Genomic DNA, 57671 nt, shown 5'->3' with positions numbered 1-57671 from the left:
TCGCCACTTTGAGGAGCTTTTATGCGTACTACAGGATCTATATTTTGTGGAGGAGTACCCTTAAAATCTCTATATCTTCCATCATATCTTGGACGCTCTTTAAGTGCTTCTTGCTTAGTACGCAATGCATCAAGCTCTTCTTTGCTCATATAACAATAATAAGCCTTGCCTTCATCTAAAAGTTTTTTTATGTATTGTTTATAAATATCAAAACGTTCAGATTGATAAATTACTTCCCCATCAAATTCCAAAGCACACCATTTAAAAGCTTGCATAATAGCTTGCATAGCTTCTTTAGAATTACGTTGTAAATCCGTATCCTCAATACGAAGTAAAAAATTCCCGCCTTTTTTTCTTGCGTATAAATAATTATACAAAGCGGTTCTAAGCCCACCTATGTGCAAATATCCTGTTGGACTTGGAGCAAAACGCGTTATAAGTTTTTCATGCATTTTTTGCCTTTTCTTAAATTTTTATTGATATAATGCGATATTTATACTTAAATAAAGGTTTGAAATGAAAAAAATTTTATCGAGTTTTGTATTTTTTGCAAGTTTAGCTAGTGCTAATACCATTAATGCCATAGCTATAGTTGTAGATAAAGAACCCATTACTACTTATGATATAGAACAAACCATTAAAACACTAAAAATTGATAAAAATCAAGCTTTAGCTCTACTCATTAATGAAAAAATGGAAAGCTCACAAATAAGACAATTAAATATTGTTGTTAATGACTTAGAACTTGATGAAGCTATTAATAGAATGCTTTTGCAAAATAAAACTAACTTAAATGATTTTAAAGCCACTTTAAAATCTAAAAATCAAAGCTATGAACAATTTCGTGCAAATTTCAAAAAAGATTTAGAAAAAAGAAAACTTTATGAAAAAATTGCAAATATGTCTAAAACTGATTTTAGCGATGAGGGAGCAAAAAATTTTTTTGAACAAAACAAAGATAAATTCACCTTTTACACACAAATTGATGCTAAAATTTACCGATCTAACAATCCCCAAATTCTAGAAAATATTAAAAACACAAAAAAAACTATACTTAAAGCACAAAAAATCGCTTTAAATACAAGCAATACCGATCCACGACTCTTAGGGCTTTTATCACAAATCCCTAATGGAGCTTTTTCACCTGTTTTAAATGGAAAAAATGGCTATGAACTTTATGAAATTGAAAGCAAAAACGCAGGAGAAATTCCTGACTTTGAACAAATAAAAAATGAAGTTTTAAACGCTTATATTAGCGAACAAAGACAAAATTTTATACAAGATTATTTTGAAAAACTACGCTCTAAAATCAATATAGAATATTTAAGATAATTAATTTCCTATTTATAAGGAAATTAATGTCTTGCAAGGTAATTTGTATCATAATTATTATTGATAAAATCGGGATTATCCATCATAGAAAGATGAAATTCTTTAGTGGTTTTAATCCCACTTATAAGCAATTCATCTAAAGCTACTTTCATCTTAGCAATAGCTTTATTACGATCTTGAGCCCAAACCACAAGTTTGCCTATCATAGAATCATAATAAGGAGGAACATTATAATCTTGATAACAATGACTTTCCATTCTTACATTGCGTCCTGCTGGTGGGATATATTTAGTAATTTTACCTGGACTTGGCAAGAAAGTCTTAGAATCTTCAGCTGTGATCCTACACTCTATAGAATGTCCACAAAGTTTAATACTTTCTTGAGAAGGTAAAGCATAACCTTGTGCAACATTGATCATTTGCTCTATAATATCAATACCACTGACCATTTCACTTACACAATGTTCAACTTGCAAACGCGTATTCATTTCAATAAAATAAAAATCTAAATTTTTATCAACCAAAAACTCAAAAGTACCAGCACCCTCATAACCTATAGCTTTAGCAGCTTTAATGGCTGTTTGATGAAGTCTTGTACGGGTTTTTTCATCAAGCAAAATTGCAGGAGATTCTTCAATAAGCTTTTGATGGCGCCTTTGCATAGAACAATCTCTTTCGCCTACATGAATAATATTGCCAAAACTATCTCCTATAATTTGCACTTCTATATGGCGTGGATTTTGGATATACTTTTCCATATACATAGTCCCATCACCAAAAGCTGTCATAGCCTCGCTTTCAGCAGACCAATATGCTTTTTCAAGATCTTTTTCATTATCAACTACACGCATACCACGACCTCCGCCTCCTGCAGCGGCTTTTAAGATTACAGGATAGCCAATTTCTTTAGCTAATTTTTTTGCTGCTTCAACTCCTGCTAAAGCACCATCACTCCCTGGAATTACAGGTACACCTGCTCTTTGGATAACTTGCTTAGCTTTTGATTTATCACTCATTAAATTCATAGCCTCTACTGAAGGACCAATAAATTTAATATTGTGTTTTGCACAAATTTCAACAAAATTTTGATTTTCACTTAAAAATCCATAACCTGGAAAAATAGCATCTGCTTCTGCAATCTCAGCTGCACTAATAATGGCTGGAATATTTAAATAACTCTCAGAACTTCTTGCCTTACCTATACAAATACTCGCATCAGCATACTTTAAATAAAGAGCATCTTTATCAGCTTGAGAATACACACAAATTGCCTTTTTTCCCATTTCTTTAATCGTTCTTAAAGCACGAAGTGCTATTTCCCCACGATTAGCAATCAATATGCTTTTAATTTCCATTTTATAATTTCTCCACTGAAAATAAAGGCATGCCAAACTCTACAGGTTGTCCATCAGCTACTAAAACTTCAACAATCCTACAATCAAATTCTGCTTCAATCTCGTTCATAATCTTCATCGCTTCAATAATAGCAATAGTATCTCCTTTTTTAACTGTAGTACCTGTTTTTACAAAAGGAGCTGCACCTGGGCTTGGTGCTTGATAAAAAGTTCCTACCATAGGGCTATTTATGCAAGGTTTATTAGCCTTTGTGTTTTGACTTGGATGGGCTTCATTAACCACACTTACATTAATAGGCTGAGGGGCTGGAACTGGAGGACAAGCAGGAGCTGGAAGTTCACAACATAGATCTTTTTGAAGTTCTATTTCAAAACCATCTTGTTTTTTAATTTTGATTTTACTGATACTTACTTCAGCAAAAAGATTAACTAATTCTTTAATTTCTTCTTTTGTCATAAAATTCTCCTAAAAATTTAAGAATTTAATCTCGTATTATATAAAAAAACTTAAAATTTAACTTTAAAAAAAGTAAAAAATCATAAACAATACTAGAATTTTAAGTTATAATTTTAAAAAATAAAATTGATAATTTTGATATATTTAAGGTTAAACATGGGCTTAAAAGCAGATAATTGGATAAGAGAAATGGCGCTAAAACACGCCATGATAAAACCTTTTTGTGAGGCAAACATAGGTAAAGGGGTAGTAAGTTATGGACTTTCAAGCTATGGCTATGATATACGCGTAGGACGTGAGTTTAAAATTTTCACTAATGTTAATTCTACTGTAGTAGATCCAAAAAATTTCGTAGAAGAAAATGTGGTGGATTTTGAAGGAGATGTATGCATAGTACCTGCAAATTCTTTTGCTTTAGCTAGAACCATAGAGTATTTTAAAATGCCTGATGATGTTTTAGCTATTTGTCTTGGTAAAAGCACTTATGCAAGATGTGGGATTATTGTAAATGTCACTCCTTTTGAACCTGGTTTTGAAGGACATATTACTATAGAAATTTCAAATACCACTCCTTTACCTGCAAAAATTTATGCTAATGAAGGCATAGCTCAAGTCTTATTTTTACAAGGCGATGAAAAATGTGATACTACTTATAAGGACAAAAAGGGTAAATATCAAGCTCAAACAGGCATTACCTTACCAAGGATTTTAAAATAGGAATACTTATTGCTTTAACTTAAAAAACACATAAAAAACCAAAGGAAGGCAAATGTTTAACGCAAAAAATATCTTAATCACTGGCGGTACTGGATCTTTTGGAAAAACTTATACTAAGGTTTTATTAAAAAAATACAAACCTAATAAAATTATCATTTATTCTCGCGATGAACTTAAACAATTTGAAATGTCAAGTGTTTTTAATGCTCCTTGCATGCGTTATTTTATAGGGGATATTAGAGATAAAAAACGCTTAAGCACTGCTATGCGTGATGTAGATTTTGTTATACATGCTGCTGCAATGAAACATGTACCTATTGCCGAATACAATCCCATGGAATGTATAAAAACCAATATACAAGGAGCTCAAAATCTTATTGATGCTTGTTTTGAAAATGGGGTTAAAAAATGCATCGCATTAAGTACAGATAAGGCTTGCAATCCTGTTAATTTATATGGAGCAACCAAACTAGCAAGCGATAAGCTTTTTGTTGCTGCTAATAATATAGCAGGCAATCAACAAACACGCTTTAGTGTTGCAAGATATGGCAATGTTGTAGGATCAAGAGGTTCAGTAGTACCTTTTTTTAAAAAACTCATTGAACAAGGAGCAAAAGAACTCCCTATTACCGATACTAGAATGACACGTTTTTGGATTTCTCTTGAAGATGGGGTTAAATTTGTACTGAGCAATTTTGAAAAAATGCATGGAGGAGAAATTTTCATACCTAAAATTCCTTCCATGAAAATCACTGATTTAGCCCATGCTTTAGCACCTCATTTAAAACATAAAATCATAGGCATAAGAGCAGGAGAGAAATTACATGAAATTATGATTTCAAGTGATGATAGCCATTTAACTTATGAATTTAAAAACTACTATGCTATTAGTCCTAGCATAAAATTTGTTGATAAAAACAATGATTTTAGCATTAATGCCTTAGGTGAAAAAGGACAAAAAGTAAAAGATGGTTTTTTTTATAGTTCAGATAATAATACCCAATGGGTAAGCGAAAAAGAACTCCTAGATATCATCAATCACACCAAAGAATGCTAAAATGCTTACTTATTCTCATCAAAACATAGATCAAAGTGATATTAACACCCTCATAAAAGCTTTAAAAGAAGAAATTTTAACAGGAGGTAAAAAAGTTGATGAGTTTGAACAAGCTCTTTGTGAATATATAGGGGTTAAATACGCTTGTGTATTAAACTCAGCCACTTCAGCCCTTCATCTTGCCTATACAGCTTTAAATGTCAAAGATAAAATCATTTTAACCACTCCTTTAAGTTTTGCAGCTACAGCTAATGCAGCTTTAATGGCTGGGGCTAAAATTGAGTTTATTGATATCAAAAATGATGGTAATATAGATGAAAAAAAATTAAGCCAAAGACTTCAAAAAGATAGTTCTAATATAAAAGCTATTAGCGTGGTAGACTTTGGAGGCAATAGCGTAGAAATGGATGAAATTATAAAACTTGCCAAACACTACAATATTGCTTTAATCGATGATGCAAGTCATGCTTTAGGATCTGAGTATAAAGGTGAAAAAGTAGGCAAAAAAGCAGATCTTTCCATCTTTTCTTTTCACCCTGTTAAACCCATTACTACTTTTGAAGGTGGGGCTGTAGTAAGTGATAATGAAGAACTTATAGCAAAAATAAAACTCTTAAGAAGTCATGGTATAGTTAAAAAAAGACTTTGGGATAGTGATATGATAGATCTTGGCTATAACTACCGCTTAAGCGATGTAGCTTGTGCTTTAGGGATGAATCAACTTAAAAAACTTGATCAAAACATACAAAAACGAGAAGAAATTGCAAGATTTTATGATAAAGAATTTGAAAAAAATCCTTATTTTTCTACTATTAAAATCAAAGATTACAAAAAAAGCTCTAGGCATTTATACCCTATTTTACTCTTTGGTGAATTTTATTGTCAAAAAGAAGAACTTTTTGAAATTTTAATCCACAAAGGCATAGGTGTACAAGTGCACTATAAACCCACTTATGAATTTAGTTTTTATAAAAAACTTTTAGGAGATATAAGACTTGAGAATGCAGACAATTTTTATAAAGCAGAACTAAGCATTCCTTGCCATCAAGAAATGAGTCTTAAGGATGCAAAATTTGTAAAAGATAGCTTATTTGATGCATTTAAGAAATTAAAAAAGGGGTATTGTGGATAAACTAGACTTTAGATCTTGCGATTTTGAAAAAACGGGCAAAGCCATGTATGAGCTTGCTAAAAAACTTTTTCCAATTTGTAGGAGCATCACAGGGGAAGGTTTTAGACAAAGTTTAAAAATACTAGATAAAACCCTGAAAAAACATACTTCATTTTCACTCTATCAAAAGCGGTACTAAAGTATTTGACTGGGTAGTACCTGATGAATGGCATATAAAAGATGGCTTTATCCTTACTCCAGATGGAAAAAAAATTTGTGATTTTAAAAAACATAATTTACACATTTTAAACTATAGTCAGGGTGTAAATAAAACCATAACACTTGAAGAACTTCAAAAACATCTTTATTCTATAGAAGAATTACCAGATGCCATTCCTTATGCAACAAGTTATTATAAAAGACGTTGGGGTTTTTGCATAACACACAATGAAAGAAAAAAACTTAAAAAAGGCAAATATAAAGTTTTTATTGATGCTAAACATGATAAAAATGGGGTTTTAAACTATGCAGATTTTATTATCCCAAGCACACAAAATTCTAAAGATGAAATTTTACTTTCTACTTATCTTTGTCATCCTTCTATGGCAAATAATGAATTAAGCGGACCCATTGTAGCCATTTTTCTAGCTAAATGGCTTTTATACTCAAAAGAAAGAAAATACAATTACCGCTTTGTTATCATTCCAGAAACCATAGGTTCTATAATCTATCTTCACAAACATTTAAAATACTTACAAAAACATGTTAAAGCAGGTTTTGTGCTTTCATGCTTAGGCGATGATAATGCTTATTCGCTTATCCATAGCCCTGAAGAAAATACACTAAGCGATAAAGTAAGCTTGCATACACTTAAAAATAAAGAAAATTTTAAAGCATTTAGCTTTTTACATCGTGGGAGTGATGAAAGACAATACAATGCTCCTCTTGTTAATTTAGGTGTTGTAAACATATGTAGAAGCAAACATAGCAATTATGAAGGATATCACAATTCAAAAGATGATTTAGATTTTATCTCAGCTAAAGGCTTAATGGGTGGACTTAAAGCCATGCAAGAAATCATTTTAAATTTAGAAATCAATGAAGTTTATAAAAACACTATCATTTGCGAACCTAATCTTGGAAAAAGAGGACTTTACCATACTCTTAGCACTGCTAATAATATCCCCTTAGCATGTAATTTTTTAGCCTACTGTAATGCTAAAAATGATATCATAGATATAGCCAATATCTTAAATATGCAAGCTTATGAATTTAAAGAACTTTTGGAAAAAATAAAATTTTATGGACTAGCAAAATGAAATATTTTTTAGAACACAATGACAAAAAATACTCCGATAAGGATTTAATAGATGCTTTTTATCAACTAGGTATAAAAAGAGGCGATATTTTATGCGTACATACAGAACTTTTTAACTTTGGCATACCTTTGCTTTCTAGAAATGAATTTTTACAGACTATACTTAATTGTTTTTTTGAAGTTATAGGTCAGGAAGGCACTTTGATCATGCCTACTTTTACTTATGCCTTTTGTAAAAATGGTATTTATGATAAAATCAATTCAAAAAGTGAGGTTGGAATTTTAACAGAATACTTTCGCAAACAAGAAGGGGTTAAAAGAAGTAATGATCCTATATTTTCTTTTGCCATAAAAGGAGCTAAAGAAGATTTATTTTTAAAAGATACAAAAACTTGCTTTGGAGAAAATTGTGTATATGATACACTATATAAACAAAATGGTAAACTTATTCTTTTTGGAACTCATTTATTAGGATACACTTTTACCCATTTCATAGAAGAACTTGTAAAAGTACCTTATAGGTATTTTAAAAACTTTAGCGGCATATTAATCAATGAAGATAAAATAAAATATGAAAAAAGTATAGACTTTTATGTAAGAAATTTAAATATCAATTCCAATGTAGATATATACAAACAAATTCATCTTCTCAAACAAGATAATAATTTTCAAGTAGAAAATTTTGCTAATTCTTGTATTGTAAGTATAAATGTAAAACAATATTTCCAATCCACTTTTAAAGCTTTAAAAGAAAATCCATATTGCTTATTATAAGAGGAAAAACACCATGATAACTCACATCTATGATTTCTTAGAAAATAATGTAAACAAATATGCTAATAAAAACTTATTTGTTGAATTTAATCAAAAATCTATTACTTATGAAAACTTTCATCTTATGAGTAAAAAACTAGCAAGTAAGATCTTAAAAGACTTTCATGATAATACTATACAAATTCCTATTTTAATCATTTTACCTAAAAGCATTGATTGTTTGATTGCTTTTTTTGGAGTAGCTTTAAGTGGGAATTTTTATACCTTGCTTGATGAGAAAACTCCAAAAGAAAGAATAAAAAAAGTCATAGAAATTTTAAAGCCTAAACTTTTAATCACTGCAAAAGAATTAGAACTTAATTTAAATCTTCCTACTCTTTATACTCAAGACTTTGAAAATTTTAATATTGATGAAACATTAATTCAAAAGGCTAGAAAAAAACATATTGATACGAATTTATTATATGTACTTTTTACTAGTGGGAGTACAGGAATTCCAAAAGGAGTAAGCATAAGTCATAAAAGTGTTATTGATTATACTTTTTGGGTATGTGAAACTTTTAATTTTGATGAGAATGAAATTTTAGCTAATCAAGCACCTTTTTATTTTGATAATAGTGTTTTAGATATTTTTTCTAGTGTTAAAGCAGGAGCTACTTTACATATACTGCCTAATGCTCTTTTTGCCTTTCCTAATAAGATTATTCATTATTTAATCAAACATGAAGTAAATACTATATTTTGGGTTCCTTCTGTTTTGATATATTTTGCAAATACTAATACTTTAAAAACAGACAATATTAAACTAAAGAAAATTTTATTTTGTGGTGAAATCATGCCCAATAAACAATTAAACCTATGGAGAAAACACTTACCCCATGCTTTATTCGCCAATTTATATGGACCAACAGAAATTACTGATGTTTGCTCATACTACATAATAGATAGACAATTTAATGATGATGAACTCTTACCCATAGGTAAAGCTTGTAAGAATACAGAGCTTTTAGTCTTTGATGAAGATTATAAATTAATCAATCAAGATCAAGTAGGTATTAAAGGAGAACTTTATGTAAGAGGGACTTCTTTATCTTTAGGATATTATAATGATAAAGAAAAAAGTAAAAAAGCTTTTATACAAAATCCCTTACATGATAATTATTTAGATCTTTTATATAAAACAGGAGATATAGTAGCTTATAATGCTTTAGGTGAACTTTTATGCTATGGAAGAAAAGATAATCAAATCAAATATATGGGACATAGAATAGAACTTGGAGAAATAGAAAGTATTATTAATTCACACCCAGAAATTAAAAACAGTGCTTGTATATTTAAAGATGATATTATTTGTTTTTATGAGAGTGAAAATGAGATCAATTGTAAGGCATTTTTAAATGATAAATTACCCTCTTATATGATTCCTAAAAAGTTTATTAAAATAGATCATTTTAAATTAAATCAAAATGGAAAGATAGATAGGAAGGTGTTGGGTGGAGAAATTTAAAAATATTTATATCATAGGCGCAGGAAAAGTTGCAAAAGAATGTCAAAAAATAACACAAGATTATTTTAATCAAGAAATCATTTATTTAAATGATTTAAATGATTTAAATGATTTTTTTAAAAATATTAAAAACTGTCTTATTATCAGTGCAAATAATTTTTATATTTTTAAAAAAGAATGTATTCAAAATAATATCATTATAAATTATCACAATGCTTTATTACCCTATCATAGAGGATGTAATGCACACATTTGGAGCATATGGGACAATGACAAACAAACAGGAATTACTTGGCATTTAGTTGAAGAAAGCATAGATACAGGTGAGATTTTAATACAACAAAAAATTAAACTTAATAATAATTTTACCTCTTTAAGTCTTTTAAACAGTCAACATAAATTAGCTATTTCTTCTTTAAAAAAAGCTTTACAAAATTTACAAAATGCAAAAACAATAACTCAAAATAATAAAAAAGGGAAATATCATAAAAAATCAGAATTTCCAAATAAAGGTTTTTTGAATCTATCTTGGAATCAAGAAAAAATATATCGTTTTTTAAGAGCTATGGATTGTGGTATTTTAAGTGGAATTCCTAAACCTAAGCTAAAGCTGTTAGGTAAAGAAAAAGAAATTTTATTTTATCAAATCAATGATCTTGATTTAATTTTAAATTTAAGCGATAATACAATTTTAAAAATCACAAAGGATTAAACATGGAAAAAATAAAACAATTTTTTATCAATATCAATAGACCAGATATAGATGAAAACATGGAAAATCTTCTTAGTGAGGACATTATAGATAGCATTGATATCATGTCTTTGGTTGCTGAAATAGAAAAATTCTATCAAAAACCCTTAAAAGCCGAATTCATCCAAGCTGAAAATTTTGAAAATTTCAAAAGTATTAAAAATATGATTGAATTATCAATGAATAGGTAATATTTTACCATTTTATTGAAATTATTATTAATTACTTAATGTTTAATTTAAAATGATTTTCATCACCTTTAAAAACAAATTGAAGCTCCTCACAAGGATAAGTGATAGAATTTTCTTTCATAAGAAAAGTTTTTCCTTGTAATTTTTCAAGCATTAAAGGGAGTTCTTTTCTAAATAAAGCCCTATCTGTCATTCTCATCCCATGCTTTAAATCTTTGATAAATCTTCCATCAATTTCATCTTCACTGCTTATTAAATGCAAAGTTGCATCATAGCCTAGCTCCTTATAAGCTAGATAAAGCATTTGTTTATCTTTGGCTGTATTAAATTCATCTTTTAAACTATGATAAGATACAAAAATAATGTTTTTATTCTTCCTAGCTTGTATTGCTAAATGATGAGAATTTAATAAAGAGCGAATTTTATAGTGATCATTGGTAAAAAAATAAGGCGAATACTCATCCTTTCTCGTCCAATGGGTTTTAATAAACATTTCTACTAAAACATTATAATTATTAAAAATAAATTCAGGATGATTGATATCTCTTCCTATAATATAGGCTAAAATAGGCAAAGCAGATCCTGAATTATCAATCACCCCATCTACATACCAAGGAGCAATTTTAGCTATAAGCAAAGACAAATATCCCCCATAAGACCCTCCTCCATAAATTTTAGGTAAATTTGAAAAATGCGGAAAACGTTTTATCAAATCTTTTAAAGCATTAATATGATCAATAGCAGCCATAATACCGTAATTTTGATAATCCCCATTAGGAGGGATAAAAGTTGAACTAAATGAAACTTGATAATTTTGTGCTAATTTACCCTCAGATTTTAACTTTGTTATATGATTATTAAGAAATTCATAATATTCATATACATTATTTTCATTAAGAGCTCTAGCATCTATCTTAAAATCAAATAAAACCCTAGATAAAGAAGATAAATCTTCTTGGGTAAATGCTTTAAATGCACTGTATTTTTTTGCATTTGATTCTCTATTAAAAAAACAATGATAAAAAACATTAACCACTAATACATCAAATTTTTTAGCAAGGCATTCTCTATCAAAGTCTAAAAAAGAAATATTTCTATTAGCTCCAGCTCCTCCTACTATAAAAACTATAGCTTTGATTTCTTTTTCATCATCATAGCTTATTCGGTATTCAAGTTTAGAACTTCTTTTTATACCAAGCTCTGCATCATCACAAGAATCAATTTCAAAAATTTCATTTACGATCAAATTTAAAACCTTTTTATGTATTTTAAAGACAATTATACTTAAAAATTTAGTAAAATAAAAGACAAAAAAACAAGGCTAAAAATGAAAAATCTTTGTATAATACCAGCTCGTGATGGCTCAAAAAGAATTCCTAAAAAAAATATCATAGATTTTTTAGGCAAACCTTTAATCGCTTATAGCATAGAAAATGCTTTAAATTCAAAACTCTTTGATGAAATCATACTTTCAAGTGATAGTGAAGAAATCATAAATTTAGCCTTAAAATATGGCATCAAAGTCCCTTTTAAACGCGATAAAAATTTAAGCGATGATCATACTTCAAGCATTGCTGTAGTGCAAAATGCTATAAAAATCTTACAAGATAATAATCAATTTTATGATAATGTATGCTGCCTTTATGCTACTGCCCCGCTTTTAAACAAAGACATTTTAATACAAGCTTATGAAAAATTCATACAAAATCAAAGCAAATTTTTATTTGCTGTGAGTGAATTTGACTATCCTATACAAAGATCTTTTTATCTTGATAAAAACAATCAAATTCATATGTTTGATGAAAAATACTACCAAATCCGCTCACAAGATCTTAAAAAAGCTTATCATGATGCAGGGGCTTTTTATTTTGGAAAAAGCAAGGCTTGGTTAGAAGAAGATTTTATCTTTAAACCTCATTCTAGTGCCTTCATCTTGCCAAGAAATTTAGTATGCGATATAGATACTTTAGAAGATTTAGAATTTGCAAAAAAACTTTACAAGTTAAATCATGAAAGTTCTTTTTAGAAGCGATAGCTCAAGCAAAATAGGCTTTGGACACATAAAGCGTGATCTTGTTCTAGCTAAACAATACAAAAATGTAAGCTTTGCTTGTTTAGCATTAAAAGGATCTTTAATTAATGAAATTCCTTATCCTGTTTATAAACTTAAAAGTGCAAACATTTATAAGCTTATCCATCTTATCAAAAAAGAAAAATTTGAGCTTTTAATCATAGATCATTATGATATTAACATAGAAGATGAAAAACTAATCAAAAAAGAAACCAAGGTTCAAATTCTAAGTTTTGATGATGAAATAAAGCCTCATTATTGTGATATATTGCTTAATGTTAATGCTTATGCTAAAGCAAGTGATTATAAAGGATTAGTACCTCCTCAATGTGAAATAAGATGTGCTTATACTTTAATAAGAGATGAATTTTATCAAGAAGCTAAAAAACCTAGAGAAAAAAAATACGATTTTTTTATCTGCATGGGAGGAGCAGACACGCAAAATCTTTCTATAAAACTTGCTATTAACTTACCAAAAACAAAAAACATAAGCATAGCAACAAGCTCTTCAAATCCTAATCTTAGAAAACTTCAAGAATTTAGCACTTTAAATGATAATATTACACTTTTTATCGATCATAACAATATTGCAAAATTAATGAATCAAAGCCATAAGCTTATCATTAGCGCAAGTTCTTTAGTCAATGAAGCCTTATTTTTAAAAGCTGATTTTAAAGCCATTTGCCTTGCTAAAAATCAAGAAAAACTAGCCCTTTGGTTAAAACAAAAAGGCTATGAAATAGAATTTATCTCTGCAATTAAACTTAAAAATTTCACACAACTTAACATGAAAGAAATAAAGCTAGTTTTTAAATGGCGTAATGATAATCATATTAGCCAATTTATGAAAAACAAACACTTTAGTTTTAAAGAACATTTACATTTTATCAAAAACTTAAAAAAAGATCAAAGCAAAAAATATTTTTTAGTTTTTCAAAATAAAGAAAGTATAGGAGTGATTGATTTTATCAATATAAATGCTATTTCATGTGAATTTGGACTTTATGCTAGACCTAATTTAAAAGGCAAGGGACAAATTTTAATGGATGAAATTAAAAAATACGCCTTTGAAATTTTAAAAGTTCAAACACTTAAAGCCGAAGTCTTAAAAGACAACCACAAAGCCTTAAGATTATATCAAAAAAATCATTTTATCATAAATGATGAAAATGCAAAATCTTACTATATGATTTTACAAAACCCTAAATATAAATTACAATAATCTTAAAAAATTATCCATAAAAAAACTTCACTTAATGATTGTTTATAATAATTTTTGATATAATTTATCTCATTTATAAAAAAAAGGATTTATTTTGGATATAATAAAATCCCTATCTTCATCAAAGTTTTCTTGGAAAAATGACTTAATAAAATATGAAATTCAAAAAAAGAATATATTATTTTATTTTAAAAATAATGACAAAATCATTTTAGAAAATTTTATCAATCTAAATTATATCGATAAAGAAAAAATAAGATCTTATAGAAATCATCTTGAAATTAAAAAATACCTATATCACACACATCACATAAGCAAACTTGAACATAAATCTTTTATCAAAAATTTAAAAAGCAATACAAAAAAATATTATTTTTGCGTAAAATATAAAAAAATGATTTTAGGAAGTATTAATTTTGAAATCAAAAACAACAATACTATAGAATTTGGTTTTTATGCTAATCCTTTTTGTTTGATTTTTGGAATAGGCAGGGTATTAGAAAATATTGCTATTTATTATTGTTTTTATATTAAAAAATATGAAATTTTATATTTAGAAGCTTTTAAAGAAAATCAACAAATAATCAATTTACACAAAAAATTTGGCTTTAAAGAACTACAAAATGATAATGATAAAATCATCAAAATGGAATTAAACATTAAGGAATATGATGAAAGAAATTAATATTTTAGGCTTTGGAATTACGATAAAATAAAATTATATTAAATATCCATGAGCAAGATTGCAATTTTTATCATCCTAGAAGTTTAAAAAAGCCTTAAAAGAAAATATTTTTGGAAAAAAGAATAAAACAAGTATAAAAGATATATTATTATAAGTTTCTAAGTGCAAAACCTTCTTTGATTAACTCTTTTTTAATATCTTGTGGGGTGTATTGTGAAAAATGAAAAATATAAGCACCCGCTAAAGCATCTGCACCTAAATTTAAAGCCTTTATGGCATCACTTGGTTTACCTAAACCTCCATTAATAATCAATGGAATTTTAAGTTTATTTTTAAAAATTTCTAAAAGCTCTAAATCATAACCTCCGGCCTTACCTTCAAAATCAACCGAAGTTAAAACAAGCTCTCCACATCCTTGCTTTTGATACTCTAAAGCAAGCTCTAAAGGATTCATTTCCACCAAATCTCCCCTATCATAAACACAAAATTTATCATTTTTTCTTTTAACATCTATACAACACACTATGCATTGTGATCCAAAACGATTGGCTGCTTTAGCTATAAAACTTCGATCTTGTAAAGCTTTAGAATTGATCGCGATCTTATCTGCGCCTAAGTTTAAAATTTTTTGTATGTCTTCAAGAGTTTTTATACCCCCGCCTATAGTTAAAGGCATAAAACATTCTTTAGCTAAATCTTCTATACTTTCAAAGTCTATTTCTTGCTTTGTTGAGGCATCTATATCTAAGATAATAAGCTCATCAACATTGCGTGCATTATAAATTCTCACAGATGTTACCAAATGCCCTATAGTGCGAAAATTTTTAAATTCTATACTTTTAACAAGTTGACCATTTTTTAACAAAACACAAGGTATGATTCTTGTTTTTAGCATCTAAAGCCTTGTAAAATTTTCTAAAAGTTTTAAGCCTAAATTTTGGCTTTTTTCAGGATGAAACTGGGTAGCAAAAATATTATCTTTTTGCAAAGATGATGCAAATTTATGTCCATATTGGGTCTTTGCACTCACAAATTCATCCTTGCATCTTACATAAAAAGAATGCACAAAATAAAAATCGCTTTTATTGTCTATATCCTTATATAAAGGATCTTTTTTTAAAATATCAAGATCATTCCAGCCCATATGAGGGATTTTTAAACCCAAATCATCTTCAAATTTTACCACCTCACCCTCAATCAAACCAAGTCCTTTACAAACCCCACCTTCATAGCCTTGCTCTAAAAAAAGCTGCATACCCAAGCAAATGCCTAAAATAGGTTTTTTTTGTATTAAAACTTGTTCTTTTAAAGCTTCTATTAAATGAAATTTTTCTAAATTTAACATAGCTTCTTTAAAAGAACCCACACCAGGTAAAAGCAATTTACTTGCTTTTTTAAAATCTTCTTGATTTTGTGCTATAAAATTTTTAGCACCGATTTTATCTAAAGCTTTTATAACTGAATTTAAATTACCTGCTTTATAATCAATAATGGCTATCATTTTAAAATATACTCATCTTTTTTCACCAAAGATCCATCATAATCTCTTATAAAATTTCCTTTTTCATCGCGTTTAAAAATTTTTTTATTGGTAAAAGAATCTACGATTTTTTGAAATTCTTCTTGATTAAAACCACTGAATTTAAGGTATTTTTTAATGGCTTTATGAGGAACTCTTCCATCGTATTTATTAACTAATTTAACTCCTTGTTCACGGCTTATATAACCTAAGCGAATGTCTAAACAAGCATTATCACTAGCTCTTCCAAAACCGTATTTACAATACTTTAAATAATCATGCACATGATTAGAATAACAATCTAAATTTTCAAAATTCTCATAAGTAGTTTCAACAGGACGATCCTTAGTTGAAAAGCCATGCTCTTGAGATACTTTAAGATTGACCTTGTAATCCCATTTTAAATAATACCCCAAAAACAAACCCGTTAAACCAACTTTTTGTATTTCTTCATCACTTGGATAGGTGTAAAAATAAAGATCTTTTTCAAGTAGTCCTTGCACACCTATCATATCTGAAACCCTATTTCCTAAAAGCCCTCCAAATTCTTCAAGCCAAGTTCTATCAAGGGTATTTCTTGTTTTACTGCTTGCAGGTCCTCCATATTCTATTTGCGGGCTTTCACCCCAAATCATCAAAGGTATATCAAAATTAACCGCTGTTCTTACAACGCTTGTAAAAATTCCTAAATGATTTTGCCATTCTGTATCCCCTGTTCTTACAAAACCCTCTCTTGCTAGAATTTTATATACTTTAGGATTTCTTTTTATATGGATCAAATCTACACCTAATTTATTTAAATTCTTTAAATTCTTACGTCCTATTTTTGTAGGCACACTAGGCTCAAAACAAACGCATAAAGGATTAAGTCCTAATTCAAGCATTTTTATAGTTTGAAAGTGAGAATCCTTACCCCCGCTTACCCCAATCACACAATCATAAACAGGATGTTTTTTATGCTTTTTAACAAGTTCTAAAAATTCTTGCTCTCTTGCTTTCCAATCAATCTTTTGATTTTTTGCTTCTTGAGAACGGCAAGCATCACACACCCCTTCTTCATCAAAATGCAAATCAGGCTTAGTATCTGGCATCACGCATTTTTTACAAAATTTCACCTTCTCTTCCTTATTTATGTAAAATCATTACAATATATCGTTAAAATTGAAATTTATTTTACAAGTAATTTTAAAACAAATATAAATTATAACATAAAAAAACCGATGTAGATTTTAATAACAATATAAAATGATTATTATAAATTAATGATTTTATAATATAATTATACATAAAAATAGAAATTTAAGAATACATTATGCAAATAGGAAATTTTAATACCAACAAAAAAGTTTTCATCATCGCTGAACTTAGTGCTAATCACTCAGGCAGTCTTGACTTAGCTCTTAAAAGCATAAAAGCAGCCAAACAAGCAGGAGCAGATGCTATAAAAATCCAAACTTATACCCCAGATAGCCTAACTCTTAATAGCGACAAAGAAGATTTTATCATCAAAGGTGGACTTTGGGATAAACGTAAACTTTATGAACTTTATGATAATGCTAAAACCCCTTATGAGTGGCATTCTCAAATCTTTGAAACCGCACAAAATGAAGGAATTTTATGTTTTTCTAGTCCCTTTGCAAAAAAAGATGTAGAATTTTTAAAACGTTTTGATCCTATTGCTTATAAGATCGCTTCTTTTGAGGTTAATGATGAAGATTTCATACGCTATGTTGCCAAAGAAAATAAAACCACTTTAATTTCAACAGGCATAGCCACCCAAGAAGAACTAAGTAGAGTGTGTGAAATTTTCAAAGAAGAAAATAATCCTAATCTCATCTTTTTAAAATGCACTTCAGCCTATCCTGCAGATCTTAGCGATATGAATTTAAAAAGCATAATAAGCCTAAAAGAAAAATTTAAAGTTGAAGTAGGATTAAGTGATCATAGTTTTGGTTTTTTAGCCCCCATTATAGCAGTAAGCTTAGGAGCTAAAATCATAGAAAAACATTTTATTATCGATAAAAGCATAAAAAGTGAAGATAGGGAATTTAGCCTTGATTTTAAGGAGTTTAAAAGCATGGTAGATGCGATCAGACAAACTGAAAAAGCTTTGGGTGATGATAGACTGATCTTAGATGAAAAAAGTCTTAAAAACCGTGTTTTTGCTAGAAGTTTATATGCAAGTAAAGATATTAAAAAAGGAGAAGTTTTTAGCCAACACAATGTAAAATCTGTACGTCCTTCTTTTGGACTTCATCCTAAATTTTATCAAGAGCTTTTAGGTAAAAAAGCTACTAAAGATATAGAATTTGCCCAAGCTTTAAAAGAAAGTGATTTTAAGTGAATCAAGAGCTTTTTTTAAAAAACACTCAAGCCTTATTTGAAGTAGATCAAATTTTAGCTTATAAATTGCGTAGTTTAGAAAAAATAAACTTTAAAATACTAGAAAATGAAAATGGTATAAATTTTATAAAAGATGAACTTTTACTTTATGAAAATCCCAAACAAGAACTTTTAGAAAATTTAAACTTATTTAAAGATAAATATGATAAATATCCTGTATTATTTTTTTATGGTTTTGGCAATGGGCTTTTTTATAAAACTTTATGTAAAAATAAAAACCATAAACACATTATCGTTTTTGAAGATGAACTTGAGATCTTAGCTCTTGCTTTTCATCTTATTGATTTCACCCAAGAATTAAAACATGAAAAATTAATACTTTTTTATACACCTAGTCTTAGCACCGCTCAACTTAACACACTTTTTATGTATAAAGATATACAAAAAAGTGTTAAAATCTTTAATCTTTTTATCCATAATAATTTTTACCTTAAATTTTACTCTCCTCAAATACAAGAACTTAATCAAAAATTAATTGAAAATATTCAATTTATTGTTTTAGCTAAAGGAAATGATCCTTATGATTCTATCACAGGAATCAAACACATGTTAAATAACATCCCTAAACTTTTAAATCACGCGGTTTTTCAAGATTTTTTAAAAAACAAAAAGGGAAAAATCAAAAACGCTATCATAGTCTCAACAGGACCAAGCCTTACTAAACAACTTCCTTTATTAAAAGAATACGCTAGTAAAGCAAGTATATTTTGTGCTGATAGTGCTTATCCTATACTAGTAAAACATAATATCAAGCCTGATTATGTTTGTATGTTAGAAAGAGATGATATTGTTTCTAAATGTTTTGATAATGATTTTAAAGAATTTGATAAAGGCATTTTATTTATCCTAGCTTCAGTGGTTCATAAAGAAGTGATTGAATTTTTAGAAAGAAATGATAGAGAGTATATGCTAGTTCATCGTCCTTTACACTTTGCTGCTTCATTAAATCTTAAAGAATTTGGTTATATTGGGGTTGGTGCTAGCGTTGCAAATATGATCTATGAATTAGCTGCAGCTTTAAGACATGAAAATATTATTTTCATAGGACAAGATTTAGCTTATGCAAAAGATGGAAGTTCTCATCCAAAAGAACATATATATGGCAATCAAGGAGAAAAACTTCAAGGAGAAGTTTATACTACAGCTTATGGGGGAGAAGGTAAGGTTAGAACTCAACTTACTTGGAATTTATTTAGACAAGCTTTTGAAAAAGATATCTTTTGGGTTAAAGAAAAATTACACATTAATACTTATAATTGCACCCAAGGAGGAGCTAGGATAGAAGGAGCTATAGAAAAACCTTTTAAAGAAGTATGTGAAACATTACTTCATCAAGATTTAAGCAAACCTTTTAAACCACCTAAAGCTTTAGCAAGTCATGAAATTAAAAATAAATTATCACAAACACAAAAACTCCTTTATAAAAATGTCAAACAAAGTGAACTATTTATAAAAAAATGTCAAAACGAACTTAAAAAACTAGACTATGAGCTAAATAAATCTGAACTTAATTTCAAATCTTTAGAAAAAATCAAAAAAAATCTTTTTCAATTTTTTATTGAATTTAAAAAAATAAAACTTTTTAATGAACTTACTCAAGCTATACATTATCATAATGAGTGTGAAATTTTACGTTATGAGGTTTTAAACGATTTAGAACAAAAAGACAAAATAAAAGATTTTTTAACAAATCAAAAAAAATGGTGGTTACAAGGGCTTGGATATTTAGATACTCAAAACAAAATCATTGAAGAAAATTTAAAAAAATGGCAAATGTGACGATATATCTAAAAAAGGAATGATATGCAATTTAACCCTAGTCAAAAAAAACTTTTTGATAAAAATCTCAATGCCTTAAACAATACACTTTTAAAAAAAAGTTTAAAACAAATTCAAAAAAGCAAATTTGAACTGATTTTAGGAAAAGATAATCTAGATATCAATTTAAAAAATACAAAAGATAATACCCTTCTTTATGAAAACACTTTAAATGAACTAAACACCATGCTTAATCTTTATAATGATAAATACTTACTCTATCCTGTATTGTATTTTTATGGTTTTGGAAATGGCATTTTATTTAAAGCCTTACTTCAAAACAAAAATCACCAACATATAGTAGTTTTTGAAAAAGATATGGAAATTGTTTGGATGATGTTTCATCTTATAGATTTCTCACAAGAATTTTGCAAAAATAAACTTATACTGTGCAATATAAACTCTCTTAGCTTTGAAGACTATCATGATTTATGCTCATCTAATCCATTTTTTCAATTTGCTAGAGTTTATTTTTTAGAACTTACAAGCAATTATTATGAAAAATTTCAAAAAGATATCTTAGATCTTAACAACAAACTTGCAAAAGCATTTAAAAATGCTATTCTTAGAAATGGCAATGATTCTAAAGATATCTTACAAGGCATGGAACAATTTATTTATAATCTTCCAGTTATGTTAACTCATACACCCTATCAAAATTTACTCAAACAAAGAGCAAAGCTTAGTAAAACAGCCATCATAGTTTCTACAGGACCAAGTCTTACTAAACAACTTCCTTTGTTAAAACAATATGCCAATAAAGCAACCATTATAGCAGCTGATTCTTCATATCCTATACTGGCTAAACATGATATCAAACCTGATTATGTTTTATCTTTAGAACGTATTCTTTTAACTTCAGAATTTTTTAATAATAATTTTGGAGATTTTGATAAAGATATTTTATTTATTACAACCCATTTAACTCATCCTCAAACCATAAAAAACTTAAAAAGCAATAATAGAACTTTTATGTTAGCTTACAGAGGATCTCAATTTATACAATACTTAAATATTAAAGATTTTGGAATATTATCTGAAGGTCATAGTGTAGCTAATGTAGCTTATGGTCTTGCTGTCTTTTTACAACATAGAAACATTATTTTTATAGGTCAAGATTTAGCTTATGCAAAAACAGGACTATCTCATTCACAAGATTATCAAAATCTTGATAAACACCAAGGACATTATGAAAGAGATTTTGGACATTTTAGAATACTTGCTTATGGAGGAAAAGGGTACGTAGAAAGCTCTTTTTACTGGACTTTATTTAAATACTATTTAGAAAAAAGAATTCATAAAACAAACCATCTTAAACTTTGTTCTACTTATAATTGTACCCAAGGAGGGGCTAGGATAGAAGGAGCTATAGAAAAACCTTTTAAAGAAGTATGTGAAACATTACTTACAAAAGAATTAAAAAAAACCTTTATAAAAGTCCAATCATTAAGCAAAGATAAGCAAAATGAATTTTTATTAAAATGTTATTTTAAAATCTATAAAAGCATTGCTCATTGTAAATCTTTTAAAGAAAAAATTCTAAACTCTTATCATCATTTTCAAGAAACTTTTTCTAAGCTTAATCTCACATCTAATTTACAAGAAGCTAAGGAAATATTAAATTATCTTATACAAGAAATAGATAAAATCAAATTAGAACTTGAAGATGAAAAAAAGATGCTAGATTTATATGAAATTTTAACCCCTCTTTTAATGCAATTTGAACTTAATCTAGCAAGAATCTATGTCTTACATGCAAAAACATCAAAAGAAGCTTATGATAAATCTTTTTTATGGGTAAAAGAACATATTGAATTTTTTCAAATGATTTATACACACATCAAAGCTCAAGAAAAAGCTCTTATAGATAATATCTGCCCTCTTGAAGATGAGCTTAAAAAAAGAAAGTTAGAAAAATGGAAAAGGAGAATAAAAAATGCAAAATGAAATTTTTAAAAAAAATCTAAAAGCCATGAGTAATAAAGAATATGATGGAATCAAAGAAAAATTAAATAAGATAAAAGAACTTAGAGAGTTTTATTATACTTTCGGAGAAGATAAGCTTGACATTAACATTGTTAAAAAAAGAAATTTAAAAACCATATATAAAAATCCTTTAAGCGAACTAGAAGAAAAAATAGAATTCTTAAAAGATTATGTTAGATACCCAGCTTTATTTTTTTATGGACTAGGTAATGGAATTTTATATCAATTTTTACTTCAAAATAAAAATCACAAAAGAATAGTTGTCTTTGAAAAAGAAATAGAAATCATATTTATAAGTTTAAATTTACTAGATTTTAGCGAAGCGCTACGCAAAGGAAGATTTATCTTAATCTATACTCCTGAAATGACATATACAAAAGCAGATACGATTTTTTCTTTAAGCTCAATCAACAGATTTTTTAAAACTTATGCTTTACATACACATTGCAATTTTTACAAAAACTACGAAGAAGATATGTTAAAAATAAATACCTTAAACTCTAAAGCTATGAAAAATATAAGTCTAAGAAGAGGAAATGATCCAAAAGATGCTATGCAAGGCATAGAACAATTTGTTCAAAACTTGCCAAAAATGATCAATCATCCAAGCTATCAAACCTTACTTAAAAAAAGAAAAAATACCAAAGATGAAAATTTTGCCATAATAGTATCAACGGGTCCAAGCCTTGAAAAACAACTAGCCACTTTAAAACAGTATACAAACAAAGCAACGATATTTTGTGCTGATAGTGCTTATCCTATACTAGCAAAACATAATATCAAGCCTGATTATGTTTGTATGCTAGAAAGAGATCATTTTACAGCAGAATGTTTTAACAACGACTTTAAAGAATTTGATAAAGATATCACATTTATTTGCACCTCACTTACACATAAAAATACTATTTCTTATCTTGAAAAAAACAAAAGATCATACATCTTAGTTACTAGACCTCTACCTTTTGCAAGTTCTATAAATTTAAATGAATTTGGCTATATGGGAGGAGGAATGAGTGTAGCTCATATGAACTATGAATTAGCCATCAATCTAAACTTTAAAAATATTATTTTAATAGGTCAAGATCTAGCCTATAGTAAAGATGGTCTTTCCCATTCTAAAGGATTTTTGCACGAAAAATTTCATGATGGGCACTATCAAAGAGACTTTGATAAATACACTACTATAGCCTATGGTGGAAAAGGCATAGTTCAAAGCTCTGAAGTTTGGACCTTATTTAGAGAAATATTTGAAAACTTTATCACTTCAAATAATAAAAATGGCATAAAAACTTATAATTGCACCCAAGGAGGAGCTAGAATAGAAGGAGCTATAGAAAAACCTTTTAAAGAAACATGTGAAAATTTAGCTAAAAAAGCAAAGAAAAAACCTAATGTAAAAATTACAAAATTAGCTAAAAAACAAAGAATTGAACTTATGCTACAAAGCTATAATATACTTAAAAAACAAATCATTTTAAGCGAAAGTTTTATCAAAACATGTAAAAAAATCAAAAATCAACTCAAAAATTTAAAAAGAGGAAAACAAAAACTAAGTTTAGATGATATCAATAAAAATTTAGATAAATTAAAAACCAAACTAGAACTTAAACGTTATGCATTTTTACATGAAATTTTAGGACCCACTTTATACCATGAAGAAAATATTTTAGCTAGTTTATATGTAAAAAATATTAACAATGAAAGCGAAAAACAAAATAAACTTTTTGCCTGGCTTTATGCACATGAATCTTTGGTTGAAAGCATTTTTGAACTCATAAGCATTCAAAATCAAAAAATAAAAATAGCCATCATGCCCTTACAAGATGAACTAGAAAAAAGAAAATTAATCTAAAAAGCATTAAAGCTTTTTAGAAAATATTATTGTAAAAGTTTTAACACATTTTGTTGTACAGCATTTGCCTGAGCCATAGCATAAGATCCACTTTGGGCTAGGATATTATGTTTTGAAAAATTTGCACTCTCACTTGCAAAGTCTACATCTCTGATTTGAGATTCAGCTGATTTAACATTGACTTGAGTTACTGTGATATTATTTATAGTAACTTGAAGTTGATTTTGCACTGAACCTATATCAGCTCTAATTTGATCAAGATTTGTTATAGCAGTTTGTGCTATATCCATAACAGCCATAGCTCCTTTTAAAGTAGTAACACCTGCAGTTTCTTTTACAACACCTGCTTTATTGTCTGTTGAAATTTTTAAAGTAGCAAATTGAGAGTTACCTGATCCCCCAGAAAAACCACTACCTTGAGAAACATTAAATACTTCAGTGGCAGTAGATATTGATGAATAAAATACAGCTCCAGACTCTAAAGCTTTTGACATATCTTTACCACTACCTTCAGAAAAGCCTGAACCAGCAGAAAAACCACTACCTTCAGAACTCATATACGAAGAAAGTGAAGAGTAGCCTATCATAATTTGTTTTCCTCCACCTCTAAAAGCATTAAATCCCATAGCATCCGCAACATTAGCATCAATTTGACCTTTTGATTCTCGTAAAGATACTGAAGATTGAGAAATAATATCAGTTGCCCCCATACCTATAGCTGAAAGAGTAGTTCCACTTATACTAATGTCCCTACCATCATTTTTTACTAAAGACAATCTTCCATAATTTTCCTTATGCAAAATACCAGCTCCAGCGCCAATACTTCCATCGATCTTAATACCTCTACCATCTCTTGAAGTAAGAACCAATTTTCCATTTTCATCTCTGGAAGCTTCTACTCCTGTGGTATCTTTAACTGAGTTAATAGCTGAGACTAGTTGACCATTGCTATCACCTTCTTTGTAATTAATTTGCCCTATAGTCACTCCGTTAATAGAAAAATTTTGAGACGTAGCCCCTTCTTTAACCGCATAAGCTCCTATAGTCCTTACATCATAAGTAGCTCTTACTCCTGTTTTATCAGCATTTCTATTAATCTCTTCAGCTAAAGCTCCAAGTCCTGTTCCAACAGAAGTTGAAATGATGACACTATCAAATTTAAAATCATCTACACCATTATAATTTTTAATCACAAGTCCTACTACTCCTGAAGTAGTACTTTGTGAACCTGTTTCAAATCTTGTCACACCTATTTTAGAAGACTGGGTTGCCCCTATGGTAGCTTTTATGGTTTGATTTGAACTTGAACCAACTTGAAATTCTTGATTGATAAAACCACCACTTAATAATTGCTTACCATTAAATGCTGTAGTATTAGCGATATTATCAAGTTGTTCCATAAGACGGTTAATATCTGCTTGAAGCATGGTTCTTGTTTTTAAACTTTGACCATCTTGAGCTGCTTGAGTTGCTTTAGTTTTAATAGTATCTAAAATTTTAAGCTGTTCATCCATAGCCTTATCTGCAGTTTGTAGTATACCTAAAGCATCATTACCATTAGATATAGCTTGACCTAAAGTAGAAGCTTGAGAACGCAAAGAATCTGCTATAGCCATACCAGAAGCATCGTCTGCTGCTGAGTTGATTCTAAGACCTGAACTTAGTCTGCTTAAAGACTTATCAAGCTCTATAGCATTCACACTTGAATTTGCATGCGCATTTAATGCACCTATATTTGTATTTATCCTAAATCCCATTTTAAATCCTTTTAAAATATATTAAAAGGATAAAAGCAAGAAGTGTTCCAACTTTAACAAGCCTAGTTATACTAGGCTTAAATATTATTGCAATAATCTTAACACATTTTGTTGACTAGCATTTGCCTGAGCCATAGCATAAGATCCACTTTGGGCTAGGATATTTGCCTTAGAGTAGTTCGCACTCTCACTTGCAAAGTCTACATCTCTGATTTGAGATTCAGCTGATTTAACATTGACTTGAGTTACTGTGATATTGTTTATAGTAACTTGAAGTTGATTTTGCACTGAACCTATATCAGCTCTAATTTGATCAAGATTTGTTATAGCAGTTTGTGCTATATCCATAACAGCCATAGCTCCTTTTAAAGTAGTAACACCTGCAGTTTCTTTTGTAGCTCCAGCTGCATTACCAATTGACGTTTTTAAACGTGCAAATTGAGAATTATTTGACCCCTCAGAAAAACCTGAACCCGCAGAAATGGTATAAACAGCAGAACCAGATGATAAAGCAGAAATAACAACAACACCTTTCTCTAAAGTAGTAGACATTGCTGAAAAACCTGAACCTTGAGAAAAACCTGAACCATCGCTAGACATATAAGCAGTTATTGAGCTATAACCAACGATGATCTGTTTTCCCCCTCCATTAAAAGAATTAAATCCCATAGCATCCGCAACATTAGCATCAATTTGACCTTTTGATTCTCTTAAAGATACCGAAGTTTGAGAAATCATATCACTATTCCCCATACCTATAGCTGAAAGACCTGACCCGCTTATATTAATATCTCTACCATCATTTTTCACTAAAGACAAACGACCATAATTTTCCTTTTGTCTATTTAATATACCAGAACTAACACCAATATCTCCTTCTATTTTAATACCTCTACCATCTCTTGAAGTAAGAACCAATCTACCGTTTTCATCCCTTGAAGCTTCTACTCCTGTAGTATCTTTAACTGAGTTAATAGCTGAGACTAAAGCACCATTTTCATCTCCATTTTTATATTCAACCTTACCTATAGTTACTCCATTGATACCAAAAGTATCAGATGTTTTTCCTTCTTTTATAGCATAAGCTCCTACAGTTCTTACATCATAAGTAGCCCTTACTCCTGTTTTATCGGCATTTTTATTAATCTCTTCAGCCAAAGCTCCAAGACCTGTTCCAACAGAAGTTGAAATGATGACACTATCAAATTTAAAATCATCTACACCATTGTAATTTTTAATCACAAGATCCACTTTATCTGAAGTAAAACTTTGAGAACCTGTTTCAAATCTTGTTACACCTATTTTAGAAGACTGGGTTGCCCCTATGGTAGCTTTTATGGTTTGATTTGAACTTGAACCAACTTGAAATTCTTGATTGATAAAACCACCACTTAATAATTGCTTGCCATTAAACTCAGTAGTATTTGCGATATTATCAAGTTGCTCCATAAGACGGTTAATATCTGCTTGAAGCATGGTTCTTGTTTTTAAACTTTGACCATCTTGAGCTGCTTGAGTTGCTTTAGTTTTAATAGTATCTAAAATTTTAAGCTGTTCATCCATAGCCTTATCTGCAGTTTGTAGTATACCTAAAGCATCATTACCATTAGATATAGCTTGACCTAAAGTAGAAGCTTGAGAACGCAAAGAATCTGCTATAGCCATACCAGAAGCATCGTCTGCTGCTGAGTTGATTCTAAGACCTGAACTTAGTCTTTCAAGAGACTTATCTAAATTTTTAGCATTAAGATCAGAATTAGCTTTAGCATTAAGTGCTGCGACATTAGTATTGATACGAAATCCCATTTTAAATCCTTTTAAATAAATTCAAACTCATCCATGAGCTTGTTAAATGTTATATCGTATTTTTAAAAAAATATTTTATAGTTTTATACAAAAAAACTACATTTCAATAAAGATTGATATTTTTGTTCTAATTTTTCTATAAAATAGATTAGCCATTCATAATAAGCTTTAATATAAAGTAAAATAAATTGTTCACTATTTAAAATACATCCTTGTTTGAAAACTAAACTTAACTTAAATCCTCTTTCGTAAAAAATAGTTTTTAAAACTCCATCTTGTATAAAATCATCTTTATCTAAAATAAAATTAAAATGTTGTATGTTTTGATAAACTTTCTCTAAAAATTCCAAAGGTAAAATAAAATCTTTGGCTAATATATTTTCCAAGATCCCTTTTAAAGCCAAAGCATCATCTAAAAATCTTTTAGCAATTGCTTGATCTTTTTGTACTTTTTCTTTAAATTTAATAAGGAATTTATTACTTCTATTTTTTGTAAGAACTTTTGGAATTTCAAATTTTGGTTTTTCTTTAGTAAGTAAATTTTGACAACACTCTTTAAAAGACAGCTCTTGAGTAAAAGCTATTTTTGCTCCACCTTCTGTAGCATTATAAAATTTTGCTTTTGTGGCATTACAAGCAAAAAGATATTCTAATTTAACACGATAATCATTCCAAGCTAAATGTGTTAAAACTTCTCCCTTACCTCCATAAGCTAAAACTTTTAAAGTAGGTATATTTAAAGTATTATCAATACTTTCTCCCAAAATAAAACCTTTTGAATGCGAGTTCCCTTTATCATCAAAAGCTAAATCTTGTCCTATCATGATGATATTTTTAAATCCTAAAGCTAAAGCCAAAGTATAAGAAAAATGACTCACATGAGTACCTGTATCTACATAGCCAAATTCATGAAAATTAAAACGTTTGTAAATAGGGTCTTCTCTTAAAACAACACTTTTATTTTCTAACAAACTCACCAAACTAGGATGCGTAGCACATGAAAGAATTTTTAAAGAATTTATATTTTCTCTATTTTGAAAAAATTTTAATGGTAAATCTTCAAAATCAATATTTAAAATATAATCTGGCACAATCTCTTCTTTTTGAAGCATACTTAAAGCTCCATCAGCACAAAAAATTACTGCTTTATTTTGATAAGTTTTAAGTAAAGGAAGCTGTTTAAACAAAGAAGGTCCTGCAGAAACTACAATAGCATTCTCAAATTGATTTTTTCTTTCACTTAAAATTCTTTGAAAAGGAATACTTTCAAGCATATTAGGAATATTTTGCAAAAAATGAGAATAACAGTTTAAATAAATATTTGAATTAACTCCTAAATTTCTTATTACAATTTTAATATTTTCCTCACAAAGTGCATTAGCTTTATACCAAAAGCTATTTTGAAATTCCTTATAATATAAATTATTAATAAACATTTCATATAAATCCAAATATTCAAACATATCCTTCATATCAAAAAGTATAAGTAATTGTATGTTCACCTTTTCCTCGTTGATATCCACAAGATAAATCTTCCCGCTACAAAGCTCCTCGCTTAAATCCACCGCACCCAAAGCTAAAACAAAAAGCTCTATTTCACTTTCAAATACAAAAAGATGTTTATAAGAAGAAGATAAATTTTTTATAAGTAAGGCATTGCCTATACCATAAATACATGCAAAAGGATATCTTAAAGTTTTTTCCAAAATGGCTTGATGAAAATAATTAATTTCTTCATCCATATTTTGATACATAAAAACATTATTTTCTTTATCATAAATATTAAAATTTTCATCCATACTAAAACGAGAACAAGTTTGAGTTTGTATAAAATTTAAAAGTTTATTACCCAAGGGTTCATTAACCCCGCTTAATAAAGCTTGGATATTTTTTTCCAAAACAGTCATACTTTTCCTTATAAAGTATCAATTTTCAATGATATTTTATCATTCTCTTCGCTAAATTGATAAATCAAATTTTCACAAGGATAAGCAACTTTTTTCTCTTTATACTCTATTTTCGTTTTTTGTTTAATTTTTTCTAACATTAAAGGTAGCTCTTTTTTGATCAAAAGCTTAACAGGAATTCCCATACCATGATTTAAATTTTTTATAAATTTTCCATCAATTTGCGATTCTTTGGTAAAAGCATGCAATTTTGCATCAAAGCCAAGCTTCTTAAGTTCTTTATAAAAAACACTTTTTTCTTCTAAAGAAACGTATTCATCATACAAAGAATGATAACTTGTAAAACAAGTGTTTAAGTATTTAGCTTGTTCTATAAGATGATCTTGTTCTAAAATATTGCGTATCTTTCTTCTTGCTGGAGAAAAAAAGTAAGGCGATGAAGCATTACTCGTCCAAAAAGTTTTACTTGAACAATGAGTCTTAATATGATTGAAAAAATCAAAAGTTGCAAACTCGCTATATTGCATAAAATCAATCTCCTTGCCAAACCCAACAACCCTCCATAAAAACTTCACAGCACTAGAATTATCCACAACCCCATCAACAAACCAAGGAGCAATCTTTGCTGCTAAATGCACCAAATAACCTCCATGAGAACCACCTATCATAATCACTGGAATATTTCCTTGTTTTGTATCAAAAGGAGCATGCTTTTTAAGATAAAGTGCAACATTTAAAAGATCTTGAGCTTGCATAATGCCAAAATTTTGATATTCGTTCTTCTTTGGTTGCAAACTTACATGCAAATTTAAAAAATAATTCAAAGCAAATTCACCTTTTTGCTTGCCTTCAATTATTTTATTATTAATAAAACGAAAAATATCACTCATTTGCTCATAACTTTGAATTTTATCAACACTATAAGGAAGTTTTATATCTATAGCCTCACAACTTGTTTTTAAAATAAGCTTATCTATATCATCTAAATAAAAGCTAGATCCTGTTTGAGGACGATTACCTATACAGTGATAATTCACCCCAACAAAAGCTACACTAAAACTCTTAAGCAAATGCTCCACAACAAATTTAAAATAAACATCATCGCAATCAGCCCCAACCCCTTGAACCACAAACACCAAAGCTTCTGGAGTTTTCTCATCATCAAAACAAAGTTTAAACTCCAGTTTTGATTCTCTTTTTATACCAAGTTCAACATCATCACAAGAATCAATTTCATAAGTATCATTTACTATCATTAAGCTCCCCTATTAAAAGATAAGTTTTTCTAGCCAAATTTTTAAAATTTTCACTCTTACTTAAAGCCACACAAATTCTACTACTTGAAGTGCTAGTAAAATCAATATCATCAAAATTCTCCCTAGTACCACCAGCTTTATTAATAATAGCATTTTTACTCTCTTCATTGCTTGAAATTCCCATCAAAACAAAATCAGCCCTATCAATAAAAACAAGTTTTAAACACTGCCTATCATCACCCACACCAAAACCAACTTCTTTAACCCCATTTAAATGCCTAAGATCAACATTTTCAACTTCATCAACATTGCTCATCATACTCATAGAAGCCAAAGTATCATTTTTTAAAGCATAAATACTTATATCATTGATCAAAGTTTTAAGATTATTTAACGATCTACTCAGTTCAGCTTCATTTTTACTAGAACTAAATTTAGGTAAAGCAAAAGCAAGCAAAATCCCCAAAATCACCACCACAAAAACAAGTTCAAGTATAGTAAAAGCTTTTTTCATCATTTATATCCTTGAAAAATTTTTACTTTTAGGACTTAAAATTTCTTCTTCTATGCTTACAAATTCCTTTTTTTCATAAGCATCCACAGCCGCCCTTGCTATCATTAAAGCATTATCACTACAGTATTGCAAAGGAGCCAATCTCAAAAAAGTACCATATTTATCACACAAATTTTGCAAACGCCCACGCAAATTCAAATTCGCACTCGCCCCACCCACAACACCAAAATGTTTAAATTTATAAAGACTAAAAATCTTTTCTAATTTATCCATGATATGATCACAAGCTGCATTTTCAAAACCATAAGCAATTTCTGCTTTGATATCTTCATCCAGATTTTCATGTTTTAAAATTTCTAAACGCACTGCATTTTTCAAACCTGAAAAGCTATAAGCAAGCTCTTTAGAATGCTTTAAAGGGGTATTAAAACAGATATTTTTAAGCTTAGCATTTTTAGCCAAATTCTCTATAACAAGCCCACCAGGATAGCCTAGATTCATCATCTTTGCTACCTTATCAAAACTCTCTCCAAAACTATCATCATGAGTGCTTGCTAAAAGCTCCAAACTCCCATCATCTTTAAGATAAAGCACCATAGTATGCCCCCCACTTACAAGCAAAATACCCATATCTAAAACAATTTGTTCTTCTAAAAAAAGACTATAAATATGTCCTTTAAGATGATTTATAGCGATTAAAGGCAAATTTAAAGCACTTGCTAAAGTTTTTGCCATAGAAATCCCACTTAGCAAAGCCACACTAAGTCCAGGCTCATTAGTCACCCCTATGGCACAAAGCTTATCAAAGTACCTTTGGCATTGTTGGAGTATTTTTGGTAAAGCCTCACTATGCAATCTTGCAGCAAGTTCAGGAACCACACCCCCATAAACACCATGTTGCAATTCTTGAGAAATTTTTTTATCAAAGCAACACTTTAAACTATCCTTATCAATGATAGCTATAGAACTATCATCACAAGAACTTTCTATAGCTAATATAAGATTTTTCATTCAAATTCCACCAAAACAGTGCCTAAAAATTTATCTTTTGATTTTGCTATTTTTAAAGTATTTAAGTCCAAAGCCTTAGCATTTTTAATCAACTTGCTATTTGTATTAACCTCTAAAAGCTGCTGCAAATTCGTCCCTCTTAACTCATAAAATTCCACACGATAAATCTTTCCTGCCTTATCCAAAGAATACCTTGTTTGCATATCTTTTTTATAAACTAACATACCACTTTCATCTTTACCATACTCAAAACCTATGATATTAACACGTACATGCCCCATCTTTGGAACAAGAAATTTCTCTTTTACCTTAACCTTAGACCCAAAAGGAACAACAAACTCACGCCCATCTGCTTGAAAAGCCACCTCATTAAAAGCATCACTAAATTCTAAATACTCAGGATATAACCTAGTTTGAAAACGATTACCATACTGGATAAAAAAAGAATTTCCCTCAGCTATAACAGCAGTAAGTTCATTGCTTGTACTATAGTTTAGTTCTTTATTGATAGGAAAAGGCGCGTAATTAATCACTTTTCTTGGATTTTTCAAAGAAAGCAAAACCTTGCCATTAAAAAGCTTTACCTCAAGTTCACGGTTAATAGCCTTATCAACCCCTTGTGGAGTCAAGTCAAAATTCCTTTGAAATTCAATTCCTGCGGTTTTTAAATAATTCTCAATAGCCAAAAGATGATAATAAGCCCTTAAATTAACAGGTAAATTTTTACTTGCCTCATTAGCAAAAGCAGCCTTATCATGAGAAATAACAAAATAAGTCAAAGCCTTAAGCATTTCAGTATCACCCAGTTCTCGCGTTTTAGTATTTTTAAGATGATAAGTATGTTTAGGATCTGCAAGCAAAGAATTCACACTATTAACCGTTTGCGTAGCAATATTTTCAAGATCATGATACTTACTAGCATTAATCTCACTCGTATCAATAACACTAGAATTCCCCCAACGCTTTGGATTTCTTAAAGCATCTATATAAATAGGCTTATAAAAACCCCATCCATCATGAAGATTGATCACCATGCTTACTTCAGGAAGCAAGATGAGTTTTTTAATACGCTCTACAGTTTTATAATCAGGATCCTTAGGGCTAATGCTAGCAAATTTACGATTTAAATCCCCATGATTTCCCCTAGAGCGTTTTATAATACTATCAAAAGCCAAATTAGGCGCAACTATAATTTTACCTTTAGTAATATTATAATCACTCAACAACAAACTCGCTGCATGAAATCCCCCTGGTTCATCACCTTGTATGCCTCCAAAAATCAAAACCGTATTATTATCATCTAAACTTTTTCCATTCTCTCCCACACTAAAGTCTAGATCTAAAGCAAACAAGCTTATGATACAAAATAAAATGGCTAAAAAAAATTTCATTTTAACTCCTTAAATACTCTCTTGTTTTAAAATCATACTCAAAAACCTCTTCTATGCATGAAATTTTAGGCACTCCAAAATGATCCAATGCCCTAAAAACACCCCAAGCAATGTCTAAAAAACTGCCCTTATTCTCTAAAAAATTCTCCACTCCTATTTCATTAGCCGCATTGATAATCACTCCCAAATCAGGATTTTGCAAAAGATCATTTTTAAGTTTAAAAATAGGATATTTTTTCACACTGATCTTATGAAATTTCAAAGCTGGCATTTGAGTAAAATCTACAGCCTTTAAAATAGCCATATCAGATTTTTCAAACATAGCCTCTGAAATAGCTAGTCTCATATCCGCCCTTGAAAAATACGCCGTACTAGCACCATTTTTAAACTCGCACATAGCATGCACCAAAGACCTAGGTTCTATTAAAGCATCTATGTGTTTAAAACCATATAAATGATAAGCCTCAATAATCTCAAAAAGCTTATTTGACATAGTTGCACTATCTATAGTGATTTTTCTCCCCATATTCCAATTAGGATGTTTTAAAGCATCTTTAACACTTACATAATTTAAATCTTTAATCTTTTTTTTATAAAACGCCCCACCACTTGCAGTGATATAAAGTTTTGCTAAATTACTCTTGCCCTCAAGCAAAAATTTCAAAGCCGCATGTTCACTATCTATAGGTAAAAACCTCGCCCCTTTTAAAAACTTTCCTGCTACTACAAGGCTTTCTTTATTAGCCAAAGCTATACTTTTGCCAAGTTCTTTAGCCTTTAAAGTACTCTTAAGCCCTGCAAAACCCACTATAGCATTGAGTAAAAACTCATCCTCGCATTCCTCTAAAATCCGTTCTAAGCCCTCTTGAGAGCTAAAAACCTTATCATGCTTAACCAAATGCTTACTCTTTGGATCTTTAATAGCCACAAATTCAGGTTTAAACTGTGCAATTTGCTCATTTAAAAGCTCGATATTATCCCCACAAGCTAAAGCACTAACACGGATATTTTTCAAAGCAGCAAGTTTAAGCGCATTTATCCCTATACTACCCGTACTTCCAAAAAGTATCATAAAAGAGCAACCATAGCAAAAGAAGCAATAATCACAGCATCAATCCTATCAAGCACACCACCATGCCCTGGGATAAGATCCCCACTATCTTTTAAACCCGCCTCTCTTTTAAAATAACTCTCAAGTAAATCCCCAATAACAGCAAAAACACCCACACAAAAAGAACAAAGCAAACAAAACCAAAAACTATAAACAAAAACCCCTATTAAAGTCCCTATGATACTCGCGCAAACAAGCCCTCCTATGACTCCTTCTAAAGTCTTATTAGGGCTTGTTAAAGAAAAGGAAGTCTTGCCTATTGATTTACCTATAAAATACGCCCCACTATCACAAGCTACTACTATCATAATCAACCAAAAAAGAGCAAACATTCCCCCATCTAAATACACTTGCCAAAGTGCCAAAATAGGCAAACTAGGATAAAGATAAATCAAAGCAGGTTTTAAAGAAAGTTTTTTATAAGCTAAATACCCCAAAACCAAAAGCAGCGCTAAAACCCCAAACATCAAAGCCTTATCCCATAAACTTCCTAAGATAAAAGCTATAGCCAAAGGGACAATGCAAACTTTTTCTAAATAAAAAATCTTTTTTGCCTCATTAAAAGCCAAATAAAGCAAAATAGCAAAAACTATACAATTAATAAAAAATTGATCAATTAAAGCTAAAAGTATAATCGCTGCTATCATTACCAATGCTGAAACCATTCTATTTATATTAAACATCCCGCTTCCTTTATATACTAAGATCTAAACGACGCTTGCTTGAATTTTCTTCAAACTCAGTTTCTTCCATATTTTCTTCCTTAGTATTTTCTTCTTCAAAAACCTCTTCTTGCTCACGTTTTTTCTTTTTTTCTTCTTGCTCGGCTTTTTCTTTGATCTCTTCTCTAACTTCATGAGCTTCATTCACTTTTTCAAGCTTATTTAAAGTCTTTTCCTTTTCATTAAATTCAGCCATATTTAACGTAGCTGCAAAACCCTCTTTAGCAAGCTCATTACTAGCTTGTGTAGCAGGATAAGCCATATTTTGATTAATAAAATTCATATTTCCTATAGGACTAACTGGCATTTTAATCCTTTACAACCTTAATGCTTTTAAAATTTGTATAATTTACAAACGCCTTTTGCTCAATCTTAACAAAATTTTTTAAAGTATAATCGACCCAGTACGCACCTTTCTTTAATTTAGAAAAGCTTACACAAAGTTTTGCAGCAAATTCTAACACATCAAGGCTAATTTTTTGCTTGTTTGATACGATTAAAGTATGCGCACTTGGAATATTTCTCACATGAAACCACAAATCATCTTTTTTTGCATTTTTAAGCAAAAATTCATTGCCCTTTTCATTTTTACCTACGCAAATTTTAAACTCATTAAAATAAAAACTAGCTATATGATCTTCTTGCTTACTTTCTTGATTTTTCTTATTATTTTTTTTAGGCAATAAAACTTCAAGCTCCATTTCATCTTGAGCTTGCATCAGCAATGCTTTTAAATTCAAAGCAAATTCCAATTTCTCTTTTAAATTTTCTCTTTGTAAATTTAAATTCCTAGCCTTTTGTTCAAGCTTTTTAGCCTTTTTATAAAACAAATTAGCACTATGTTTAGGGCTATATTCAAGCTTAAACTCAAGTTTTTTCCCTTCAAAATCATCAAGCACAAATTCTCTTTCATACTCTTTTAAAAAACTCAAATGTGCAAATAACACATCAGCCTTCTTTCTGTAATCTAAAGCCTGTAAAAATAAAACATCCTCTTCTTCTAAAGTATCAAAAATTCCTTGCAAATTTTCTATTTTCTTATCAATTTGCATAAGTTTTAAATTTTTCATTTGCTTAATTTTACTAGCATGAAGACTTAAAAATTTTTCATTAAAATAAGCTTGAAAATCTTTGATTTTTTCAAAATTATCATCCATTTTATAAGCTTTTAAGGCTTTTAGAACCACATTAGGTTTAACCACACGATAACTTTTCTCAATATGCCTTAAAGCCTCTATAATCAAATCTTGCTTATCCGTAAGAATAACATTAGTATTTTTTCCCGTAAATTCAAAATAAATCTTACTTTCATAACTTTTATAAGCCTTATTAGCCTTAACATCAAAACACAAAATACGATTATTTTCCAAAACCTTAACATCTTGTATAAAAACATTACTAAAATATTTTTTTAGCATAAAATCAAAAGGAGCATTATAATTTTTCGTATTTAATTTAGCAGTATAAATCCCACTCATACCACGGCTTAAATCAAAAATAAATTTTTCTCCTGCAAAACTCAGTTTTAAAACATTATCATGAATACGTTTAATAAAATCAATCTTTTTAAACCCTAAAAAAAAGTCTTGCAATTGTAAAAGTTCTGTATATTTCATAAATAAAATTATAAAATATTTTCACGAATTTGCGATACAATTAAAACAAAAAAAGGAATTTTATGCAACTTCATCATATAAATTGTGTAATTTTATGCGGTGGAAAATCAAGTCGCATGGGTCAAGATAAAAGCAAACTTTTACTAAAAAACCAAAATTTAACCCAATTCCAAGTAGAAAAATTTTCTAAAATTTTTAAAAATGTCTATCTTAGCGCCAAAGAAGATAAGTTTGAAAATACCTTTAAAATAATCCAAGATTCTTCACAATTCTCACTTTATTCACCCATACTAGCACTTTATTCTATATTGTCTTATTTTAATAACGAATATATCTTCATCATCAGTGTTGACACCCCTAAACTTAGTCAAAACGAACTCATCAAAATGGCTACTTTTTTAGATCAAAACTATCAAATCATCATAGCCAAAACCCCTTTATACAAACATCCTTTGTGTGGATTTTATCACACTACTTTAGCACAAACATGCAAAAAGCTACTAGAACAAAACCAACAAAAACTAGGATTTTTACTTGCCCAAGCCAGGACTAAATTAGTAGAATTTGATAATGAAAATGCTTTTTTAAATTTAAATTTTTATGAAGAATACGAAAAATTTAAAAACGAACTAAGCTAAAAAACTTATATAAACCAACTTAACCCTTAAAAAACCATATTTAAATAACTCAAAGCTTACAATTTAATATTTATTTAAAGCTATATTATTTATAATTAGCATTATATATTTTATCTTACTTTTATATTAATCAATAAGATAAATCATTTAAATATTTATAATCTTTATATTTTGCAAAGGATAATATTTTATGAAAAAATTATATTTAAAGTCTAGTGTATACAACACGGGGGGGGGTAATGGCTTCTTCCAAAAAACTTATTTTATCTTTAGCTACTATTTCTTGTTTAAGCTCTTTAGCCTTAGCTCAAATTAGTGGACCACCTTACGCTATACCTTATACTCAAGGAAATAATTACTACTATACTCTTTTAGGATATTATCCAGGAACTCAAATTGAAGTAAATGGTAATGGAAGTACCAATAGCATCTTTTTAGGTAGATATGCTTATGTTAAAAATGGTGATGGATCAAAAACAATTTATGCTTATGTGGATAATTCTGATAAAATCAATATACCTTATATAATTAATAAAGGAATCATAGCTGGTTCTTTAAACATAGAAAACAAAAATCAAACTCAAAAAGATGCATCCATAAATGTTAACACCATAGACAATCAAGGCTTTCTTAAAAATGCCTACATAGGAATTTGGGGAGATAAACAAGCAAACATAACAATAAACTCTTTTTCAAACTCAGGCATTGTCTATAACTCACAAGATCAAGCAATATATCTTGAAAAAAATGTACAAATCACTGATTTTACCAATACCGGGCTCATCGCAGGAACAACAAATAAACGCATATTTGGCAGTCAAAATGTAAGCAGTATCCAAATAGGAAAAGATCAAGAATCATTACAGCGTTCCTCTACCACCACTACCATAAAAAACTTTAAAAACCAAGGTCTAATAGGAAATAGCAACCAAGACGCCAATGCCATTGGCTTTAATAGTGCAAACCTCACTACCTTCATCAACACCCAATTAATCCTAAGTCAAGGAAAAGCCATACATCTTGAAAGTACCCACATTACAAACTTTATCAATAGAGGCTTTATAGGAGCTTATGGACCTTATACTTTTGGCAATACCTCAAATTCATCAGGTATTACCATTTTACGCAGCACCATTGATAATTTTATCAATACAGGTATTATCTCAGGAGTAATAGGTGTAAATCTATCAGGAGATATTTCAACCTTTATCAATACAGGTTTTATAAGATCAACCGATAGCACTAGTGAACAACGTGCAGCCATAAATTTATTTAACACAGATAGTAAAGCACCAAATATTGATTATCTTATCAACGCAGGTACTCTTGACTCACAATCTCAAGGCATACTCATAACAGCAGGAAGCACTATAAACAATCTTTTTAATACAGGAACCATAAAAGCACAAAAAGATGGTATCACTTTTATTTCAGAAAACCATACTCAAAATGATATAAAAATAGGTAAAATCATCCTAACAAAAGATAGCAGCATAGATGCCACACAAAACGCTATCAATGTAAATTTAGTACAAAGTAGTAGGAATTCTCACAACAAAAACCTCTCTATAGACTCCATAAACATCCAAGAAGGTGCCAAGGTTTCTGGGCAAGAAGTAGGTATAAAAATAGAAAAAAGCAATGGCTCTGGTTCTAGATCTGTAGGTCAAATCATAGTAGCTGGAGAAGTCTCAGGTAAGGAAGGTGGTATAGTCAACGAAGGCACCATAAAAGCTAGTGATAACACAGCCATCATAGTAAAAGAAAGTGGAAGCATCACTTCAAGTAATGGTAAATCGGCTATAGTAAATAAAGGAAGCATAGAAGGTGATATTAAAATCCAAGGTACTCTAAGTTCTATTGAAAACTCTTCTACCATAAAAGGAAACATTACAAACAATGGTTCTAATAATTTAGAAATAAAAAATCAAAACAGCGCCAAAATAGAAGGAAATTTATTTAATACCGGAAAAGGTAAATTAACTATAGAAAACCAAAACAATGGTAGTAGTACTGCTACTATAAGTGGAAATATAGCCAACACAGGAGATGGTAGTTTAATGCTTAATAACTCCTCCACTTTAACAGGAAATATATACAATTATGGAAGTGGTAAATTAACTATAGAAAACCAAACTAATACTCAAAATGGCAATACTTCCATCTCAGGTTATGTTGCAAACATAGGAATGGGTCAATTAGAACTCATGAATAATGCAAGCATTAGTGGAAGTGCTTATAATATAGGAGGAGGTAGTTTAATGCTTAATAACTCCTCCACTTTAAAAAGTGTATACAATTATGGAAGTGGCGATTTAAAAATAGAAAATAAAAATAGTGCTACTATTAATTCTATCATGAATCAAGGAAGTGGTAATGTAATACTTGATAATAGTGCTACTATAACTCAAGGCATCACAAATCAAGGAACAGGTAATTTAATGATAACTAACCAAAGTGGTGCTAGCATTGAAAATATTAGCAATGAAAGCTCAGGCGATGTAATGCTTAACAACACTGGTTCTATAACAAAAGGTATAACAAACTCTGGTAATGGTAATCTAAACCTAACCAACCAAGAAAATGCCACCATAAGTGGAGGTATAACAAACTCTGGCTCAGGCACCCTAATGCTTAATAACTTTGGCTCTATAGGAACAAATACTGATGGCTATAACATAAGCAATGAAGGAAGTGGTAGTGTTAATATCACTTCTTGGACTATACGTACAGGAAGTAATAATAAACTCCAAACCCTTACAGTAGGAGGAAAAAGTGCTAATTCTGTTATGGTTGGAAACCTTATAGTTGATCAAGGTAATCTTAATATGGATGAACTTAATGATATTAAAAATCTTGTTAAGGGAGTAAGTTTAAATAATATAAAAAAAATAAAAACTAATGGTGGTGGAGAAATGATATTAAACTATGATGCTTTAAGTGGAAAAATCTCTACAGACTTTAATCTTAATGCTTCTATTATAGGAGCAAGCTTTAGATCTTTAAATGCTTCTAGCATTAAAAGAAATGCTTTTGTAGATGGCTTAATGAATAATATGAATTTAAGTTTAACTTTTAATCCTAATCATTTTAATCTTAATACTAATCTTACTTTTAATGAAGATAATTTATATGCTAGTATTAATGATTATATACAAAGTGATATACAAACTTATACTCATGATAATATTAAAGAACATGCCTTAGTTATACTACCTTATTTTTCTTCTCAAAGTGTAGAACTTTCTTTAAATGAAAAAAGTAAAGGACATATTAAAGGTAATATACTTGCTTATTCTACCTTAAAAGAAAGTGGAACTTATAGTTTTTATGCAGGTTATGAAGATACTAAGATGAACTCTTATTATTTTGATGTAAAAAACCGTACTTATTATACAGGTATAAAATATTTTAATACCTTATTTTATACAGACAATAATCAAGAAGTCTATATTAAAGCTCAAGCTAAAGCAGCTTTTATTAAAAATGAGTTCTTAAAGAAAATAGCCAATAATGAAGCTAGTGCTAATCCTAATGCTTATACTTATGGAGGAGGTATAGATTTAGGAATGAATTTTATCTTAGGATCTCATATGCTTACTCCTCAAATAGGTTTAGGTTATGAAGGATCTTATATGCAAGCTTATAGTATAAAAGATATTAAAGGTAGGGCTAGTGTACAAAAAGGAGAAAGAATATATAAAAATATCAATAATCTTTTTTCTACTAAGGCTAGCTTTGCTTATTTTAAAGACTGGTTACCTTATTTAAAGACTTCTATAGAATTAGGAGCTAAACTTTATATGAATACTACTATACATACTAAAGCACGCTTTGGTACTATTAAAGTAGAAGATGAAATAAACTTAGCAAGAATACAAAGATTTGCAAATGCTTCTTTAATACTGCCTTTAAATCAAAGCTTTATTATGAGTATGAATTATAATGCTCAAAATAGTAAAGATGCTACTACTCATACTGCTTATGCTCAATTTAGTTATTTGTGGTAGGGTGTTTTTGGAGGGAAATATTATTTAAGATTTTTAATTCATTTTGTTATAATTTTATTTAATATTTTTAAAAGCCAAAACAAGCTTTTGATACACTTGATCAATATAAGTTGAACAAACTCTTGTTTCTCCTATAGTTGTGATAAAATTAGTATCTCCCGCCCAACGCGGGACTAAATGATAATGGCAATGCAAAGCTATCCCAGCTCCAGCATCTTTGCTTAAATTCATACCTATATTTACACCACTTGCATGAATATATTCTTTTAAAATTTTAACCCCTAAACGCACAAAATGGCTCATCTCTTGCCAAACTTCAGCGTTTAAATTTTCTATATGTTCTTCATGCAAATAAGGAATAACCATAAAATGTCCTGCCGAATAAGGATAACGATTCATCACCCCAAAACAGTGTTTTGCTCTAAAAATCACACCTAGTTCTTCATCACTTTTGATTTTATTCGCACAATCACAAAAAGGGCAAGATTTTTTTTCTTTTTCAAAGTATTCATTTCGCCAAGGTGCATATAGATACTGCATTTTTTTCCTTTAAAATAAAGCTTTTAAGGCTTCACATTCATCTTTTTTACGCATTAAATATTCGCCCATTAAAAAAGCATCCACACCTAAATTTTGCAAATGATTTAAAAATTCTTTATTTTCTAAACCGCTTTCTGCAATAATAATCTTTGCATTAGGAATTTGAGGAATAAGTTTTTCGCATAAAGTCATATCCATAGAAAAATCTTCTAAATTGCGATGATTAATCCCTATAATACTAGCTCCTGCAAAAATAGCCTTACTTAAATCCTCTTTATCATGAATTTCTACTAAAACCTCAAGCCCTAAATGCCTAGCAAAATCAAGAAGTTTTTTAAGCTCCTTCATGCTTAAAATTTTAGCAATAAGCAAGATAAAATCAGCCCCATATACTAAAGCTTCTAAAATTTGATATTCATCAAAAATAAAATCTTTTCTTAATAAAGGGATACAAGTATAACGCCTTATAAGACTTAAATATTCCAAATTTCCATGAAAAAAATGTTCTTCAGTTAAAACAGAAATAGCCGAAGCTCCAGCTTTTTGGTAATTTAAAGCTATACTTAAAGGATTAAAATCTTGTCTTATAACTCCCTTGCTAGGACTTGCCTTTTTCACTTCTGCAATAATTTTTATTTCCTTTTCTACTCGTTTTAAGCTCTTAATCACATCTTTTGGAAAAAAAGGATTAGCAGATAAAGAACGCCCTAGCATATCATAAGGAAGTTGAATTTTGCGTTTTTTTAAATCTTCTTTTGTCTTTTCAAGAATTTTATCTAATATCATGGTTTTATGCATGCCTTTATAGCTTTGATATGAATCTTACCTTCTTCAGAATTGGCCAATTCTTTATCCTTTAAAAGTCTTTGCAAAATCACACTTGCTTGCTTGCAATCTCCTAATTTATAATATCCCCAAGCCAAAGAATCCAAATAATACAAATTGTTAGGATCTTTTTTTAAAGCAAGTTTTACCAATTCTACACCTTTTTTCACATCCAAATCATAATCAATAAGCAAATACCCATAATAATTCAAATACAAAGCATCACTTTCTTTTTCAATACCTTTTTCAAATTTTTGCTTTACTGAATGAATAAGTTCTGTAGTGATTTTTTTAGTTGCACTAGCATTTTCAAATTCAAAAATTGCCGCTCTTAATAAATATTCTTTATTTTGTGTTTTATTATAAAGCTCTAAGCTGATTTTTTTAGCATCATCAAAACGCTTTAAACTCTGATATAAAGCAAGTTTAATATCATCATCTAAGTCATATTCTAAGGCAATATTTAAAGCTTCTTTCATTTTACCTTGTGAATTTAAAAGTTCAATCAAAGCTAAAAGAAAAGATTTATTTTTACTAAGTTGATAAAGATCTTTATAAAGCTCTTTTAAAGGTTCTAAATTCTTTTCATCAAAATAAATTTTAGCCAACAATACACAAGTTTTAAGGGTACAACCATTAATATTTCTTGAAAATTCTAAAACATTTTTAATATTTAAACTATCATTTAAAATAGCATAAACTCCTATTAATTTAAATAAAATTTCCTCATTTGGAATTTGATTATAAGCAGATCGATAATATTTTGCAGCATTTTTTAAATCATTTTTTCTCACTAAAATATCGCCATAAATTTCCAAATTTCTAGGATCATTATCTTTTTTTTCTAAAAGTTCTTTCATAAGTTTTTGAGCATTAAAAAGATTGTTAGAATTTAAAGCATAAAGGGCGCTAAGACGCTTAAGATTATCATTTTCATTCCAATAAAGCTTAGCTAAATTATTTAACTCTTCTTGCTTATCAAGATTGTTTGCTAAACTTAATAAAAAAGCATTTTGTAAAAAAATACTATTATGATAATCTTGATATAATGCTAAAAATTCATCCCTAGCATTTTTATATTCTTTGTAGTATTCATAAGTATACGCTTTCATAACCCTTAAATCAAAATCATTACTTTTATATTTTTTATAATCAGGATAAACAATATTAATTTTTGAACTTCCACAAGCACTCAACAAAAAGATCATTAAGATAAATAACAAATTCCTATACATTCTTTTTCTAATTCCTTTTGATGTGTTTTAAAATATTCCCAAAATGGAAAAGTTCGACATTGCTTTGGACGAAAATCGTAAATACTACAATTTCTTTTTTGAGTATCAAAGAAAATACAAGCAAAACCGTCTTCAAACTCAACTTCTTTAAAACTCATCTTAAAACCTACTTTTCTTAAATACTTACGAGCAAATTCCTCGCTTGATAAATTAAAATGCTTTCTTAATGTCTCTAACTCTTCTTTACTTGCAAAAATATTTCCACTTTCTCCAATGCAACATTTACCACCACATTTTTCACAAGCACTTTGATCAAAAGCATAAGAGAAATTTTTATTAAATATCATAACTTTCTAACCTAAATCTTAAGTGAATATCTTGCATTTGTTTACTTAAATTTTCATTTTCATATACAAAAAAAGGGGGTAAAATCTCACAAGCAGACCTTGTCCCTTTTTTTAGTTCCATTAAAACAAGTCTTGCTTTTTTATTTTTATGCGTATAAACAAAACGCATTTTTGTTATTTTCATTTTTATATTTTTTAATGCAAAACAAATTTTATCCAAAGCTGATGCTTCATAACAAAAATACAAAGTACCTTTAGGTTTTAAAATAGAATTAGCCTTATTTAAAAAAGAATCTAAAGGTAAAAATTCTGAAAATTTACTCATATTTTTATGTTGATTTTGACTTTGAGAAATATCTTTTCTATAAAAAGGCGGATTACAAACTATAAAATCAAATTTTTTTGCACTTTGAAACTGTCTAAAATCATCATGGAAAACATCAGCTTGTATTTGATTGATTTTTAAATTTTTATCCATTAATTTCACATTTTCTTCTTGGATATCAATAAAAGACACATTTAAATTAAATACTGTTTTTTTAAGTAAAATACCTATGATACCACAGCCTGCTCCCACATCAAGTACATCATTTTTAACACCTTGATCTAAAGCAAAATCACATAAAAGCAAAGAATCACTATTATAACGATAACCTTTAGATGATTGAAACAATGTAATTAAATCTGACATTTGATTAATGAGTTGGAATTTTAATACGTTTTTGTTGTGGAAGGATATTTTCTTCCTTGGTAATATTATTATCTTCTTGATGATTTAAAAAATTTTGTGCAAGCAAAAAAGAAAAAATAAAACTTAACAAAACAAGTATTTTTATCATAATATCCTTAAATCCTTTAAAAAACTATCAAAATAAAGTATAAATGTTAAAATGTCTATTTTATAATATTTAAATGAACAAACAATTAGCATGTTTTTTAGGTCAATAGCAAAGGCAAAAAATATCTGCAAGTATGATAAATTAAAAATAAGTATAAATGGTGTCCACGGAGAGATTTGAACTCACGACCTCAAAATTAGGAATTTTGCGCTCTATCCTGCTGAGCTACGAGGACAAAAAAGCGGGAAATTCCCGCTAAAATTTAACCATTTCTCTTTTTGATGATTTCTTCGGCAACATTTTTAGGAACTTCATTATAATGATCAAATTCCATAGAATAAGTCGCACGACCTTGAGTTTGACTTCTAAGATCAGTTGAATAACCAAACATTTCAGCCAAAGGACAAAAAGCTGTGATGATCTTATTACCCCCTCTTTCATCCATGCTATTAACTTGACCACGACGTTTATTAAGATCGCCAATAACATCACCCATATAATCTTCAGGAGTTTCAACTTCAACTTTCATCATAGGTTCTAAAATCACTGCACCTGCTTTTCTTGCACCCTCTTTAAAACCCATAGAAGCAGCAAGTTTAAAAGCCATCTCAGATGAATCTACCTCATGATAACTTCCATCATAAACAGTTACTTTAACATCTTCTACAGGATAACCAGCTAAAACACCATTTTGCAATGCTTCTTGAATTCCTTTATCTACTGCAGGAATATATTCTTTTGGAATAACCCCGCCTTTAATATCATTAACAAATTCATATCCACTACCTGGATCAAGTGGTTCTAAACGTAAAAAGACATGACCGTATTGACCACGACCACCTGATTGTTTTGCGTATTTATATTCTTGTTCAACTGTTTTTCTAATAGTTTCACGATAAGCTACTTGTGGTTGCCCTACTTCAGCTTCTACTTTAAATTCACGCAACATACGATCAACAATAATCTCAAGATGCAACTCACCCATACCTGAAATAATAGTTTGACCACTTTCTTCATCCGTAGATACTCTAAAACTCGGATCTTCTTGTGCTAATTTATTTAAAGCAATAGACATTTTTTCTTGATCTGCTTTAGTTTTTGGTTCAACCGCAACAGAAATAACTGGATCTGGAAAATCCATTCTTTCAAGTATTACTTTATCTTTTTCACTTGCTAAAGTATCTCCTGTTAAAGTATCTTTAAGTCCTACAACAGCACCAATTTCGCCCGCATAAAGTACTTTAATCTCTTCTCTTTTATTAGAATGCATTTTTAAAAGACGGCCTATTCTTTCTTTCTTATCTTTAGTAGAATTATAAGCATAAGAACCACTTTCTAAGCATCCACGATAAACACGCACGAAAGTAAGTTGTCCTACAAATGGATCAGTCATGATTTTAAATGCAAGTCCTGCAAACTCACCATCATCTGTTGATTTTACAGAAACCTCGCTACCATCTTCATATTCGCCTTTGATATTAGCTACTTCATCTGGAGCAGGTAAATAAGCTACAACAGCATCAAGCAAAGGTTGAACACCTTTGTTTTTAAAAGCAGTACCACAAAGCATAGGAACTATAGAAAGATTTAAACATCCTGCTTTAATACCTGCTTTAATTTCTTCAAGGCTTAATTCTTCTCCACCTAAATATTTCTCCATTAATTCATCTGAAGTTTCAGAAATAGATTCTATCATTTTAACACGATATTCTTGTGCTTTATCTTTAAGCTCATCTGGAATTTCTTTTTCAACATAATCAGTTGGTTTAGTATCATCTTCCCAAACTAAAGCTTTCATAGTTATAAGATCAATAACACCTTTAAAATTATCTTCAGCACCTATTGGAATTTGAAGTGGAACAGGATTAGCTTTTAAACGATTACGAATTTGTTCTTCTACATTATAAAAATTCGCACCAATTCTATCCATTTTATTAACAAATACTATTCTTGGTACACCATATTTATTTGCTTGTCTCCATACAGTCTCGCTTTGAGGTTGAACCCCACCCACTGAACAAAATACTGCTACAGCACCATCAAGAACACGCATAGATCTTTCAACTTCTATAGTAAAATCAACGTGACCTGGAGTATCTATAAGATTGATTTGATGTTCCTTCCAAAAACATGTTGTAGCTGCAGAAGTGATAGTAATTCCACGTTCTTTTTCTTGTTCCATCCAGTCCATTGTTGCAGCACCATCATGCACTTCACCAATTTTATGGCTCATACCAGTAAAGAAAAGAATTCTCTCACTTGTAGTAGTTTTACCCGCATCAATATGTGCAGCAATACCGATATTTCTAACTTTTTTTAAAGGAGTACTTCTAGACATATTTTCTCCTTTTTACCAGCGATAATGAGCAAATGCTTTATTTGCTTCTGCCATTTTATAAGTATCTTCTTTTTTCTTAAAAGAAGCACCTTTACTATTAGCAGCATCTAAAAGCTCAGCTGCAAGTTTATCTATCATAGTTCTTTCACTTCTTTTTCTTGCAAAAGAAATAATCCAACGTATTGCTAAAGCTTGTTGTCTAGCAGGACGCACTTCAACTGGAACTTGATAAGTTGCTCCGCCAACACGACGTGATTTAACTTCTAAAAGGGGTTTAATATTTTCAATAGCATCATTAAAAATATCAATACCTTTTTTATTGCCACCTTTTTTATCAATAGCTTCTAAAGCACCATACATAATAGTTGTAGCTGTACTTTTTTTACCATCGTACATTAAAGAATTGATGAATTTTGTGATTACTTTATTACCATAAATCGGATCAGGCAAGACTTCTCTTACCGGAGCTTTTCTTCTTCTCATTATTTTTCCTTCAAATTTTAAATTTTACTCAAACAAAATCAAATCTAACGGATTTGCCTGTATAAAGATTATTTTGCAGCACCTGCTTTAGGACGTTTAGCACCGTATTTAGAACGAGAAACTGTTCTTTTTGCAACACCTGCTGTATCAAGGGCACCACGCACTATGTGATATTTAACCCCTGGTAAGTCTTTTACCCTACCACCGCGTACTAAAACTATGCTATGTTCTTGTAGATTGTGACCTTCACCACCTATATAACTGATGACTTCAAAACCACTAGTAAGCCTTACTTTGGCAACTTTTCTTAATGCTGAGTTTGGTTTTTTAGGTGTTGTAGTATAAACCCTAGTGCAAACTCCCCTTCTTTGTGGACAATTTTTAAGCGCTGGAGATTTAGATTTTTCTAAAACTTTTTTGCGCTCTTTTCTAACCAATTGATTTATGGTTGGCACAATTATTCCTTTCTTTAAAAATGTAATAAAAATTTGCATTTTAGTTAAATTTTGCTTAGATTTTAGTTAAATAAAAATTTAAATGAAGAGAAATAGCCCAAAAAGGGCTATAAGATTATTTTTTTTCTTTTAGTTTAAAATTACGCTCACTACAAAGCCCAGTTCCAACAGGAATAGTTCTACCTAAAATAACATTTTCTTTTAAGTCTTCTAAGTAATCAAATTTACCTGCTATGCTTGCCTCAGTAAGCACTTTAGTAGTTTCTTGGAAAGAAGCTGCAGAAATAACACTATCACTTCCAATAGCCGCCCTTGTTACCCCTAAAAGCACAGGCTCAGCAATTGCTGGTTCTCCACCCATTCTAATGATTCTTTCATTTTCTTCACGGAATTTACGTCTTGAAACTAAATCACCTTCTATAAATTTAGTATGTCCACTATCTACAACTTTAACTTGTCTTAACATTTGCGAAACAATAACTTCTATGTGTTTATCTGAAATCACAACGCCTTGACCACGATAAACTTGTTGAATTTCTGAAATCAAATAATAATGCAAAGCTTTTTCACCTAAAATTTTAAGCACATCATGACTTGAAACAACACCATCTGTAAGTTTTTCTCCTGCGTGAATAAACTCACCATCTCTTACTTGAATATGTTTTGATTTATCAATCAAATATTCAGCACTTGTACCATCTTCTGCTTGAATAACAATTCTTTCTTTAGAACGCAAAGGCTTATCAAAGCGCACTACACCATCAATTTCTGCAATCACAGCAGCATTCTTTGGTTTTCTTGCCTCAAAAAGTTCAGATACTCGTGGAAGACCTCCTGTGATATCTTTTGATTTTGCTGCAGCTTTTGGAGTTTTTGCTAAAATATCTGCTTGAGCAATTTTATCACCATCATGTACGAAAATAACTGTTTTTGGTTCTAATTGATAGCGTACTGCTTTATCATCTTTTCCTGCGATAACCAAAGTCGGTCTTACACCACTTGGTAAATATTCGCTAATTACTAAAGAACGTTTTCCTGTAGCCTCATCAATTTGCTCATCAGCGCTATAACCTGCTTCAATATCTTCAAAACTTACCACACCATCAATTTCTGCAATAATAGTGTTATTATAAGCATCCCATTCTGCAATAACTTTCTTTTCTTTTTTTGGTGCACTTGCAATAATAGTATTTACATCATCAATCTGTTCACTATCATTAAATTCTATTTTAGATTCTCTTGGGATATAGTGTCTTTTTGCTTCTCTATTATTTTCATCGGCAATAACAACAAAGAAACCTTTTTCTTTAACAATATCACCTTTTTTAACATCTTTAACCCTATCTAAACCATCCCCATTAAGGATATAAAATTTAAGAGTCCCTTTTGCTCCTGCTTTGATATTTTGTACCACAGGCTCACCATCTTCTACTAAAATTTCACTTGCAAAAGGAATACGATTTGGAACATTCCAACCTTCTTTAATCACTTCCACAATACTTTCATTTTCATCAACTTGCATACCACTTTGATAAGGTAAATAAAGTTTTCCATCCACACTACCACTAACACCTGCTAATTCATTTGGTTTAGCAAGATCATACTTTCTAAGTATATATTTTATTTCTTGTTTTTTATCTTTAATAGAAACTATTACATCTTCATGAATATTTTCTATATTAATAATACCTTTAAATGGAGCCTTAATTTTTGGTTCTACAAGTAAAACTGCTGCATTTCTACGATTTGCTACAATATTTTTACCTTCTTTATTTTTATAAGTTTTAAAATTATAAAATCTAATAAAACCTTCTTTTTGAGCACTTACTTGTCTATCTTGTAAATCCGTACTTGCTGTTCCCCCACTATGGAAAGTTCTAAGCGTAAGTTGAGTTCCTGGTTCACCAATAGATTGCGCAGAAATAATCCCTACAGCTTCACCTGGCTTAACTAATTTACCTTCACCAAGATTAATACCGTAACATTTTGCACAAATTCCTTTTTTAGCCTTACAAGTAATAGGAGTACGAATATTAACACTTTTAATCCCACTCTCACCAAGAATTTTAGCCTTTTCTTCATCCATTAAAGTACCTTCTGCAAAAAGCACAGAATTAGTAATAGGATCAATAACATCTTCAGCTAATACTCTACCTAAAATCCTCTCTTCTAGAGTTTCAATAATAGAACTATCAGCTGTAATTTCATTGATTTGTACACCCTCATGTGTCCCGCAATCTTCAATAGTAATTTTAACATTTTGTGCCACATCAATAAGCTTTCTTGTAAGATAACCCGCATTAGCCGTTTTTAAAGCAGTATCTGCAAGACCTTTTCTAGCACCATGGGTTGAAATAAAATATTCAAGAACATTTAATCCTTCACGGAAATTTGAAATAATAGGTGTTTCAATAATAGAACCATCAGGCTTAGTCATAAGTCCTCTCATTGCAGCAAGCTGAGAAATTTGAGCTGCACTACCCCTAGCACCTGAATCTGCCATCATATAAATAGAATTAAATCCTTCTTTATCTTTTTCTACAAGCTTCATCATTTCTTTAGAAAGTATATTATTTGTACTTTTCCAAATATCAATAATTTTATTATATCTCTCACCTGAAGTAATCAAGCCAAGATTATAAGAATTTTGTATATCTCTTACTTGTTTTTTAGCTTCATTAATAGCTTTTTGTTTATCATCAGGAACAATAATATCAGCAATAGATATAGAAACACCTGCTTTAGTCGCATATTCAAAACCTAAATTTTTAAGTCTATCTAAAAAACTAGCTGTAATTTCTAAACCACCTTGCTTATAAACGTAATCTACAAGTGCGGCAATATCTTTTTTCTTTAAAACTTTATTCCAGCTATTTTCAGGTACAAAATCTGGTAAAATAGATTTTACAATAAGCCTTCCTGCTGTAGTCGTAATCTTTCTACCATCAACCATAGTTTGTATACTCGCATGAATATCTAAACACTTACTTTCAAGCGCCATCATTACTTCATCAATACCTGTACAAATTTTATGCGAACCTTTTGCTCCAGCTTTTTCTAATGAAAGATAATAAATTCCTAAAACCATATCTTGAGAAGGTACAGTTACAGATTTACCACTTGCAGGTAAAAGAATGTTCATTGATGAAAGCATAAGTATTTTACATTCTGCAATAGCTTCTTGAGAAAGTGGTACGTGCACAGCCATTTGATCCCCATCAAAGTCTGCATTAAAAGCTGTACAAACTAAAGGATGTAATTGAATAGCTTTACCCTCAACTAAAACCGGATGAAATGCTTGAATAGAAAGCTTATGCAAAGTTGGAGCACGGTTTAACATTACAGGATGTCCTTTTACCACTTCTTCTAAACATTCCCAAACCTCATTGGTTTTATTTTCTATCATTTTTTTAGCTTGTTTAACAGTAGTTGCATAGCCTTTTTCTTCAAGTTTAGCTAATAAATGCGGTTTAAAAAGCTCTAATGCCATTTTTTTAGGCAAACCACACTGATCCATTTTAAGTTTTGGTCCCACAACAATAACACTACGTCCTGAAAAATCCACTCTTTTACCAAGCAAATTCTGTCTAAAACGACCTTGCTTACCTTTAATAATTTCACTTAAAGATTTTAATGGACGCTTATTTGCACCCTTAACAGCATTAGCACGACGACCATTATCAAAAAGTGCATCAACTGCTTCTTGAAGCATTCTTTTTTCATTTCTTATAATAATTTCAGGTGCATCAAGCTCCATGAGTTTTTTAAGACGCGAATTTCTATTAATCACACGACGATATAAATCATTAACATCAGAAACAGCGAATTTACCTCCATCTAAAGCCACTAAAGGACGTAAATCTGGCGGTAAGACAGGTAAATTAGTAATCATCATCCATTCAGGACGATTAGGAACAACTTCATCACTTTGAGTGTTGGCATTAAGATTTGAATTTAAAAAATTTTCTACAACTTTTAAACGCTTAACAATGGTTTTTTTCTTCGCTTCTGAATTTGTAGCTGCCATTTCTTCTTTAAGTTGATTTAAAAGTGCTACAAGATCTAAACTAGCAAGTAAATCTCTAACAACTTCACCACCCATTCTTGCTTTAAATCCACTATTTTCATAACGTTGCATTAAATTTTGATATTGCTCTTCATTTAAAACATCACAATATTCGACTTTTTTAGTGCTTTCATTATCATAAAATGCATCACCTGGATTTTCAACAATATAAGCCTCATAATAAAGTACACGTTCAAGATCTTTCATTTTAACACCCAAAAGCGTACCTATACGACTTGGCAAAGAATTAACATACCAAATATGCGCTACTGGAGTTACAAGCTCAATGTGTCCCATTCTAGAACGACGAACTTTTGAATTTGCTACTTCAACGCCACATTTTTCGCATTTTACACCTTTAAAGCGCATTTTTTTATACTTACCACAAAGACATTCATAATCCCTAATAGGACCAAAAATCTTTGCACAAAAAAGCCCATCTCTTTCCGGTTTTAAAGTTCTATAATTAATTGTTTCTGGTTTTTTTACTTCCCCATAAGACCATGATTTGATTTTTTCAGGACTTGCAAGTCTTAATTGAAATGCTTCAAAATCTCTAGGTCTTGCATCTTCTTTAATTTCTATTACTTTAAATTTACTCATTATCTTCATCCTTATCAAAAATCTCAACATCTAAAGCAAGAGATTTAAGCTCATTGGTTAGTACAAAAAATGTCTCAGGAATTCCTGTTGCTGGAACATTTTCACCCTTTGTTAATGCTTTATAAGCACTAAATCTACCCTCTACATCATCTGATTTAATCGTTAACATCTCTCTTAAAGTATGAGCTGCTCCATAAGCTTCAAGTGCCCAAACTTCCATTTCTCCAAATCTTTGTCCTCCAAAAAGTGCTTTACCACCTACTGGTTGTTGTGTGACTAAACTATATGGTCCTGTACTTCTTGCATGAACTTTTTCATCTACTAAGTGATGGAGTTTTAATATATACATACAACCTACATGCACACGCTCTGCAATCTTTTCTCCTGTACGTCCATCATAAAGTTCAGTTTTGCCATCCATATCTATTTTAGCCATCTCAAAAAGCTTAGTAAATTCTTCTATATTAACACCTTCAAATACAGGACTTGCAAATTTAACACCCTTGCTCCAATCTCTAGCATAATTTAAAAGTTCTTCATCGCTTAAACTTTTAATAAATTCTTTTTCACTTGAAAGTCTTGGAAGTGAACAAATTTCAAGCATTTTTGCTCTTAATTCTTTAATAAAATCTTTTTGTTTCCTATCAAAAATTTCTTGAATTTGATCTCCTAATCTCAAACCAATAAGTCCTAAATGGCTCTCTAAAATTTGACCTATATTCATACGACTTGGAACACCTAAAGGATTTAAAGCAATATCCACACTCTTACCATTTGGCAAATAAGGCATATCCACCTCAGGCACTATAGTAGAAACAATACCTTTATTTCCATGACGTCCAGCCATTTTATCACCAACTTTAAGTTTTCTTTTTGTGGCTATATAAACCTTAACAAGTTTAATCACTCCACTTGGCAAGATATCATCTTTTTCTAAAATTTCAAGTTTTTCATCATGTTCTGCTTTTAATTTTTTCTTCTCATTTTGAAAATGATTTTTTAAATCATCATATTCTTTTTGAATTTCTTTAGAATAAGCTTTAATCAAAGTTGTCAAAGTAAAACGATTAATCTTTTCAAGTTCGCCAATATCGGCTGTTTGTCCTTTTTTATAATTTTTATCACCGATTTTTTGATCACTATTTAAAGGTGCTTTAGAAAGTAAAGCACACACACGAAGCATCTCTTCTCTGTCCATCATTAAAAGTCTATCATGGTGTTCTTTTTCTAAAGCCATTTTCTCTTTATTGTAAGATTTTATTGCACGATCATCTTTTTCATAACCCTTCTTAGTAAAGATTTTTACATCTACCACAACACCTTCTAAGGATGCTGTTGCATAAAGAGATTTGTTAACAACATGACCTGCTTTTTCACCAAAAATTGCTCTTAAAAGTCTTTCTTCTGGAGTTGGCTTAACTTCACCTTTTGGTGAAACTTTTCCTACTAAAATCATCCCTGGTTTAATATGAGTTCCAATTTTTGCAATTCCACTTTCATCTAAATGTGCTATATCTTCTTCTTTGACATTAGGAATATCTTTAGTAATTTCTTCTATACCATCTTTTAATTCCCTAGCTTCAATTTCCTTCTCATAAATATGTACACTAGTAAAGGTATCATCTCGGATGATTCTTTCACTAACAACTATTGCATCCTCATAATTATAACCATTCCAAGGCATAAAAGCAATCAAAGCATTCTTACCTATAGCAAGCTCACCTTCATCCATAGAAGATCCATCTGCAATAATTTGTCCTGCTTTTACCACATCACCTTTTTTTACAATAGGGTGTTGAATATAATTTGTATTTTGATTTGTTCTTAAATTTTTTTCCATAGTGTAATGATCAATAAATGGACCCTTATCATCTTCACCTAAAATAAAAATACTTTTATTATCCACCTTTTCAACCACTCCACCACGTTTTGCCTTTACTGCTTCCCAAGCATCACGCGCAATAATTCTTTCCATACCTGTCCCAACTATAGGAGCAGAAGCACTAAGAAGCGGTACAGCTTGACGCTGCATATTTGATCCCATTAAAGCCCTATTAGCATCATCGTGTTCTAAAAAAGGAATTAAAGAAGCTGCAACCCCAACAACCATACCAGAACAAAGATCGATTAATTGTACTTCTTCACGTCTTGCAAGTATAGTTTCGCCATCTTGTCTTGCTTCAACAAATTCTTCTACTATATAGCCTTTAGCATCGATTTTAGTTGAAGCTGGAGCGATAAATAAACCCTCTTCTTGTGTTGCGGTAAGATACACAACTTCATTTGTAACTTTACCATTTTCAACCTTTCTATAAGGAGCTTCTACAAAACCTAATTCATTCACCTTTGCATAAGTTGAAAGTGTATTAATCAAACCAATATTTTGTCCCTCTGGAGTTTCAACTGGACAAATTCTACCATAATGTGTTGCATGAACATCACGCACTTCAAAACCAGCTCTTTCTTTAACTAAACCACCTTCTCCAAGTGCTGATAAACGGCGTTTATGAGTAACTTCACTTAAAGGATTTGTTTGATCCATAAACTGCGATAATTGACCACCTGTAAAAAATTCAATTATAGTAGTTGTAATCATTTTTGGATTAATCAAATCATAAGGCATGACTTTATCAAGATCTGTATTTAAAGATGTAAATTTATCCCTAATAGCTTTTTGCATTTTTGCAAGACCTAAATGAAGTTCATTTGCTAAAAGTTCACCTATAGATCGAATACGACGATTTCCTAAATGATCCCTATCATCAATATGACCTTTACCATTTTTAACTTTAATAAGATATTTAGCTGTTTTAATAATATCTTCATTAGTTAAAACTGTAACATACTCAGGAACTTCAAGACCTAATTTATGATTCATTTTCATACGACCTACTTTTGTAAGATCATATCTTTCAGGATTAAAAAATAAATCATTTACAAAAGCTTTTGCAGCATCTTTAACCACAGGTTCACCTGGACGCATAACCTTATAAATTCTAATAGCAGCTAAATCATTTTCATCATCAACATTTTCACTTTGTTTTAAAAGTTTTAAAGTTTCACTATCTTGAGCAAAAGAATTAATAATAGCAGCATCAACTCCATTAGCCAAATCATTTGCAATATCAAAACTTTTTTGTTCTTTAATCTTAGCAAGTTTATTTTCATCAAGTAAAGTTAAAGAATCAAATAAAACCTGACCACTCTCTTTATCGATAATAGGATTAGCCAAATAACGATTAAGTAAAATTTCTACAGGATATTCTATCCATTTTAAACCTTCTTTAATTAATTGTTCAGCTTTTTTCTTTGTAAGTCTTTTACCAGCTTGATGGACAATTTTACCTTTTTCATCTTTAATATCATATTCTATTCTATCCATAAAATCATTAGGATGAAATTCAGTTAAAAATTTATCCTTTTTAACATGTATAGTTTGAATAGGATAAAATAATCTAATAATATCTTGTTTTTTATAACCTAAAGCTCTAAAAAGCATAGTAACAGGAATTTTTCTACGCTTATTAATCCTTACATATAAAACATCTTTTGCATCATATTCAAAATAAAGCCAAGATCCACGATCAGGAATAATTTGTGCTGTATAAACAAGCTTATTTGCAACTGTTGAACTTTCTTCTTCTTTAAAAATAACACCTGGGCTTCTATGAAGTTGATTTACAACAACTCTTTCAACTCCATTGATAATAAAAGATACGCGATCAGTCATCAATGGAATTTCACGAATATAAATTTCTTGCTCTTTAATGTCTTTTACACCAACTTTTTCCCCTGTCTTTTCATCCTTTTCATGGAGGGTAAGACGGATTTTCATTTTTAAATTTACAGAATAAGTTAAACCTCTTTCCATACATTCACGAATAGTGTATTTTGGTTTACCAATTTCACTACTGACATATTCAAGACTTAATCTATTTTGTGGATCATGGATAGGAAAAATAGATTTAAAAACTTTTTCTATACCACTTTCACCATTATCAATATTTAAAAAATAATCGAAACTCTTTTTTTGTAATTGGAGAAGATTTGGGATTTCTATTTGTTTTGAAACGTT

At 29.8% G+C, this 57671-nt stretch carries 46 protein-coding genes, 1 tRNA gene and 2 pseudogenes (2 of these 49 cut by a window edge); 19 read left to right on the top strand and 30 right to left on the bottom strand.

What is annotated here, in order from left to right:
* Positions 1-452 carry the start of a glutamate--tRNA ligase gene (gltX, locus tag A2J15_RS00580; protein WP_066776077.1) on the bottom strand. Its footprint begins 937 nt before the window's first position, so only the first 452 of its 1389 coding nucleotides appear in the window; it begins with the start codon at positions 450-452; its stop codon lies off the left edge, out of view.
* Between the two features lie 64 nt (positions 453-516).
* Between gltX and A2J15_RS00575 the strand changes: the two genes are divergently transcribed.
* The gene (locus A2J15_RS00575) at positions 517-1332 is read left to right on the top strand and encodes a peptidylprolyl isomerase (RefSeq protein ID WP_066776074.1); all 816 of its coding nucleotides are present in this window, start codon (positions 517-519) and stop codon (positions 1330-1332) included.
* 23 nt (positions 1333-1355) lie between these two features.
* Here the strand turns inward: A2J15_RS00575 and A2J15_RS00570 are convergent, their stop codons facing one another.
* Positions 1356-2687, bottom strand: a complete 1332-nt coding sequence (locus tag A2J15_RS00570) for an acetyl-CoA carboxylase biotin carboxylase subunit (protein WP_066776072.1) — start codon at positions 2685-2687, stop codon at positions 1356-1358.
* Between the two features lies 1 nt (position 2688).
* Positions 2689-3144 carry an acetyl-CoA carboxylase biotin carboxyl carrier protein gene (gene accB / locus A2J15_RS00565; RefSeq protein WP_066776070.1) on the bottom strand — a complete coding sequence of 152 codons (456 nt, stop codon included), beginning with the start codon at positions 3142-3144 and terminating at the stop codon, positions 2689-2691.
* 156 nt (positions 3145-3300) lie between these two features.
* On the opposite strand from accB, the gene dcd reads away from it, so the two are divergent.
* The 8 genes and pseudogenes from dcd to A2J15_RS00525 all read left to right on the top strand — a co-directional run bounded on the left by dcd (position 3301) and on the right by A2J15_RS00525 (position 10570).
* Complete coding sequence (dcd, locus tag A2J15_RS00560) at positions 3301-3861, top strand: dCTP deaminase (protein ID WP_066776067.1); 561 nt, start codon at positions 3301-3303, stop codon at positions 3859-3861.
* 52 nt (positions 3862-3913) lie between these two features.
* The gene (gene pseB / locus A2J15_RS00555; RefSeq protein WP_066776062.1) at positions 3914-4918 is read left to right on the top strand and encodes a UDP-N-acetylglucosamine 4,6-dehydratase (inverting); all 1005 of its coding nucleotides are present in this window, start codon (positions 3914-3916) and stop codon (positions 4916-4918) included.
* A 1-nt stretch (position 4919) separates the two neighbouring features.
* Positions 4920-6050: a UDP-4-amino-4,6-dideoxy-N-acetyl-beta-L-altrosamine transaminase gene (gene pseC, locus A2J15_RS00550; protein ID WP_066776059.1), complete on the top strand. Its 1131-nt coding sequence runs from the start codon at positions 4920-4922 to the stop codon at positions 6048-6050.
* Positions 6043-7348: pseudogene (locus A2J15_RS00545) on the top strand (DUF4910 domain-containing protein). Before pseC ends, A2J15_RS00545 begins: the two are co-directional and overlap by 8 nt.
* The gene (locus A2J15_RS00540) at positions 7345-8121 is read left to right on the top strand and encodes an AAC(3) family N-acetyltransferase (RefSeq protein WP_066776056.1); all 777 of its coding nucleotides are present in this window, start codon (positions 7345-7347) and stop codon (positions 8119-8121) included. The pseudogene A2J15_RS00545 and the gene A2J15_RS00540 overlap by 4 nt, the downstream one beginning before the upstream one ends.
* Positions 8122-8134: 13 nt before the next feature.
* Positions 8135-9628: an amino acid adenylation domain-containing protein gene (locus A2J15_RS00535; RefSeq protein WP_066776053.1), complete on the top strand. Its 1494-nt coding sequence runs from the start codon at positions 8135-8137 to the stop codon at positions 9626-9628.
* Positions 9615-10340, top strand: coding sequence for a formyltransferase family protein (locus A2J15_RS00530; RefSeq protein WP_066776050.1), 726 nt, complete (start codon positions 9615-9617; stop codon positions 10338-10340). Before A2J15_RS00535 ends, A2J15_RS00530 begins: the two co-directional genes overlap by 14 nt.
* A gap of 2 nt (positions 10341-10342) precedes the next feature.
* Positions 10343-10570 (top strand): acyl carrier protein, encoded by a 228-nt coding sequence (locus tag A2J15_RS00525; RefSeq protein WP_066776046.1) that lies wholly within the window; start codon positions 10343-10345, stop codon positions 10568-10570.
* A 31-nt stretch (positions 10571-10601) separates the two neighbouring features.
* Here A2J15_RS00525 and A2J15_RS00520 read toward each other — a convergent pair whose 3' ends face one another.
* Complete coding sequence (locus A2J15_RS00520) at positions 10602-11816, bottom strand: DUF2920 family protein (protein ID WP_066776045.1); 1215 nt, start codon at positions 11814-11816, stop codon at positions 10602-10604.
* An 81-nt stretch (positions 11817-11897) separates the two neighbouring features.
* Between A2J15_RS00520 and pseF the strand changes: the two genes are divergently transcribed.
* The 4 genes and pseudogenes from pseF (at position 11898) to pseH (A2J15_RS00500) (ending at position 14548) form a co-directional block, all read left to right on the top strand.
* On the top strand, positions 11898-12596 hold the full coding sequence (pseF, locus tag A2J15_RS00515) for a pseudaminic acid cytidylyltransferase (RefSeq protein ID WP_066776042.1): 699 nt from the start codon (positions 11898-11900) through the stop codon (positions 12594-12596).
* A pseudogene (pseG, locus tag A2J15_RS00510) lies at positions 12580-13389 on the top strand (UDP-2,4-diacetamido-2,4,6-trideoxy-beta-L-altropyranose hydrolase); the annotation flags it as partial. The gene pseF and the pseudogene pseG, both read left to right, overlap by 17 nt.
* Positions 13390-13428: 39 nt before the next feature.
* A complete protein-coding gene (pseH, locus tag A2J15_RS00505; RefSeq protein ID WP_083074255.1) occupies positions 13429-13863 on the top strand; it encodes a UDP-4-amino-4,6-dideoxy-N-acetyl-beta-L-altrosamine N-acetyltransferase in 435 nt (144 codons plus the stop codon).
* Positions 13864-13957: 94 nt separating this feature from the next.
* A complete protein-coding gene (gene pseH, locus A2J15_RS00500) occupies positions 13958-14548 on the top strand; it encodes a UDP-4-amino-4,6-dideoxy-N-acetyl-beta-L-altrosamine N-acetyltransferase (RefSeq protein WP_152778824.1) in 591 nt (196 codons plus the stop codon).
* 148 nt (positions 14549-14696) lie between these two features.
* On the opposite strand, the gene A2J15_RS00495 is transcribed toward pseH (A2J15_RS00500), so the two are convergent.
* The 3 genes from A2J15_RS00495 to pseA are packed head-to-tail and all read right to left on the bottom strand — an operon-like array spanning position 14697 to position 17182.
* Positions 14697-15443 (bottom strand): HisA/HisF-related TIM barrel protein, encoded by a 747-nt coding sequence (locus A2J15_RS00495; RefSeq protein WP_066776039.1) that lies wholly within the window; start codon positions 15441-15443, stop codon positions 14697-14699.
* Positions 15444-16049, bottom strand: a complete 606-nt coding sequence (hisH, locus tag A2J15_RS00490) for an imidazole glycerol phosphate synthase subunit HisH (protein WP_066776036.1) — start codon at positions 16047-16049, stop codon at positions 15444-15446.
* A complete protein-coding gene (gene pseA, locus A2J15_RS00485) occupies positions 16046-17182 on the bottom strand; it encodes a pseudaminic acid biosynthesis protein PseA (protein ID WP_066776033.1) in 1137 nt (378 codons plus the stop codon). Before pseA ends, hisH begins: the two co-directional genes overlap by 4 nt.
* 197 nt (positions 17183-17379) lie before the next feature.
* Here pseA and pseI point away from each other — a divergent pair, with 197 nt between their 5' ends.
* Genes pseI through A2J15_RS00465 form a run of 4 tightly spaced genes read left to right on the top strand, consistent with a single transcriptional unit; the run spans position 17380 to position 24126 of the window.
* Positions 17380-18411 carry a pseudaminic acid synthase gene (pseI, locus tag A2J15_RS00480; protein ID WP_066776030.1) on the top strand — a complete coding sequence of 344 codons (1032 nt, stop codon included), beginning with the start codon at positions 17380-17382 and terminating at the stop codon, positions 18409-18411.
* A complete protein-coding gene (locus tag A2J15_RS00475) occupies positions 18408-20249 on the top strand; it encodes a motility associated factor glycosyltransferase family protein (RefSeq protein ID WP_066776026.1) in 1842 nt (613 codons plus the stop codon). Before pseI ends, A2J15_RS00475 begins: the two co-directional genes overlap by 4 nt.
* A gap of 24 nt (positions 20250-20273) precedes the next feature.
* The gene (locus tag A2J15_RS00470) at positions 20274-22235 is read left to right on the top strand and encodes a motility associated factor glycosyltransferase family protein (protein ID WP_066776019.1); all 1962 of its coding nucleotides are present in this window, start codon (positions 20274-20276) and stop codon (positions 22233-22235) included.
* Positions 22225-24126: a motility associated factor glycosyltransferase family protein gene (locus A2J15_RS00465; RefSeq protein ID WP_066776016.1), complete on the top strand. Its 1902-nt coding sequence runs from the start codon at positions 22225-22227 to the stop codon at positions 24124-24126. The genes A2J15_RS00470 and A2J15_RS00465 overlap by 11 nt, the downstream gene beginning before the upstream one ends.
* A gap of 26 nt (positions 24127-24152) precedes the next feature.
* Here A2J15_RS00465 and A2J15_RS00460 read toward each other — a convergent pair whose 3' ends face one another.
* From A2J15_RS00460 to A2J15_RS00410, 11 genes are all read right to left on the bottom strand, one after another.
* The gene (locus tag A2J15_RS00460) at positions 24153-25883 is read right to left on the bottom strand and encodes a flagellin A (RefSeq protein WP_066776010.1); all 1731 of its coding nucleotides are present in this window, start codon (positions 25881-25883) and stop codon (positions 24153-24155) included.
* An 84-nt stretch (positions 25884-25967) separates the two neighbouring features.
* Positions 25968-27689 carry a flagellin A gene (locus tag A2J15_RS00455; protein ID WP_066776007.1) on the bottom strand — a complete coding sequence of 574 codons (1722 nt, stop codon included), beginning with the start codon at positions 27687-27689 and terminating at the stop codon, positions 25968-25970.
* 83 nt (positions 27690-27772) lie between these two features.
* A complete protein-coding gene (locus A2J15_RS00450; RefSeq protein WP_066776004.1) occupies positions 27773-29596 on the bottom strand; it encodes a motility associated factor glycosyltransferase family protein in 1824 nt (607 codons plus the stop codon).
* A gap of 8 nt (positions 29597-29604) precedes the next feature.
* Entirely contained in the window at positions 29605-30852 is a 1248-nt protein-coding gene (locus tag A2J15_RS00445) for a DUF2920 family protein (protein ID WP_066776001.1), read from the bottom strand.
* Positions 30839-31366, bottom strand: coding sequence for a type II secretion system protein (locus tag A2J15_RS00440; RefSeq protein ID WP_066776442.1), 528 nt, complete (start codon positions 31364-31366; stop codon positions 30839-30841). Before A2J15_RS00440 ends, A2J15_RS00445 begins: the two co-directional genes overlap by 14 nt.
* A 3-nt stretch (positions 31367-31369) precedes the next feature.
* Entirely contained in the window at positions 31370-32377 is a 1008-nt protein-coding gene (tsaD, locus tag A2J15_RS00435) for a tRNA (adenosine(37)-N6)-threonylcarbamoyltransferase complex transferase subunit TsaD (RefSeq protein ID WP_066775999.1), read from the bottom strand.
* Positions 32374-33768, bottom strand: coding sequence for a peptidoglycan D,L-carboxypeptidase Pgp1 (gene pgp1, locus A2J15_RS00430; RefSeq protein ID WP_066775997.1), 1395 nt, complete (start codon positions 33766-33768; stop codon positions 32374-32376). The genes tsaD and pgp1 overlap by 4 nt, the downstream gene beginning before the upstream one ends.
* A 1-nt stretch (position 33769) precedes the next feature.
* Positions 33770-34840 (bottom strand): 1-deoxy-D-xylulose-5-phosphate reductoisomerase, encoded by a 1071-nt coding sequence (dxr, locus tag A2J15_RS00425; RefSeq protein WP_066775992.1) that lies wholly within the window; start codon positions 34838-34840, stop codon positions 33770-33772.
* Entirely contained in the window at positions 34837-35562 is a 726-nt protein-coding gene (locus A2J15_RS00420; RefSeq protein WP_066775990.1) for a phosphatidate cytidylyltransferase, read from the bottom strand. The genes dxr and A2J15_RS00420 overlap by 4 nt, the downstream gene beginning before the upstream one ends.
* A gap of 10 nt (positions 35563-35572) precedes the next feature.
* Positions 35573-35908 carry a hypothetical protein gene (locus tag A2J15_RS00415; protein ID WP_066775987.1) on the bottom strand — a complete coding sequence of 112 codons (336 nt, stop codon included), beginning with the start codon at positions 35906-35908 and terminating at the stop codon, positions 35573-35575.
* Between the two features lies 1 nt (position 35909).
* Positions 35910-37217: an NFACT RNA binding domain-containing protein gene (locus A2J15_RS00410; RefSeq protein WP_066775984.1), complete on the bottom strand. Its 1308-nt coding sequence runs from the start codon at positions 37215-37217 to the stop codon at positions 35910-35912.
* A gap of 62 nt (positions 37218-37279) precedes the next feature.
* Here A2J15_RS00410 and A2J15_RS00405 point away from each other — a divergent pair, with 62 nt between their 5' ends.
* Together A2J15_RS00405 and A2J15_RS00400 are read left to right on the top strand one after the other, a co-directional pair.
* Positions 37280-37855 (top strand): molybdenum cofactor guanylyltransferase, encoded by a 576-nt coding sequence (locus tag A2J15_RS00405; RefSeq protein WP_066775981.1) that lies wholly within the window; start codon positions 37280-37282, stop codon positions 37853-37855.
* 239 nt (positions 37856-38094) lie between these two features.
* Entirely contained in the window at positions 38095-41865 is a 3771-nt protein-coding gene (locus A2J15_RS00400) for an autotransporter outer membrane beta-barrel domain-containing protein (protein ID WP_116980457.1), read from the top strand.
* 54 nt (positions 41866-41919) lie between these two features.
* On the opposite strand, the gene A2J15_RS00395 is transcribed toward A2J15_RS00400, so the two are convergent.
* The 12 genes from A2J15_RS00395 to rpoB all read right to left on the bottom strand — a co-directional run.
* Positions 41920-42405, bottom strand: a complete 486-nt coding sequence (locus A2J15_RS00395) for an HIT family protein (protein ID WP_066777319.1) — start codon at positions 42403-42405, stop codon at positions 41920-41922.
* 9 nt (positions 42406-42414) lie between these two features.
* Entirely contained in the window at positions 42415-43191 is a 777-nt protein-coding gene (trpC, locus tag A2J15_RS00390; RefSeq protein ID WP_066777321.1) for an indole-3-glycerol phosphate synthase TrpC, read from the bottom strand.
* Positions 43188-44465, bottom strand: coding sequence for a tetratricopeptide repeat protein (locus A2J15_RS00385; RefSeq protein WP_066777317.1), 1278 nt, complete (start codon positions 44463-44465; stop codon positions 43188-43190). The genes trpC and A2J15_RS00385 overlap by 4 nt, the downstream gene beginning before the upstream one ends.
* Positions 44438-44812, bottom strand: a complete 375-nt coding sequence (locus A2J15_RS00380) for a YkgJ family cysteine cluster protein (RefSeq protein WP_066777315.1) — start codon at positions 44810-44812, stop codon at positions 44438-44440. The genes A2J15_RS00385 and A2J15_RS00380 overlap by 28 nt, the downstream gene beginning before the upstream one ends.
* A complete protein-coding gene (locus A2J15_RS00375) occupies positions 44802-45503 on the bottom strand; it encodes a tRNA1(Val) (adenine(37)-N6)-methyltransferase (protein ID WP_066777311.1) in 702 nt (233 codons plus the stop codon). The genes A2J15_RS00380 and A2J15_RS00375 overlap by 11 nt, the downstream gene beginning before the upstream one ends.
* Before the next feature lie 4 nt (positions 45504-45507).
* Positions 45508-45651 (bottom strand): hypothetical protein, encoded by a 144-nt coding sequence (locus A2J15_RS07570; RefSeq protein ID WP_162876103.1) that lies wholly within the window; start codon positions 45649-45651, stop codon positions 45508-45510.
* 158 nt (positions 45652-45809) lie between these two features.
* Positions 45810-45886 (bottom strand) — tRNA-Arg (locus A2J15_RS00370).
* A 27-nt stretch (positions 45887-45913) separates the two neighbouring features.
* Positions 45914-47989 carry an elongation factor G gene (gene fusA, locus A2J15_RS00365; RefSeq protein ID WP_066777308.1) on the bottom strand — a complete coding sequence of 692 codons (2076 nt, stop codon included), beginning with the start codon at positions 47987-47989 and terminating at the stop codon, positions 45914-45916.
* A 12-nt stretch (positions 47990-48001) separates the two neighbouring features.
* Positions 48002-48472, bottom strand: a complete 471-nt coding sequence (gene rpsG / locus A2J15_RS00360) for a 30S ribosomal protein S7 (RefSeq protein WP_083074277.1) — start codon at positions 48470-48472, stop codon at positions 48002-48004.
* A 68-nt stretch (positions 48473-48540) separates the two neighbouring features.
* Positions 48541-48927: a 30S ribosomal protein S12 gene (gene rpsL, locus A2J15_RS00355; protein ID WP_002782934.1), complete on the bottom strand. Its 387-nt coding sequence runs from the start codon at positions 48925-48927 to the stop codon at positions 48541-48543.
* A 115-nt stretch (positions 48928-49042) separates the two neighbouring features.
* Positions 49043-53596 carry a DNA-directed RNA polymerase subunit beta' gene (gene rpoC, locus A2J15_RS00350; RefSeq protein WP_066777301.1) on the bottom strand — a complete coding sequence of 1518 codons (4554 nt, stop codon included), beginning with the start codon at positions 53594-53596 and terminating at the stop codon, positions 49043-49045.
* Positions 53589-57671 carry the 3' portion of a DNA-directed RNA polymerase subunit beta gene (gene rpoB / locus A2J15_RS00345; RefSeq protein WP_066777298.1) on the bottom strand. Its footprint extends 45 nt past the window's final position, so the window shows 4083 of its 4128 coding nt (coding positions 46-4128); its start codon lies off the right edge, out of view; it ends in the stop codon at positions 53589-53591. The genes rpoC and rpoB overlap by 8 nt, the downstream gene beginning before the upstream one ends.

It is taken from the genome of Campylobacter hepaticus (assembly GCF_001687475.2).
GTDB classification, from domain to species: domain Bacteria; phylum Campylobacterota; class Campylobacteria; order Campylobacterales; family Campylobacteraceae; genus Campylobacter_D; species Campylobacter_D hepaticus.
The sequence above is the reverse complement of the archived record's forward strand: the minus strand, read 5'-3'. Positions and strand labels throughout refer to the sequence as shown.

What these genes read in the sequence shown, in the direction of transcription:
- pseF (WP_066776042.1), top strand. Translation starts at nt 11,898, where the DNA reads ATGAAAAATCTTTGTATAATACCAGCTCGTGATGGCTCAAAAAGAATT.
- pseB (WP_066776062.1), top strand. Translation starts at nt 3,914, where the DNA reads ATGTTTAACGCAAAAAATATCTTAATCACTGGCGGTACTGGATCTTTT.
- A2J15_RS00575 (WP_066776074.1), top strand. Translation starts at nt 517, where the DNA reads ATGAAAAAAATTTTATCGAGTTTTGTATTTTTTGCAAGTTTAGCTAGT.
- rpoC (WP_066777301.1), bottom strand. Translation starts at nt 53,596, where the DNA reads ATGAGTAAATTTAAAGTAATAGAAATTAAAGAAGATGCAAGACCTAGA.
- A2J15_RS00405 (WP_066775981.1), top strand. Translation starts at nt 37,280, where the DNA reads ATGCAACTTCATCATATAAATTGTGTAATTTTATGCGGTGGAAAATCA.
- A2J15_RS00445 (WP_066776001.1), bottom strand. Translation starts at nt 30,852, where the DNA reads ATGATAGTAAATGATACTTATGAAATTGATTCTTGTGATGATGTTGAA.
- A2J15_RS00420 (WP_066775990.1), bottom strand. Translation starts at nt 35,562, where the DNA reads ATGTTTAATATAAATAGAATGGTTTCAGCATTGGTAATGATAGCAGCG.
- A2J15_RS00465 (WP_066776016.1), top strand. Translation starts at nt 22,225, where the DNA reads ATGCAAAATGAAATTTTTAAAAAAAATCTAAAAGCCATGAGTAATAAA.
- A2J15_RS00400 (WP_116980457.1), top strand. Translation starts at nt 38,095, where the DNA reads ATGGCTTCTTCCAAAAAACTTATTTTATCTTTAGCTACTATTTCTTGT.
- tsaD (WP_066775999.1), bottom strand. Translation starts at nt 32,377, where the DNA reads ATGAAAAATCTTATATTAGCTATAGAAAGTTCTTGTGATGATAGTTCT.
- A2J15_RS00525 (WP_066776046.1), top strand. Translation starts at nt 10,343, where the DNA reads ATGGAAAAAATAAAACAATTTTTTATCAATATCAATAGACCAGATATA.
- pseH (WP_083074255.1), top strand. Translation starts at nt 13,429, where the DNA reads ATGAAAGAAATAAAGCTAGTTTTTAAATGGCGTAATGATAATCATATT.
- rpsG (WP_083074277.1), bottom strand. Translation starts at nt 48,472, where the DNA reads ATGAGAAGAAGAAAAGCTCCGGTAAGAGAAGTCTTGCCTGATCCGATT.
- accB (WP_066776070.1), bottom strand. Translation starts at nt 3,144, where the DNA reads ATGACAAAAGAAGAAATTAAAGAATTAGTTAATCTTTTTGCTGAAGTA.
- pseI (WP_066776030.1), top strand. Translation starts at nt 17,380, where the DNA reads ATGCAAATAGGAAATTTTAATACCAACAAAAAAGTTTTCATCATCGCT.
- A2J15_RS00450 (WP_066776004.1), bottom strand. Translation starts at nt 29,596, where the DNA reads ATGACTGTTTTGGAAAAAAATATCCAAGCTTTATTAAGCGGGGTTAAT.
- fusA (WP_066777308.1), bottom strand. Translation starts at nt 47,989, where the DNA reads ATGTCTAGAAGTACTCCTTTAAAAAAAGTTAGAAATATCGGTATTGCT.
- A2J15_RS00440 (WP_066776442.1), bottom strand. Translation starts at nt 31,366, where the DNA reads ATGAAAAAAGCTTTTACTATACTTGAACTTGTTTTTGTGGTGGTGATT.
- A2J15_RS07570 (WP_162876103.1), bottom strand. Translation starts at nt 45,651, where the DNA reads ATGATAAAAATACTTGTTTTGTTAAGTTTTATTTTTTCTTTTTTGCTT.
- A2J15_RS00410 (WP_066775984.1), bottom strand. Translation starts at nt 37,217, where the DNA reads ATGAAATATACAGAACTTTTACAATTGCAAGACTTTTTTTTAGGGTTT.
- A2J15_RS00460 (WP_066776010.1), bottom strand. Translation starts at nt 25,883, where the DNA reads ATGGGATTTAGGATAAATACAAATATAGGTGCATTAAATGCGCATGCA.
- A2J15_RS00570 (WP_066776072.1), bottom strand. Translation starts at nt 2,687, where the DNA reads ATGGAAATTAAAAGCATATTGATTGCTAATCGTGGGGAAATAGCACTT.
- pseC (WP_066776059.1), top strand. Translation starts at nt 4,920, where the DNA reads ATGCTTACTTATTCTCATCAAAACATAGATCAAAGTGATATTAACACC.
- hisH (WP_066776036.1), bottom strand. Translation starts at nt 16,049, where the DNA reads ATGATAGCCATTATTGATTATAAAGCAGGTAATTTAAATTCAGTTATA.
- A2J15_RS00455 (WP_066776007.1), bottom strand. Translation starts at nt 27,689, where the DNA reads ATGGGATTTCGTATCAATACTAATGTCGCAGCACTTAATGCTAAAGCT.
- A2J15_RS00380 (WP_066777315.1), bottom strand. Translation starts at nt 44,812, where the DNA reads ATGATATTTAATAAAAATTTCTCTTATGCTTTTGATCAAAGTGCTTGT.
- dcd (WP_066776067.1), top strand. Translation starts at nt 3,301, where the DNA reads ATGGGCTTAAAAGCAGATAATTGGATAAGAGAAATGGCGCTAAAACAC.
- A2J15_RS00540 (WP_066776056.1), top strand. Translation starts at nt 7,345, where the DNA reads ATGAAATATTTTTTAGAACACAATGACAAAAAATACTCCGATAAGGAT.
- A2J15_RS00415 (WP_066775987.1), bottom strand. Translation starts at nt 35,908, where the DNA reads ATGCCAGTTAGTCCTATAGGAAATATGAATTTTATTAATCAAAATATG.
- trpC (WP_066777321.1), bottom strand. Translation starts at nt 43,191, where the DNA reads ATGATATTAGATAAAATTCTTGAAAAGACAAAAGAAGATTTAAAAAAA.
- A2J15_RS00535 (WP_066776053.1), top strand. Translation starts at nt 8,135, where the DNA reads ATGATAACTCACATCTATGATTTCTTAGAAAATAATGTAAACAAATAT.
- dxr (WP_066775992.1), bottom strand. Translation starts at nt 34,840, where the DNA reads ATGATACTTTTTGGAAGTACGGGTAGTATAGGGATAAATGCGCTTAAA.
- A2J15_RS00395 (WP_066777319.1), bottom strand. Translation starts at nt 42,405, where the DNA reads ATGCAGTATCTATATGCACCTTGGCGAAATGAATACTTTGAAAAAGAA.
- A2J15_RS00385 (WP_066777317.1), bottom strand. Translation starts at nt 44,465, where the DNA reads ATGTATAGGAATTTGTTATTTATCTTAATGATCTTTTTGTTGAGTGCT.
- A2J15_RS00375 (WP_066777311.1), bottom strand. Translation starts at nt 45,503, where the DNA reads ATGTCAGATTTAATTACATTGTTTCAATCATCTAAAGGTTATCGTTAT.
- pgp1 (WP_066775997.1), bottom strand. Translation starts at nt 33,768, where the DNA reads ATGAAATTTTTTTTAGCCATTTTATTTTGTATCATAAGCTTGTTTGCT.
- A2J15_RS00495 (WP_066776039.1), bottom strand. Translation starts at nt 15,443, where the DNA reads ATGCTAAAAACAAGAATCATACCTTGTGTTTTGTTAAAAAATGGTCAA.
- A2J15_RS00470 (WP_066776019.1), top strand. Translation starts at nt 20,274, where the DNA reads ATGCAATTTAACCCTAGTCAAAAAAAACTTTTTGATAAAAATCTCAAT.